Here is a 45,635-nt window from a genome sequence, read left to right as displayed (position 1 = left end):
GGTCGGTCTTTTTGATTAGTTATCCATCCTAGCGTAGGCAGAACACGGAGACTCCTACGGGAACACACGAGCAGAAGACCCCGCAGTGGTGAACTTTCCACGAGGAGGCTGAGGCCGTGCCCGTGGAAAGCGGAGTGTTCTGCCGAAGCGGCGCTCAAAAATAACATTCGATTTTAAGCAATGGGAATTTAGTTATGTCCCAGCCTTTTCTCATGATTTGGATATACGAATTGTCTTTATTTCATATGGAGTGAAAGATAATTCTATCCTTCCTTCCTGAGGGCTTTGGTCTACTTTTCTTTCCCTCAAATCACATTCTTCCCAAAAGGTATAGTTGAACTCTGGCTGTATCGTCACCTGCTGTGTACCACCGGTATATTCATGCAAGCGGATGATGATGTCTTCATTATCTTCTGCTTTCTTAATTGCATCCAGTTGCACATGCGGATTATCTATAGAAAATAGTTTTGCTCCGTCTTTGTCATTTACTCCGCTGTATACTTGGAACGGCTGATTCAGCTTCCATGCCTCTTGTACCGTATTGGCCTCTACCCAACCCTTTTCATGCGGGTAAAGGGAATACGAAAATAAGTGGTGACCTTGGTCTTGTTCGATATCCGGTGCAATTGCGGATTTGATCAAAGACAGACGTATAGTATGATCTTTGATGTCATGTCCGTACTTGCAATCATTAAGCAGACTGACGCCGTAATTTTGCTCCGAGAAATCGACCCATTGATGCGCAACAGATTCGAACCTGGCTATATCCCACGATGTATTCCAATGCGTCGGTCGTTTGACATTGCCGTATTGGATATCGTAAGTTGCTTCTGTAGCCCGAATTTGGACAGGAAAGGCCACTTTTAATAATTGCTGACGCTCATGCCAATCTACTTCTGTTTTAAAATCAATTACTTTCCGATTGCGATAGAAGATAATGTCTTGATGAATAGTCGAATTACCGTACTGCCAGCACGCTTCTATCACCAGCTGCAGTGGACCTGCTTCTTTCAGAGTAAAATCGAGCAGGTTTGTGACTTCCTTCTTTTTCTCCTGATAAAATAAATCGATATCCCAAGCATCGTAATCCAGTGGCTTATCCTCAAACACCTGAAACACATTTGCATTCTCCGACTCAGCTATTATATGACGCTTTGCTTTCCTGTCATATAGAGACTGGAGTTGACCGTATTCATTAAACCTAGCTTCATAAAATGGAGTTACAAGCTCTCGGTTCTTCAGCTGGAACCACTCATTATCCTGTTCTGAATCTTTTTTGTCGGTCTTTAAATGAACCTGCTTACTTCCTGTTCCCTGTACAGCCGGCACTTCGACCAGCCAGCCGCCTTTGTGTTTTTGAGCTGCCAAAGGGCTGCCGTTTTCATCCTCCCATACACCGTCATCCTCTGTCTCTATCTTGACAATACCATCCAATTGCCACGATGAAGAATTCACAATGCTCCATGTATGCTTCTTTTCATCTGTAATCAAATCGGCTGCGGCATCATTCTGAAGCGCTTGAAGTTTTGCATACCCATCCTCGTACTCCTTCTCACTATCTTCATATACTTCCCGAATCGAAGATCCCGGAATAATGTCGTGGAATTGATTACGCAATACTGTCCGCCATACCTCTTCTAACGTTGAAGATGGATACTTCAAAAAGTCATCTATCTGAATTGCTTTCCATACATGTAAAAATTCCGTTTCACGCAGTTCAAGTTCCATCCTGCGGTTCATTTTCTTATTGTAGGCCTGACTTGTATACGTTCCGCGGTGATATTCCAAATAAAGCTCTCCATCCCAAACTGGCATGAACTCTGATGTATTCTGGGTTTGATAATGCAGCGATTCGAAATAACTTTTAACATCACCTGTTTTGACGTTAGGCAGCCCTGGCATACGATCCAGTCTTCTTCGCATTTCGAGCATGGTCCTGTTTACGCCGCCTCCCCCATCTCCGTAACCATAGGAGAGAAGCAGTTCCTTCGTAAGTGCTTTATTTTTATAGTTATCCCATGTACCCGTTACGGTATCTGGCAGGATTTGACCATTATAAGTAGCGAACCATGTATTTTCCCTTGGGGATGGATCTGGTGTCGTGATGAATTGGGTCAGCACTTCACTTCCATCTAACCCTTTCCATGTAAATGTGTCATTTGGCATCCGATTGAATTGGTTCCAGCTAATCTTGGACGTTAAAAATGTGTTGATCCCTGCTTTGCTGAGAATCTGAGGCAATGCCCAGGAATATCCGAACACATCCGGCAGCCAGAGGTAGTTAACATCTTTTCCAAATTCCTCTTGGATAAACTTAGCGCCCTGTAAGATCTGACGTACCAATGATTCCCCAGAAGGCAAGTTACAATCGGCTTCCAGCCACATCGCGCCGTCCACTTCCCACTGACCATCAGCTATTCTTTCTTTTATCTGGGCGTATAGTTCCGGGAAGTCTTGTTTTACATAGCTATAAAGCTGCGGCTGTGTTTGCAGAAACTTATAGTCAGGATATTTCTCCATCAAACGCAAAACAGTGGAGAAAGAGCGACCTGCTTTTTCCCTTGTATGTTTAAGACGCCACAACCAAGCTACATCGATATGGGTGTGACCGATACAGCGAATCGTGATTGGAGATTCGCTCTCCAAGCTATCCAGTCCTTTTTGGAGAAAGTCATTTGCCTCATAAATAGAATGATAGAATGTATCACTTCCTGGGGAGCTCCAATCAATCAACCGGATAGTTTGGTCTAGCAGCGACAAGAGCTGAACCCGCTCTGCAGCATTTTCGTCTAGTACGCGTATCGTTTCATAAATGGCGAAGGCCGTGTAATACAAATCATCAGCTTGCTCATCGAAAACGGCTAGTTCAGCTCGCTTTATTTGATGCTCCTGCTCTATCCTTTCGCCGCCTCCTTCCAATCCTGACCAGAGACGAAATGCCAGGAAGATAGGGGCATCATGCCAGTCGTCCTTAAAGAAAAGTTCCTGGTGATTGGAGTCAACCGCTTGATGCATCACATTGTTCACATAGCACTGCGATTCAAAGCCTGAATTTCCTCCGCCGCCAGTCTTGCCGAAATCGAACACACCAACTATTTCCTTTCCTGCCCACTCTTTAGGAAGAACGATTTCCTTTGCCAGCCAAAGATAACGATCTCGGCCCTTCCAATGGTCACCTATATGCAGCTTCTTTTTAAAAGCTTCCAGACCTGGAACTTTTGGTGCCACCTTCTTTTCTTGGTCCTCTAATGCTAGAAAATGCTTCAAATCAAGCCGATCCCGATATCTGTATTTCTCCAATTCTTCTATTCTTCTTTCCAGCTGACGTTCTTTCAAACCCAACATACTTACACTCCTTTAGCCCTTGGATGCTCCGCCGAGGCTGAAGCCCTTGGACATGTATTTTTGTGCAAAGATATAAAGAATGATAGATGGCATGGTGTACAGCATGGAGAACGCTGCTAATTTGCCGTACTCGATAATGCCGTAATTCCCGAAAAACTGGTACAGTGTCACGGACGCTGGAAGCTTCTCCTGTGTCTGCAGCAAAATATAAGGAACAAAGAAGTTTCCCCAGCTGCCTGTAAATGTGAAGATTGCAATCGTAAAAATTCCTGGCAGCATTAACGGTCCAACTACTTTACGCATACTCGTCAGTACCGAAGCACCATCCACCCACGCCGATTCCTCCAGTTCAATTGGCACCGCATCCATGAAGTTCTTCATCATCCAGATAGCATACGGCAATCCTGATGCAGCAAGGAAAATCGTCGTGAAAATAATAGAATCCTGAATGTTTAAGAAGAGAAACAGCTGATAGACAGGCACCATAACTGCTGTGATCGGCAAAGACGTCATGAATAAAATGGTAAGCAGGAATGAACGCTTGTAACGCAGCCTATATCGGGAAAGCGGATAAGCGGCCAATCCAGCAACAATCACGACAATTGTTGCCTGCCCAAGTGATATGAACAAACCGATTGCAAAAGACCGGATATTACTTGGATCTGACAGAATAGCCGTAAAGTTATCCAGTGTCCATTTCTCTGGCAGCTTGATTGCTTGAGTTGCCTGCTGATCGAAGGAAGCGAATACGAGCCACAAAAAAGGCAGTAAAAAGCAGATAGCTAAGAAGATGAGCGCCAGATAGTGAATTACTAATTCTTTTTTCGATACCTTCATTCTGCATCCCTCCTCCTTATAGTTTTACTTTCATAAAACGCATGTACAGCAGACTGGCAACCGTACCGATTACGAGCAGAACTAGCGAAATGGCTGTGCCATATCCGAATTGGTAGTTTACGAAGGCTTGGTTGTACATGAATATTGGAAGAATCTGTGTAGCATTACCTGGTCCCCCGCCTGTCATCGTGTAGATCAACGTGAAAACGCCAAGCGTCTGCAGCGTAACGAGCATCATATTAGTGACTATCGAGCCTTTAACAATTGGAAGTGTAACGCGGAAAAATATCTGCCAGCGGGATGCCCCATCTATGACGGCAGCTTCTTGTACTGACTTTGGCACATCGTCCAGTGCCGCTTGGAAAACCATCATCGAAAAAGCAGTTCCATGCCAGATGTTTGCGATAATGACACTTACCATCGGGAAGGTGAATAACCAGGTGATCGGCTCAAACCCAATTCCCTGCAGAATTGCATTGAACGTACCCGCATCACTCAGGAAAGCTACCCAGCAAAAAGCTACGACAATCTCCGGCGTCACCCAGCCGGCAATTACGATTACACCAATGAATCGGCGAAAACCGCGCCGCTTCTCCTTCATTAACAATGCAAGGATCAATCCTAATACAACCTGTCCGACTACGGCAGAGAAAAGTAAGAAAATAAGCGTCCGGAACACACTAATTCGAAATTCTGGGTCTTGAAACATATTGGTGAAATTTTGGAATCCGATAAATTGAATGTTGGCTGCATCGGTCCCTGTAAGTGACAAATTCGTAAAAGCAAAACCGAAAGTCAGTAACATGGGCGTTATGAAAAATAATAAAAGAAGAATCCAAGACGGAGACAAGAAAAGTATCGCTTTTCTATGCATACATATTCGTCACCTTTCTCCCGCCCAATCAAAGGGAGCTGGGCATTCCAGCGCCCTTGATGGGATGGTTTCCTATTCAGCCACTTTCGTATTTTCTTTACCAACCACACGTTCTACTCCAGCTTTATATTGCTGTACGGCATCTTCCGGAGTCAGCTTGCCGGTTGCAATCGCTTCGACTACTGTCTGCAGCTGTGTGGACACTGCTGGATATTTATCATTCGCTGGTCTGAATTGTGCATTTTCCAAGTATGCTTGCGATTCTTTGGCAAAAGGACGGTTAACGTATTCTTCTACTTCGACAGCATCTGTACGAGTATTCAAGTTACCATCTGTCATTGAGCGATTGATGCTGTTATCCTTTTCCATCAAGAATTGTATGAATTCCCATGCTTCTTCCTTCATATCTGCTTTGGATGGAATTGCCCAAGCCCAGCCTCCACTCATTGTAATTGCTCCTGGTTCCTGCCCATTCTGGGTCGGCATAGGCGCAAATCCTATTTTCTCCTCGACATTTTCAATCGGAGCTGCTCCGTTCTCTGCCCAGTTCCGGGCATTCCAGCTGCCATCAAGTGCTATTGCCAGCTTCTTTTGCGGGAATAACTGCTGGAATGCTACGTTTCCGGATTGACCACTCATGACGACAGAGAAATCAGGACCAACTTTCTCTACATCGTACACCTGTGAGATAAAGTTGAATGAATCCAACAAACCTTGACTATCCACGACCCATTTTTTATCAGAATCGTCGTACAGTGTATCGCCAGTTCCATATAGCAGCATCTCCAGCGTCTGCATGGAAACTGCCTCGCCATTTGCTTTGCCGACTTGCATAAATAGCGGCGTCACTCCGTCTGTCTTCTCTTTGATCGTTATCGCTGCATCCAGAACCTCATCCCAATTTTTCGGTTCCCAAGGTACAGGCAATCCCGCTTCCTGGAACAGCTCTTTGCTATACCAAAGTCCACGAGAGTCGGAAGTAGAAGGAACACCATACACCTTGCCATCTTCCGCTGTAACACCGGATTTCAGATTTTCAATAATGTTATCCCATTCACCCCAATCGGAGAGACGATCATCCAATGGCTCAAGGTAGCCGGCATTTGCATCAGAATTGAGCATGAATGTATCCTCCGATACAACGTCCGGGGCCGTTTCTGCTGACTTCATCTGTAGTGCAACTTTAGAGAAATAATCTCCCTCACTCGCTGTGATTGGCGTTATCTTCACATCGATATCCGGATGTTCTTTTTCAAATTCATCCACCACACCTGAGTCAAAAAAATTCTTCAGTGAATCTACTGAACCAGGAGATCGATACACGACAGTAAGTTCTTTCTTACCATCCCCTGATTCTGTATTACTGGAGCATGCTGCCATCGTGACTAGAATGAAAATAAGCATGAACACACATACACCCTTAGCACTCTTCCACATCTACAACTCCTCCTCCTGATTCCTGCTTTTACCATAAAATGAAAGCGCATACAAATAAATCAAAAAAGAAACGTCAGGGCTAGCCCAACACCTATAACGGATTATATGCCCTGCTTTCCTCCTTATTCTCAGGATTGAAAGATTTAAATTCCTACTATTCTAAATTTTATTGTTACGTTGACACTTATAACACTGACAATTATCATTGTAAGAATATATAACAAGAGAACATCCAAAAAATTTAATACGTTCTCAGAAAGGAATTTATCATGACGCAGAAACAACCTCTTTTCATTCAAGCGCTGCTTCCGCTAATCGCGCTCGCAGTCGCTGCGTTTTTCTCCCTGTTCTACTGGAACGCGGGAATGCTCATGCCGTTGATGATCAGCTTGATTGTCACTTCGGTACTAGGCATATTACTTGGACACAAATGGAGTGATCTCGAGTCCTATATGGGCAAAGGAATCCAAAGGGCGTTGCCTGCTGTCTATATTCTGATCATCGTCGGTATTATTATCGGGTCTTGGATAAGCAGCGGGGTTATTCCAACGCTTATCTATTATGGTCTTGATCTTATTCATCCTTCTATTTTTATTCCGAGTGTGGCACTTGCTACTGGTGTTCTTTCTATGGCACTCGGCAGCTCGTTCGCTTCGATCGGAACTGTAGGATTAGCTTTCATTGCTGTCGGAGACAGCATGGGCTTTCCATTAGCTTTAGTAGCGGGGGCAATTATTTCTGGAGCTTATCTTGGAGATAAATTCTCACCTTTATCGGAAACAACGAACGTGGCCGCATCTATGGCAGGTGTTGATCTATTCAGTCACATCCGACATATGCTATGGGATACTATACCGGCATTCTTACTATCGGTACTGATTTATTGGATCGTTGGATTGAACTATGCAGGTGAAGTAAAAAGTATTGAGGAAATTCGTACGATTAATACGCATTTGGCAGATACATTTGTCATTCATCCCTTGCTTTTACTTGTACCGCTTTTGACTGTAGTTGCTTTGATTAAGAAATATCCTACTTTACCATCTTTGGTACTGATAAGTTTCATAGGAGCTATTCTTGCTTATATCGTTCAAGGTGCATCTGTATCTGATATCATTGGCGCCATGACAAACGGTTACAGCGGCGATACTGGCTTGGAAAGTTTGAATAATCTGCTTCATCGCGGTGGTATCACATCCATGATGGGAACAATCGGGCTCGTATTGGTCGCAACTGCACTCGGCGGTATGCTGGAGGATATCGGAGTTCTGAAGACAATCACAGAGACGTTCATCAATCGCGTGAAAAGCACCGGTTCCTTAATAGGAAGCACCGTGCTTTCTGCACTAGTCGTTGGTTTTGCAACAGGTGCACAGATCTTGGCAGTCATTCTGCCAATCCGTACCTTCAAGCAAGCCTTTGAGGATCGTAATTTGGCAGCGAAGAATCTTTCACGCTGTGTCGAGGCTGCTGGTGCCGTCGGTATCAACATGGTGCCTTGGAGTGTTCCCGCATTCTTTGCTGCAGGCGTTCTAGGTGTTAGCCCTTATGATTACATCCCGTACGCTTTCTTTATTTTCTTAGTACCGCTCATCAACGTGATTTACGGATACACAGGATTGTCAATCACTAAAAAAGATGATGCAAAAGAAGAAGGTGTCAAACATGCAGGCTAATACCATCAAGCTACGGTTTTTAGGCAGTGCACAAGATGCCGGCGTTCCACAGGCAAACTGTTATTGTGCCAATTGCCGACGTGCTCACGCAGATCTTACACTTCGCCATTATGCCGCGAGCTTGGCAATCATCACAGATGATTCCACATGGCACATGATTGATGCAACACCAGATTTCCGAGAGCAGCTGTACAGTGTGCAGCAAGCTTATCCAAATGCAGGCATTATGGACAGCATTATCTTGACGCATGCACATGCAGGACATTATCCCGGTTTGCTTTTCTTAGGAAAAGAAGGTATGTCTACGTCTGAATTGCCTGTTTATGCAAGCGAAAGGATGTCGCAGCTATTAGCTAGCGATGCTCCATGGAGTCAGCTGGTAGGTTTGAAGAATATCGTTACAAAAACCATTTATGCTGACAAGGCCCAAGAACTTGGAGAGCATGTCCGTTTCACACCCGTTGAAGTCCCTCATCGGAATGAATACTCCGAAACGTTTGGCTTCCTCATCGAGGGACCGAACAAAAAAGCATTGTACATTCCGGATATTGATTCCTGGGAAGAATGGGAGAATGATATCGCAGAAATAGCAAAAACTGTTGAGTTCGTTATTGTGGACGCGACATTCTACAGCAAGCAGGAAGTTGCCGGAGTCGGCCGGGATATCAGTCAAATCCCTCATCCGCCGATTATGGAGACAATGGACAGGCTTCAAAATGTTGTCGATACAGTCGGAACAAAAGTCTATCTGACCCATCTCAATCATTCGAACCCTGTACTAGATCCAGATAGCCAGGAATACCAAAGCGTAAGAAAGCGCGGATTCTTTCTTGCTGAAGAAGGATTGGAATTGGAGCTATGACAAAAAAGCTGTCAGCCGTAATTGGCTGGCAGCTTTTTTACATATACAACGAACTAAGCCGTGAAGGTCTGAAGGTGATAGTAAAGTCATGAAGATCCTGCTGTACTGCGTCAGACAATAACCTGCCTTCGTTGTTAAAATCTTCTTCTACCTTTACTGCATCAGGTTTTAATTTGTCACGTTCCCAGTCCAGCCATTTTCCATAGCCTTCTGCCCAGCTCTCTATCCTCTGTTTTAAAGCCGCTGACACTGGAAAATCATCCAAATCAAGATTCTCTCTGCAATTCGCACACCATACAGGATCTGTAAAATCAGCTTCTAAAAGAATATGCATTGTTTTCTTACAGCTGCATTCCATTCAGACAGCACCTCTTGCAGGCTGCGCCATGTGATCCAGCAATTTATAAAGTACATCAACATTCTCCGCTGGAAGCTCCGATGTCTTCATTACTTCCTCACTTTGGACGAACATGCCATCATCTACATAATCCTTATCATGCACTATCAATTTCTCCATACTTTCTCTAGTCGTTTCAAAATGGAATTGCAGTCCAATAACGTTATCTCTGTAAATAAAGCCCTGATTCTCGCACACTTCATTTCCGAAAAGTCGTATAGCACCGTGAGGTAAAGAGAATTGTTCCCCATGCCAGTGGAAGACAGTCATTTTATCAGGAATGAAGGGAAAATGAGTCGTTACAGTTTGGATTGGATGCCATCCTACTTCCTTCTGCTCCCCCTGAAAAACGGTCGCTCCTAATGCCTTCGCAATTTGCTGCGCACCTAGACAAATACCGAAAATAGGCTTTTGCTGATCAATAAGCTGAAGAATCAGTGAACGCTCCTCCTCTATCCAGTGATCAGCATCATTGGCACTCATCGGCCCGCCAAGTATGATGAGCAGGGTAATATCTTGTGCGTCTGGAAGCACGGCTTTATCGTAGAGATGGTGGACACGAAAGCTATGACCGCTGTCTTCTCCCCAATCCTTTATAGCAGCAAGATCTTCAAACGGAACGTGCTGCAGCACATCGATAATCATTCCCAACGTCCTCCTCTACAAGCTTAGCTCATAATGATAGAACTGCTCGTCCCGCTCGTATCCTTTTCGTTCATAAAGACGCTGCGCCTTCTCGTTGTCCGGAGCAGTACTAAGTGCGATACTTCCAGCACCGGTTCCCCTTGCAAAAGCTTCCGCTGCATTGAGTAATTTTTCTCCAACCCCTTCTTTCCTGGCACTTTCCGCTACATATAAGTCATTCAGTATCCATGCACGTTTCATCCCGATAGAAGAAAAAGTAGGATATAGCTGAGTGAAACCTACATAATTATCTCCATCCTTTGCGAGGAAAATGACGGAATCACCTTTCTCCAGTCTTTCTGTTATGTATGCTTCTGCTCCGCTTAGATCATGCGCTTGCTTGTAAAACTGCCGGTATTGATTGAAAAGAATAGCTGCTTCTTTTATGTCTTGTAAGGATGCTTTGAGAATATTCATTGGTCTACCTCTCCCTTGAAAAGCTATTTTTTTTTATATACTACAACCTATAATTATTTATCATTCAAACCCTTACCAGCGAGGATTTGCTGCATATATTTTTCAACTCTCGCCTCTCTTGTTTTGGCCTGCTTAGCTTGAGAAAAATGGAATATATATGCTCTTTGCCTCCCTGGAGTTAATGCTTCAAAGGCAGCTTTCAAAGCAGGGACTTCCTCAAATTTATTATGCAGTTCTACAGGAACTATGTATTCTGCGTGCTCTTTCATATCCACTTTCAAACCGGCTTTTTCAACTGCAATAGCCTCATGAATATAAGATTTAATGATAGTTTCCATTTCAACTATTTCCTGATTAGTGGTGAACCTAATTTGGCGCGCTGCTTGTACATTCTCTGTTTGCTGTATCAGAACCCCATGAGTATCTTTTAATAAAGCACCCTTGTGAAACAAAAGTGCACAATAGTCTTTAAACCCATGTATTAAAACGATGTTTTTCCCCTCGAGCGTGTAACAAGGATGATTCCACTTGAATTCTTCCGTCAGCTCACAGCCGAGGATAATATTTCTTAGGCTTACAAACTCTTCTTTCCATTGTTTAGCTTTACTTAAGAATTCATCTACCTTAGGATTTTTTTCAGTATTTGTCATGCAGGCTCACCTCTCAAAAATTCAATCACAGATATTCTTATAAATAATTATGCTCAATTTTCTTTGTAACTGCACTGATTATTTTCGGAACAAATGATGTAAAAGTCTGCCTCTGTCCTCGAAAAACTGCTTCATTATGCTGTAATGCTGTGTCGCTTCCAGCTGGACTTCTTCTATTCCTTCTGCATCCAGCAGGAGAATTTTCGAATCCGGATAAGCCATTAACAGCGGAGCATGTGTCGAGATGATAAACTGCGAGCCTTTTTCCACTAGCTCATCGATTCTAGCAAGCATCGACAGCTGGCGAATCGGTGATAGAGCTGCCTCTGGTTCATCTAGTATGTATAATCCATTTTCAGAGAATCGCTCCATGAAAGCTGCGAAAAATGCTTCTCCATGGGACTGCTCATGAAGGGATTTTCCACCGTAGGAATCAATGATTTTTCGCCCGTAGCCCTCCCGATCCATCTCCTCGATATTAGTAGCTACATTATAGAAAGTCTCTGCTCGAAAGAAGTATCCATCACGCGGCCGATTTCCTCCCCGGACTATGCGGATTTGTTCATGCAAATTGGAATGTGATTCATAGCTTGAGAAGGAGAAATTCCTTGAACCACCCTCGGGGTTGAAACCGAGCGCTACTGCAATTGCCTCGAGTAAGGTCGATTTGCCCATGCCATTCTCCCCGATTATATACGTGACATTCGGATGGAAAGAAAGTTTGCCTAATTTTTGAATGACTGGCAGTGAAAATGGGAAGTGATTAGGAAGCGCTGAAGATTCATCCTTCAAGCTCATTTGTCTCACATATTGATTCATTGGGGTAATTTCACATTATCATTCTATCTTTATGAATGTATTAACACCTGAAAGGAGAATACGTCATGGAGGAATATATTCTGATCACAATACTGCTTGTCTTATTTTTAGCGGTCATCATCTTCACGCGCTACTTAAATAAACCCGTTAAGGGTATATTCATTATTTACTATCTAGTACTTGGTTCCCTTTTTGTTATAGTTAAAGAGCGCATTGAAAATGCTTATAATACAGCTACGACACCTAACATCAATTGGATTGTGAATAATGAATGGATTGCAGATATCCGTCATTTACTGTTTGTACCGATGATCGGTTTACTAATATATCTGCTGTATAAAGGTTATACAGACCCAAAAGAACCCTGGGAACGTTCAAATATTCTAGGAGTCACAATTCCGCTAGCCGCCTTGTTAGCAGCTCTTTATTTTCTATTCTCGTATACGTATGGTTATTATGCTTGAGACATGTCACTTCCTTTCACCCTTTCTGGATTTCTGGATTCGCAGCAGGAGATAAAGTTATTATTATGGAAATTATATACTATCAAACGAATAGGCGGAGATAGGTTATGGATTTCCATGCACAAATTAATAAATATTCCTACACCTCCAGACGAGCAGCTCCATCCTGGATCAATTTGATTAAGAACATATTGGATAACAAACAAGTAAATCATGCATTGGATATCGGCTGCGGAGGTGGAATTTATACAAAAGCTTTGAATGAGATAGGTATACCTCTTGTAACAGGAGTAGATTCATCAGAAGTCATGCTCGAGGCAGCAGCAGAGAATTGTCGCGGTCGGGAAGGAATTCGTTTCCACAAGGGGGACGCTCAAGTAACTGGGTTAGAATCAGCGAGCTGCGACCTGATTCTGGAACGCGCATTGATTCATCACTTACAAGAGCTGCAGCCTTGTTTCACAGAAGCGCATCGTATACTGCGACCCGGCGGAGTATTGCTCATTCAGGACCGCACACCAGAAGATTGCCTGCTGCCTGGAAGCCCTGAGCATATTAGAGGATACTTCTTCTCGTGTTTTCCAAGACTCGCAGAGATGGAAATCAGCAGAAGACATACATCCGCTCAAGTTATGAAAGATCTAGAAGATTGCGGCTTTCATGACATAGAGAAACATACATTATGGGAAGTTCGTCAAATACATATATCGAAAGAAAAACTGCTGGCAGACATTCGCGCCAGATTGGGGAGAAGCATCCTGCATGCTTTGGAGGATGACGAACTGGAGAAGTTGACTCTGTATATAAACGATTGTATCACAGAGGAAAGGGATATTGTGGAATGATAAGTGGACGATTTGGAGGGCAGTCAAAAGATAAAGGCTATCGCTTTATAACGACAGCCTTTATCTTACATTCTGTTATAAACTTCTTCATTCTCAGTGAGTGACATCCAGTTGCTTCTCTAAAAGCCTTTGTACAGCTTCAACGATATCTGTATTTGTGAGCTTATAATAAGCCTTCAAATAATCAACTTTTCCAACTTGCCCATATTGTTCACGCACGCCTATTCTATACATCGGCACAGGGTGATTCTCAGCTAATACTTCCGAGACCGCACTACCTAATCCGCCGATCACATTATGATTTTCCGCTGTTACAATTGCTTTTGTCTTTTGGGCATATTCTGTGATCAAATCTGCATCAATCGGTTTGATAGAATACATATCTATGACAGCCGCGTGGATCCCTTGCTGTTCGAGAATATCCGCTGCTCGCAAAGCTTCTGCAACCATAATTCCTGTTGCAATGATAGTAATGTCTTCCCCGTCCCGCAGCAGCTTTCCTTTTCCATCTTCAAAGGTTTCGTTTTCTTCGTAAAGCTTGATGGCATTCTTCCGGATTGTACGGATGTAGTGAACACCGTGCTCTTTTTCAATACGTCGCAGTAGATACCCAAGCATGGTAGAATCACTAGCTTCATAAACATGCGCTTGTGGAACCAGCCTCATGAGACCAATATCCTCAAATGTCATATGAGTACCGCCGTTATGCTCTGCAGTAATCCCTGCATCTGACCCGAGGATTTTAATATTTGTCTTGGCATATCCGCCGGAAACAAATAGCTGATCAAATGTCCTTCTAGTAGCGAACTGGCCGAAAGTGTGCACATAAGGAATCTTCCCTGTAAGAGATAAACCAGCTGCAACCCCCATCATGTTTGCTTCCATAATGCCGCTGTTGATGAGTTGATTTGGTATTTCTGCTTTGATTTTATTCGTTGTGATAGCACTCATCAAGTCAGCTTCCAGAGCTATAACTTCCGGGTTTGCTTTTGCCAGTTCTAGAATGGTTTCAGCGTAGACTTGGCGCATCTCTCGTTTTTCTTTTTCATAAACAGTCGAAATCATCCTCTCACCTCCTGCTTCAGTTTCGTTTCCAGCTCATAGATTGCTTGTTCAATTGCCGCAGTATCTGATTCGTTCGGTCTGATGTGGTGATTATCAGCCAACTCCTCCAAATAACGGACTCCCTGCCCTTTGATAGTGTCCAAGATGATGGCTACTGGTTTTTCCTTTTGAGTAATACCTCGCGAGATTGCTTGATGGATGTCTGCTACGTCACTTCCATCCACTTTGCAAGTATAAAAGCCAAAGGCATCCATCTTTGCAGCAAAATCAATAGGGTCAATGATATCTTTTGTTGGACCATCTAACTGCTTCTTATTATCATCAATGAAAACAAATAAGTCGTGCAGTTTATGATGGGCAGCGAATTGGAAAGCCTCCCAGCATTGGCCTTCGTTCAGCTCTCCGTCACCTACGATACAGAATGTCTTGTTCTTCCGTTCGGAGAGCTTATGAGATAATGCAACCCCAACAGCAGCTGATATACCTTGCCCGAGCGAACCCGTTGTCATATCCACTCCTGGCGTCAGGTTTTTGTCTGGATGAGAAGGCAGCTTCGTACCGTTTTGATTTAGTGTATACAGCATCTCTTCAGGAAAATAACCCTTTACTGCAAGCGCCGCATAAAGCCCTGGGCCGCCATGGCCCTTGGATAAAACGAAGTAGTCTCGATCTTCCCATGTTGGATCATTCGGATCAACTTGCATCACCTCCCCGTAAAGCACTGCTAACGTTTCAACGATAGATAAGCTTCCTCCATAGTGACCAAACCCCAAATGATGAAGCTCTTGAAGTGTCTTCAATCTGATTTCATCCCGGAACCTCTCTACCTTCTCTAAATCCATCATATATCTTCTTCCTTCCTGTTCAGCATCTATTAGGCACCAATCTGATTGGAGTCATTTGTCTTTTTATTGCGTTTGAACAATCCGAAGACAACAGCCAACAAGACGAGACCAACAACCGTTACGGTGACACCTGCTGCGCCGAACATTTTCGCCACCTGTCCAAGTACGATGCCAGAAGCCGCAAAGTCTGCGTCTGAGAAAGTCGTACTAGCGAACCCTAAATCTCCTAGTACCGGCATCAAAAATACCGGAAGGAAAGTAATCAACAGACCATTCGCGAATGCTCCGATGGTTGCGCCTCTCACTCCGCCAGTTGCATTTCCAAAAACACCAGCTGTAGCTCCTGTAAAGAAGTGCGGTACAACGCCCGGCAAAATAATAACCGCTCCTGCAAGACCAAGTGCCACCATGCCAACGATTCCTCCCAGGAAGCTGCAGAAGAATCCTATAAGAACTGCATTCGGTGCATAAGGGAAAACAACTGGGCAATCCAGTGCTGGTTTAGAATTCGGAACAAGCTTTGTAGATATACCTTTGAAAGCTGGAACAATTTCAGCTAGCACAAGACGCACTCCTGTAAGGATGACAAATACACCTGCTGCAAACGTAACACCTTGGATGATAGAGAAGACGATATAGTGAGTGCCTCCGCTCAATTCTCCTTCCACATATCCCGGACCAGCAAATAGTGCAATGATGACATAAAGGACAACCATCGTAAGCGAGATCGTAACTGAACTATCTCGCAGGAAGCCTAACCCTTTCGGAAACTTGATGTCTTCTGTAGATCTGGATCCCTTCCCGACAACTTTGCCTACCACTCCGGAAAGTGCATAGCCTAAGCTGGAGAAATGACCAAACCCCACATTGTCGTTACCTGTGATTTTCCGCATGAACGGCTGACAGATTGCGGGAAAAGCAGCCATGATCAACCCAAGTGCCAAAGAACCAACAATGATGAGCGGAACTCCCTTCAATCCTGATACTGCAAGGATTACAGCCAGCATACAGGCCATATACAGCGTGTGGTGACCTGTAAGGAAGATGAATTTCAATCTAGTAAAACGCGCGATCAGAATATTGGCTAACATACCAAAGAACATAATAAATGCAGTTGTACTTCCATATTCCGTCAGTGCCATCGCTACGATTGCTTCATTATTAGGTACTACACCATTTACATTGAAAGCATGCTGGAACATTTGTCCGAACGGGTCAAGTGAACCAACAATGATATTCGCACCAGCAGATATTACCAAGAAACCAAGGAATGTTTTTGTCGTCCCTTTAATAATCTCACTCAGCGGCTTCTTCAGGATGATTAGCCCAACCAAGGAAATCAATGCGACCAATACCGCCGGCGTGCTAAGAATGTCGATAACCAGCTTCAGAAATCTTTCGACCATTGTATTCTCCTCCTCTGCTCTTTAGGAAATGATGCCCTTCTGTTGAAGAACCTCTTGCAGCTTTGCTTTAATTCCATCCATATCGATAATGCTGTCAATCACGATCACTTCACCTAAGTGATGCATGCCGTCTGCAATATCCTTGGCAGCAATAAACAAATCCGCATCATCAGGCGTCGCAGAGCTCAAATCTGAATGACTCACCTCTACCCCTGTGACACCTAACTCCGATAGAATCTGCTGAACATTCATCTCCAACATAAAGCTGCTTCCTAGTCCTGAGCCGCAAACTGCTAATATCTTCATAATTACTCCTCCAATTTTTAAGCTATTGTTGAATAACTCTTAAACAATGCAAGTATTTCTTCCTTACTTTCGGATTCAATCAATGTCGTGACATTTTCTTTATCACTAAGCAGCTTGGTCAGCTGCGATAGTGCTCTTAAATGGGTTTTATTGTCGATTGCTGCAATACAAAATAACAATCTAACTCCTTTGGTATGATCTGCAGAAAAATAGACAGGCTCCTTCAACCGGAGAAAGCTCATTCCTACTGCATGCACACCGGATTCCGGTCTGGCGTGTGGTATGGCAACATCCGGTCCTATTACTACATATGGCCCCAGTTTTTCTATATTTTCTATCATGGCCTCTACATAAGATTGCGAGATAGAAGCATTTTGCAGCAGAGGCTTGGCAACGCTAGCAATGGCATCTTGCCAGCTTGGTAAACTTTCAGCGAGTTGGATTGTATCTTCATGTAACAAGTCTTGTAACACTGGCTGATTCTCCTTTCTGCGTTCTGTTTTTCGATGGAACTGGAGTGTCCGCAACATGTTTTCTAATTGTTTCTCATCATGGATGGTGGCATATCGACTTATTTCCTGAAGAAGCTCTCTTACTGATACGCCATCGTATTGGATACCGAATAATGTTTCATACACTCCATTGACTAAAGCACTTTTTTCAGTAGGGGACATGATTGGTTTTACATGAAAGCATGGGATGCTGGACTGTAAATCAATTGTTGAGAAGATGACATCATAATCCATTGCAGTCTTCTGTTCGAATTGACGAAGTGAGCATGTATCTTCGACCACAATCTCAGAAAATAGTGATTCGAGCATGTATTTGACCATCAAGGAAGAACTTATACCGCTCGCACAGACGACTAGAGCTCTTTTCTTTCTTGGCATTTGCTGTGTTGGCTTTTCCAATAATGCGCCGAAATGAATCGTAATAAAGCCCAACTCTTCTTCCGGAATTACAATGTTCAGTAAATCTCCCACCGGTTGCATCAGCTCTTGTACAATCAGATACAGTTCTTCATGTTGATTTTTTATCTGTTGTAAAAGTGGGTTGTGTATCGGAATCCGATATTTCATTCGATAGTAGGCTGGTCTCATATGCTGATAGAGGGTGCGTACGACATTAGCCCTTCGTTCGAAAACGACAGCAGCCTTGTTCTCGAAATCCAAAACCAATTGTTCGCACAATCTATACAGCAAATCTCGCGTATTGCTTTCCTGCTGAATTTGACCTAATGAAAGAGCAAGCAAGTGGATGCTGAAATAACATACTTCATTTTCATCAAGTGGCAGTTGAAGCTTCTCAAAAACTGAGAGTGTCACTTCCCACATAGCATCCTGTTTCATATTGAGAATTTCGTCTTCATGGAAACGGACTGTTTTTCCTTCACGAAGTCGACAGGCATACAGCACTAAAAAATAAGTGAAATGATCCAGCCTTTCCTCCACGAACTGAAGCCCGAAATCCTTTTCCATCATCTGCAATAAATCTTGCACATCTTTTGCCGTCACATCTTTTAAATGTGCTGTGAGATGTTTTACTATTGTCGGAAAAGCGGGATTTTGCAGCATCTTCGCCAGATGATTTTGCACCAAAATTCTTTTATCCGCTTCGGACCCCCTAAGATGATAGCCATTCTGTCTTGTATAACGAATCTCTACTAAGAATGGATTAATCCGCTTATTGGCACGTTTGATATCTGCAACTACTGTATTTTTGCTAACTTGGAGCACATGTGTTAAATGGTAGGATGATACAGGCTCCTCCCTTATGAACAAATACAGGTAAAGAAGAAGCAATCGATCTTCTTCTGTTAAAATAAGCTGCTGACCATTTTGTATCAGCTGCTTCTTCTGATAACACTGCACCACCTCCTCGGGAACACGAATGAGCTGTGTACCTTTATATAAGATCTGTGGCAGCTTCTCTGCTGTAAGCCAGTCATTCAGCTTTTCTAAATCATAAGTCAGCTGCCTTCTTGATAATTGAGTGAGATCCATGAGCTGTTGCAATGTAATGTGCTGTAAACGGATAAGCTGCTCAAGCAAGATGGATGGCCGCTTGTCTAGCATCATTGGATTCACCTCCTGATTCCATTTTATATTAAAGCGCTTACATTTTGACTGGTGATTGGGTACAAAAGTTGTATGTCCTTCGTTACAAGATTGGGATAACAACCTTAATACAGTACTGGGAGTTCTGCCAAATTAAAAAGGGCTGGCTGTTTACCAGACCCTATATATTTAAGGAGCGTTAGACATGTAATTAAATCATGTATTAAGCTTACTCCCCTTTGTCTTCTCATCGTCACGCAGCTATACAAGCTTATCGAGCATAAAAACAAGCTAAAGATACGGCAGAAATTTTGCGGTTAAATGATGCTTAGCTTATTAATCTTTATGATTATTTACATATACTCTAATCTATAAGAAAAGAGCCACTCCATAAAGGTTCGGCTCCTACAATTAGTTATTCCTCATTATCATGCTGCCAGTTATAATAAGTATCCTTATCATTTATATCAATTTCAATTTTATTTATCTCAATAGTATCTTCATTCAGCCAATTCACTTTTGATACTTCACTATCCGAATGTATTTCCCAATAAACTGTTTCATTTTTAAATTGGATTTGGTCTTTACCTTGAGATGTAATACTTACTGCTTGTCCTATAGGAGTGGTGGCATTGCCGTTCTCATCAATTAATCTAATCTCCGCAACATAGCGTTTACCTGGTGATTCAACTGCGCTAACTATTGTTCCTTTTCCATTCAATTCATTTAGGTTTACATCTATGAAATTATATAAAGTTATGCCAGCGATTATTACTATAGCCATAATCGATAAAACAATAACTACTATCCATTTCTTTGGCTTTTTCATTTTCCCCCTCCAAAATATTTCTAGTAAAAGCTGTACCAGAATACATGGCAGGTATGTCTTCAGTGTGTTTTATGTGAGATATATACTTAAAAAACCTTGGAAGGAGCATTCTCCATCCAAGGTCTTCTACTTGTTACAGCTCTTCTCCATTCGAACGAATCACATTCTTATACCACTCAAATGAATCCTTCTTCGATCGTTTCATGCTACCATTTCCTTCATTATCACGATCAACGTGGATCATGCCGTAGCGCTTCTTCATTTCACCAGTTGTGAAGGAAACAATGTCGATAATGCCCCACGGTGTGTAGCCAAGCAGATCAACGCCATCATAGTTTACAGCTTTCACAAGCTCCTCGATATGGGAACGCAAGTAATCGATGCGCTGCGGATCATGGATGGATCCGTCTTCTTCCACGGTATCCACCGCGCCGAAGCCGTTCTCAACAATAAACAAAGGAATTTGATAGCGATCGTAGAAACGGTTCAATGTGTAGCGCAAACCAGTTGGGTCAATAGACCAGCCCCAGTCACTTGCTTTAATGTATGGGTTCTCTACACTTTGTGCCAACCCGCCATTTGTCATATTTCTATCTTGCTCGACTTCTTTATCACTTTTAATAGTTGTACTCATGTAATAACTGAAGCCTAGATAATCAACCGTCCCGTTACGAAGGATTTCTTCATCACCATCTTCGAATACGATGTTATAGCCTTCTCGTTCGAATTCCTTCAGCACATAGCTTGGGTAGTAGCCGCGAACATGTACATCCGCGAAGAAGTAACGCTCACGCATCAGCTCTTCTGCCAGCATCACATCGTTCGGATTGGAGGAATACGGATAGATCGGTACATGAGATACCATGGCGCCAATGTGAAAGTCAGGGTTGATTTCCTTCCCCTTGCTGACAGCAAGTGCACTGGCAATTAGCTCGTGATGTCCAGCCTGATACATCACTTCACGAGCATTTTCGCCCTCTTTCACTGTGACACCAGAGTTCGTCCAGAGGAATAGTGGATTATCAGTATCCATTTTGTTATTGATTTCGTTGAAAGTCATCCAGTATTTAACCTTGTCTTTGTAACGGTTAAAGCAGACTTCTGCGAACCGGACAAAGTGGCGGGCAACCTCTCTGCTGCGGAATCCGCCGAACTCACGCGCCAAATGTAATGGCATTTCGAAATGGGATAGCGTAATGACTGGTTCAATGCCATGCTTTAATAGTTCATCAAAAAGATCGTCATAGAACTTCAAGCCCGCTTCGTTTGGCTCCGCTTCATCGCCTTTCGGAAAGATACGTGTCCATCCAATGGATGTACGCAAGCACTTAAGACCCATCTCTGCGAATAAGGCAACATCCTCTTTGTAGCGATTGTAGAAATCAATAGCTTCATGGTTTGGATAAAACTTATCCGGTTCCACTGTTTCTGTAAGTTCCCGCGGAACACCATGTGCACCAGCAGTTAATACATCAATAACACTCGGGCCTTTGCCATCCTGGTTCCAGCCACCCTCGAATTGGTGGGCGGCAAGTGCGCCGCCCCATAAGAAGTCCTTTAGTAATGTATTCATGTCTAGCTCCTCCTATTTCACAACTGTCAGCAAGTCATTGCCTTGCGTCGTTGTCTCTGTTTCATCAATGATGATTTCTTTGTAATTGGCTGGATTGGTTAGAATGATAGGCGTGATCGTTTGAACACCAGCAGCTTCAATCGCTTCGCTGTCAAACTCACTCAATACATCCCCTTGCTTCACGCGGTCTCCTTCTTTCACATGCAGTGTGAACGGTGAGCCATTCAGTTTAACTGTATCAAGACCTACGTGGATCAATACTTCTGCACCAGACTTGGAACGTAAACCAATTGCATGCTTTGTCGGTGCGAGCATGACAATGGTTCCGTCAAATGGCGCATAAACTTTATTTTCACTTGGCTCAATTGCCAGCCCTTTCCCCATTGCTCCTGAACTGAACACTTCATCTGGTACTTCTTCCAAAGCAAGCAATTTACCGCTTAGTGGTGCGTGAACTACTTCTTCATTGTTTTCCGCAGCAGACGCTTCTGCGTTGCCATCTTTCTGGTCTACTGCCACACTGCTGTCAGCTTGTGCTGCAGTATCTTCGCCGAAACCGAAAATCTGAATCAAGATGATTGGCAGCACGATAGCGATAGCGGCTCCGATAACAATACCTATGAAACTTGTAGGGTAGTCTCCGTTGATACCATTCACAATAGTTAATGGTCCCGGAAGTCCAGCATAAGCGAAATAATATGGATTGAAGAAACTTGCTACAATTGCACCAATTGCACCAGATATACAACCAATGATAAATGGTTTCTTGAATCGCAGTGTCACACCGTAGATTGCTGGTTCTGTTATACCGAATATACCGGTAATACCTGCGGAAACACCGACTTTTTTAACTTCTTTACTTTTCGCTTTTAAAATAACACCGACAACCGCACCAACCTGTGCGATAACCGCAATCGTTTGATAAGCCTGGAAAGAATCACGGCCATATTGCTCGAAGTTAGCCAATACCATCGGCGTGATACCCCAGTGAACACCGAAGATAACGATAACCTGCCAAAGGGAACCTATGATGGCACCTGCAAGCCATGGTGCGTATTCTGCCAAGAAATTGTATCCGTTTGCGATTCCATTTGCACCAAGAGAAGTCAATGGACCAATTGCTACAAGTGTCAGCGGAACCATGACTATGATAGAAATCAATGGAACGAACAACGGACGGATTACTTCGTTCATATGCTTGTTCAAGAAGCGCTCCAAGTAAGAAAGGATCCAAACTAAGAATAGTGGCGGCAAGACAGATGATGTATAAGTCGTTTCTGTCAAAGGCAGCCCAAGGAAGTTCATGCTATTCCCGTCCGCAATGCTTGCAGCCATCGTTGCCCAATCAGGACTGACAAGCGCCGCACAAGCAGCAACTGCTATATACGTATTTGTCTTGAAATGCTTAGACGCCGTAATAGCAATGAAAATCGGCAGGAACGTAAACGGCGCCCACGAAATAAAGCTAAATACTTGGTACGTACTAGTTGTATCGAAGTTCGGGAAAAGCAAGTTAATCAGAATAAGTGCACCTTGCAGAATACCGGCCGCCGCAAGCACATAGATGAATGGTGCGAATACAGCTGACATTGTTGCAATGATTCGGTTAAGGATTGAGCCTTTGTTCTCGTTACCTGCTTCAGCAGTATCAACATTTACGAGTTTGGCAAATTCATCATATACCTCGCCGACATGCTGACCGATAACTACTTGGAACTGACCACCGTTTTCTACTACTGTTATAACACCTGGCAAACTATTAACCTCTTGTTTAGCAGCAGGCTTCGAACGTTTCAGCACTAAACGCAAACGAGTCGCACAGCGGGTAGCGTTTACAATATTCTCTTCACCGCCAACTGCTTCCAATATATCACCAGCAAGTTTTGGATAATCCCTTACTTTTTCAGCCACTTAGAACACCTCTTTTTCTTTTAGTATACGCTTACATTATAATTATACCGGTATAATTTATCAAGCGTATACTAATAAAATTAATAGAGTATTTTAAAAGCGTAGGGTTTTCGTTGAAAGATTAGTGTGCTAAAATCGCTCTATCTAAACAAATAAGGAATGTAGCTATGCTAAAATATCAGCAGATTGCCAATGAAATCCAACAGGATATTGAAAAGAATGATCTCCCGCAGGGCACTAAGCTGCCTGTGCTGGAAACCTTGATGTCCCAATATAAAACAAGCAAAAGCACTGTTATCAAAGCACTCAGCCTGCTTGAACGAAAAGGTCTCGTCTATCAAGTTCGCGGCAGCGGCATCTTTGTACGGCGACGCAACCGGAAAGGCTACATCAGCTTCTCGAATCAAGGCTTCAGTGACGAGCTGAGCGGATTCGACATTTCAGCGAAAGTGCTGGAGCTCGATATCCGAAAACCATCAGCAGAAGTTGCCTTCAACCTGAAAATCGACCCGGAAGATGACGTCTATTACGTTAAACGGATACGTTATATCAACGGACAAATACTTTGTCTTGAAGAATCCTATTACAACAAGGATATTGTCACCTATCTGAATAACGAAATCGCCACCGGATCCATCTTCGATTACATTAGCAATGCCTTAGGTGCCAAGATCGGCTTCTCCGATATGTACGTGCACATCCAGAAACTGAATGAAGATGAAGCACTGCATCTTGGACTTCTTGTAGGTGATCCAAAACTATTCGTAGAAACAATCTTCTATTTGAACAATGGTCTTCCGTTTGACTTTTCTCGTATATCGTATAATTACGAGCAGTCACAGTTCTTCTTCCAGTCGACGGGGTATTCTTTGTAGGATGCGAGATGAATTGATGAGGATATTTGCCAATTGGGAGAAGGAGCTTGAGAAGAATGAATGGTATTTTAGTGATTGTTATGAAGAGTTAACAATGAACTTAGCACCATTTGAGGCTTTTTCTGCTATACCAGATGTCATTTCTGTACTCCTCACGGTTAAAGATTCTTTCCTGCTAAATGAAACAATTGATTTTTTAGATACTCTATACATCATAGCGGATACAACGGAAATACATCCTATGCTTCAAGCGGAATGTGAGAATATAAGATTGCATATTCAACGTTTCGGAGACAATCATAGCCATGTTGCTTGGAAAGTTCTCAAGCGCATGCTCCGTATAAGCGAGATGCCGTAAGTCTATTAGAAAATTAAAAAGCAACCAAGTGCGTTAAGCTGCTTGGTTGCTTCTTTGCGTATCAGATATTCGGTTTAACCATTTCCTCTGGCTTCACCATCTCATCAAACTGCTCTTCTGTCAGCAGATCAAGCTTCACAGCAGCTTCTTTAAGTGTAAGTCCTTCCTTATGTGCCAGCTTAGCGATTTTTGCCGCGTTTTCGTATCCGATATGTGGATTCAATGCAGTTACCAGCATCAAGGAATTCGTTAGATTTTCTTGGATTGTTTGCTCATCCGGCTCAATGCCTACTGCACAGTTATCATGGAAAGATACCATGCTGTCGCTTAATAGCTGAACAGATTGCAAGAAATTATAGATGATCACTGGTTTGAAAACGTTCAGCTCGAAATTACCCTGACTTGCGGCAAATCCAATCGTTGCGTCATTCCCCATGACTTGGGCAGCCACCATAGTCAATGCTTCACATTGAGTCGGGTTAACTTTTCCAGGCATAATAGAACTGCCGGGCTCATTTGCAGGAATGCTGATTTCGCCGATGCCGCAGCGAGGGCCGCTCGCCAGCCAGCGTACGTCATTTGCAATTTTCATCAAGTCAGCAGCTAATGCTTTCAATGCGCCGTGGGCATATGTCATTTCATCATGGCTTGTTAGTGCATGGAATTTGTTCGGTGAGCTAATGAATTCTTGCTCTGTGAACGTGGTAATCTCTTCAGCAACAGTTTCGCCAAACTGTGGATGGGCATTGATACCCGTTCCAACAGCTGTACCTCCAATTGCCAAGGCACGTAGTTTCTCTGTCGATTCTGCGACCATTTCCTTGGAACGATCCAGCATATGCACCCAGCCACTGATCTCTTGTCCAAGTGTTAACGGCGTAGCATCCTGAAGATGTGTACGACCGATTTTCACGATGTTATGGAATGTTTCCGCTTTTTCATTCAGTGTGTTACGCAGCTGTTCCACTGCCGGAAGCAGCTGTTCATAAACAGCTAACACGCCTGCAACGTGCATTGCCGTCGGGAATGTATCATTCGAACTCTGACTGCGGTTAACATCATCATTCGGATGTACGACTGAATCAGAACCTTTTTCTTTCAGCAAAGCAGTAGCAAGGTTGGCAACTACTTCATTCATGTTCATATTACTTTGCGTACCGCTTCCTGTCTGCCAAACAACAAGAGGGAAATTATCATCGTACTTGCCTGTAAGAATGTCATCACAGACCGCCACTATAGCGTCGGCTTTTTCACTTGCCAGATTCCCAAGACGCTGATTGGCAATAGCCGTACTGCGCTTTAGTATAGCGAAAGCTTTCACTACACGCTCTGGCATTCTTTCTGATCCTATTTTAAAATTCTCTTTACTTCGCTGTGTCTGTGCACCCCAGAATTTATCTGCTGGTACTTTTACTTCTCCAAATGTATCTTTTTCGATTCTGTATTCCATGGTAATCCTCCTCAGATTTCCTATATATCTTTGTACCACTATAAAAATCGTAACACTCCACCTCTATAATGTATAATGCATAATAAATATGTTTTTAATTACTCTATGTAATACATCATAAACGGAGGCTTACAGCATGGAATGGGAACAACTCGAATACTTCCAAACACTTGCACGTGAACAGCACGTTACAAGAGCCGCTCAGATTCTGTCTATTACACAGCCTGCTCTCTCCCGCTCTATTGCCCGATTGGAAAGCCAAATTGGCACACCGCTTTTTGATCGCCAAGGCAGAACAATTAAACTGAATAAGTACGGAGAACTATTATTAAAACGAGTCGATCTCATATTAAAAGAATTCCAGGAAGGAAAAGATGAGATTCAGTCTTTGCTTGACCCCGATAAAGGAGAAATCTCACTTGGATTTCTACACACACTCGGCACAACAATAGTGCCCAATATAATTGCAGCCTTTAAAGAGGAATATCCGCACGTCCGTTTTCATTTGAAGCAAAACCATTCGAATTGGCTGTTGGAGAACTTGCAGTCCGGAAACTTGGATCTTTGTCTGCTTGCATCATTCCCCGGGGAATCCAGAATGGCTTGGACTCCATTATGGCAGGAGGAGCTTTTCTTGTTCTTTCCAAAAGATCATCCATTGGCCAATCGAGAATCCATCACTTTAGAAGAGATTGCAGACGAGCCCTTTATCCTCATGGAAGAAGGCTACGCATTACGCGTAACAATTGATTCTATCTTCGAACAGGTTGGTCTTGTTCCTAAAATTATGTTTGAAGGTGAAGAGGTAACGACGATTGCCGGTTTCGTCGGAGCAGGAATGGGCATTTCCATCCTTCCTGATGTTAAAAGCTTGGATCGAACGAAAATCGCTAAGGTTCGTATAAGCTCACCAAAGTGTGAACGGACAATCGGTATCGCTAGTGTGGAAGGGAAGTTCTTATCGCCTATTGCTGAGAAATTCAAGCAATATATTGTGGAGCATTTTCATCGAACAGATTTTTAAATAAAAAAGAAGAAGCCTGTGCAAAATCGCACGCTTCTTCTCTCAATCAATTAATATAGCTTTCCTTATGACAGGTTCATTCCCATTAATACCACTTTCATCATCCATACGGTCATAACCACTCTCATGGTTTCTTTTATAGACACCAACAATTTCCTCATTTTCTTCTACCGGTTTATACGTAATTGAGATGAACTTTCCAAATTTATAGACCGCAATTTCAGAATTGACTTCATCTATCTTTATTTCGTACACTTTTTCCGCATAATTCTTCTCGGTTGAAAATACTTCTTCCATCTCTTTCTCATAGTCTGATCTACAGGCTGCCAGAAACAACAAGGCAACAAATAAGAAAATAATAACTTGTTTAGACAAAGTTTATCTCCTCTATAATGATATGGAATATAGCATCATATCCAGTGCAATACTTCAGGTCATTTTACGGTTCATATGGAGACTGATTATCATTCCACTCCTTTTTGACGGGCTATTACGGTATCGCCGCCATTATTGTTATAGATAAGATAGTTATGTCTATGCACATTGTTCTCGTCATGTCTGTTTACTGCATAAATACTTGTCATCGTTCCATCCTTACCTTGTCGTTCACAGCGTCATGATACCTTGAATCCCAACGGAAACTTTAATCAGTTTTTATGAGCTCTCGTTGCATATGCTCAATCATTTGGAAAGTGAATTTGAATGAAACGTTTGAATATATTTCCCTTTACTGTACACTTCCTCCATCTCTCCATTCGTAATATCGGAAATCATATTCCACCAGAAATTTTGAGCTGGTTGATTCTTTTCAATTTGAGAAACACTCCAGTATCCGTCAAAAGCTTCGAAAAGCTTTCTAGCAGCAACTTTTCCAAATCTTTTACCTTGATAACCAGCTAGGATGAAGAATTCAAGTATCGTATTTATCTCCTTACTGCTTTCTATAAGTGCAAATCCGATGATCTCAGCATCCAGACAGATAAAGTAAGCATGATGCGTTTTCTCCTCCCAGTACAGACTTAATTCAAAGGGTTTATACGTGCAGTCTTCTTCTAGTTTAATCTCCGAAATGTATTTACTAAATTCATAAATATAAAATTGCATAAGGTTATGAAGCATTGTTTCTTCATTTTTTTTTACTTTCCTTATATGAACCATGTCTCTGTCTAGCCCCCTCGAGCATACTTACATAATTTAACTAATTATAACAAAGAAGCACCTCTCCTTTTCCCAAAATAAAAACTGCATCTTATCTAAGATGCAGTTTTACATTATGCCGTTTGGTTTATCTTTAGTTTCTTCTCTTCTTTGCGTTTTTTCCTATATTCAGCTGAAGCTGTAAAGACAACATCAGTGTGAGAATTAAGTGCTGTTTCCGCCGAATCCTGTACAACACCGATGATAAAGCCTACACCTACTACTTGCATAGCTACATCAGCAGGAATTCCGAACAGACTGCATGTCAGTGGAAGTAATAGTAATGATCCGCCAGCTACGCCGGAAGCACCACATGCACTAATAGCTGCGAGGACACTAAGGATAATGGCAGTTAAAATATCAACTTGGATATTAAGTGTATGAACTGCAGCAAGAGTCAAAACCGAAATTGTCACTGCTGCGCCCGCCATATTGATTGTTGCACCTAGCGGAATGGACACAGAATACGTATCTTTATCTAGTCCAAGTTTTTCGCTAAGCTTCATGTTCACTGGGATATTAGCAGCAGAACTTCTTGTGAAGAATGCTGTGATGCCACTTTCCTTCAAGCATGTAAGGACTAGCGGATAAGGATTTTGTCTGCTAAGCAGGTAAACAATAAGTGGATTTACGACAAGTGCTACAAAGAACATACAGCCGAGCAGGATAGCCAATAGCTTTCCGTAGCCCAATAATGATCCTAATCCATTTTCAGATATGGATTGGAAGATTAGCCCCATAATACCTAACGGAGCAAGCTTGATTACCCAAGTAACTACTTTCGAAACAGCATCTGACAGGTTTGAAATAACAGATTTAGTCGCATCCGACGTATTACGCAGCGCTAATCCGAACAGGATGGCCCAAGCTAGTATTCCGATATAGTTGGCATTTACGATTGCATTAACGGGATTATCCACGATATTTAGCAATAATGTCTGCAGCACTTCACCAATACCGCCTGGTGCTGTGACTTCTTCTGGACTATCGGCAAGCGACAGGCTGACAGGGAACACAAAGCTTGCTACTACTGCCACAACTGCAGCAGCAAATGTTCCAACAAGATAAAGCACAATGATCGACTTCATATTTGTCTGCTGGCCCTTCTTATGCTGTGCAATAGCCGCTGTTACTAAGAAGAGTACCAATACTGGCGCAATCGCCTTTAAAGCACCAACGAACAACGTACCCAAGATTGTTACAGGCTGTGCAGCATCTGGAATCGTAAGTGCAAGAATGATACCAATAATAAGACCAATAATAATTTGCTGCACTAAACTTAAACGATTCCACAGTTTCAAAGCATTTCTCATGTAAATCCCCTCACTATCTTATGCTGTACTAAGGGAGAAGTTAGTTTAGTCCACCCTAAAAGGACAACTGTCTTTTCAATAAGAACAATTATAGTGTTATTTTTAAGGGATTACAAGATTAAATGTTAAATTATCATTTATTTACAGTTTGAGTTAGGTCTATTTAATTTTCAGCACTGCCCATACACATATCCCTGCCACAATAACCCGAGTCAATACCGGATGTTTCGCCGCTTTAACAAACATACTTCGTTTTCGCTTCCATCCCAGATTCGTGCCCCGTTCATGCATTCCGTAACCGGCATGATATAGATTACTCTCCTCAGGAGAGTTCGACTTTCTCTTTTCATCATACTGAGTCCGAGGAGAAATTCCCTCCCAAAACTTATCTGTCAGACTAGGAAAGTTTGCCCCTAATAATTGCAGCATCTTTGCCTGGGAGCCGACATATATATCTCTTTTCGGATGTGAAGCCGCATATAGGATTGCTTCCGCTACCGCTTCCGGAGGATATATCATACCTTTATGGACAGGCTGATGCACCAGATAACTTCTGGCATGCTCATTGTAGGGTGTATCAACCCTGCCTGGATGGATAAGTGTTATCGAAACTGGCGCTTTTTCTCTATCCATTTCCATTCGCAGGCTCTCTGTCCACCCGTGGATAGCAAATTTTGAAGATGCATAAGTAGACTGAACTAGTGTGCCTTTATCACCGAAAACACTACCAATATTAATTAATGCCCCAGGAATTCTTCGCTCCCGGAAATGATGTACCGTTACCCTCGATCCGTAAACAACACCCCAATAATTTGTGGCAAATAACCTCTTCATATCTTGATAGCTAACATCCATTGCTTTTCCATATATAGACACACCCGCATTATTCACCCATGTGTCGAACCGGCCAAAAGACTTTAGCGCCGTTTCCGCAATCATGTTCACATCTTCTTCGATACCAACGTCCGCTCGTACATAAACAGCTTCATGACCAGCTTCCCGTAATTCTTCTGTTAACTCTTTCAGTGCGGCTTCATTTCTTGCAGCTAGTACCAATTTCGCACCTTTGGCTGCTGCCATCCTGGCTGTGACTAGTCCGATACCGCTGGATGCCCCGGTAATGACGATGACTTGATCCTTTAATTCCTTCAGCTTTATAGCACGCTGCACTCCTATTTCTCCTTGATTCATTTCCCTCCAGCCTCCTTAAGCTTCATCTGCAATTTAGTATGAAGCTGTTCCGCTATTACATACACTTCGCTTTGAAAAAACATTGAACCGAAAATCGTTCAAATCAAAAAAGCATGGGTTGTCCTCTCTTCCCTATTTACCATAAAATAGAATCACAGAAAGGAAGTAGAATAATGCGTTATATTGTAGGTATTTGTCTCTGTTTAATTCTTTTAGCCGGTTGTCAAGAAGAAGAGGTTACCGAACCCGTAAAAGAACCAGCGCCTACTGGTCCTGCCATTTCTTATACAATTGACCAATCAGGCTTGCAAGTGACCATGAATAATGGTCAGGATTGGATGGAAGTTCCTGTAAAAGTCGACGAACTTTTTGCTGGGGAATATCAAGGCTCCAAAACGGAACTGATTGATCAAAGTTATGTATTATCTCAAGACAGACTCGCTTTTATTGTTGGAGGATTTAAGCAAACTACCATCTTGTCATCAATTGATCAAGGCAAGACCTGGGAGACAGCGGAACTGCCTGGTGCAATCGAAGGTATCCGGTTGCGAATCATCGGATTTACGAGCGAACAGGATGGTTTTGTCATTCTGTCAGGCGGCAGAACCATGTCAGCTGAAGGCAATCAAGTTTACCAAACAACTGATAGCGGAAAGACATGGATTCTAGTCGGCAGTGCACCAAGTGAACGGATTGTGCAAAGCGGAACCTTCGTCTCAAAAGACATTGGCTTCATGAGCTTTGGTTCAACTGGGGCAACAGAGTATTACCGCACCACTGACGGCGGATCGAATTGGGATAACTTCGAGGTTGTATTGCCCGGCATATACAAAGATGTCTTCTCAGTAATGGAATCGGCGGAGTTTGATGGAGACCAGATCGTCATGCAGATGGGACAAGGCACCAATGGAGATTATTACGGTGGAAATGTGAAAGCAAGGCTTGTTTCTGATGATAACGGAGAAAGCTTTGAAATGACCGGATTAATAGATCCTGACGACGTGATGACAGACGAGGAAGAAGAGAATTGGCGTGAGAATGATTCGTACTATTAAAGGTAGAAAAGAAGGCTTTGATCTCTTATAAGGAGTCAAAGCCTTTTCATTTATTCAGTTTTATCTTCATAAGTAACTGATAACCTCTGCTTCTTGATATCAGCAACTTGCTCATTAAATGAATTAACAGCTTTACTGATTTTCGAAGTAACATCAGCATAAATAGACTCATCACGATCCTTGCGCGCGGTAGTCTCTTTCTTCATCGCATCAATGATTTTGCCTTTTTGGTCTTCTCCAACGATGATATTGTTAACCAAAACATAAAACTCATCATCGTCAGCTCTCATATTGTCTACATGTGTACGTAATTGCTTTTTCTTATCGGTATAATCTTGATTTGGAATCAATTGTTCCGTAACAGAGAATGTAAATTGAGGCATTCAAATCCTCCTTGATAAGTCGAATAACTGAGATACGTTTTCTTCTTCTTCAAATAAATCCTCAATAGCCTGACGATACTTTTCTATATAGAGTTTGCCTGACTCTACTGACTTTTTCAGCTCTTCCAGCTGCTCAGCAAAATCATTGTCCTCTAACGGATAAAAGATCTCATGAACCCTGATCGATTTTATCTCCTTATTAAAAGTCGGGTAAAACCCATGTTTACTCAATAAGAATCGGTAGCTACTGGGACTGGATTCCATTTGATTGATTTCATCCTGAACTTTTCTCTTCTCGCCCTTGTACGATTCATCTAATTCATGTTTTATTGCCTTTTCGAAATTACTGATCTTGGTTGATTTTGCTTCTAGGATGGGGATGGCTTTTTGATACATTTGAAGTGCTGCGGAGATATTTACTTTGATGGGTTCGCCTTTTGTTGATGTGTATATCATGTCTGCACCTATGTAACTCTTCAATCCATCTGACATAGATGAAAGCATTTCCTGCAAACCATGACTATCCTTAATGGACTCTAATCGCTTCAGAATACCTGTCTTCTCAATTTCTTTATAGCTCATATAAATCTCAACCAAGTTACTAGCTAATCTTAGAATAGTAACAATTTCATTGCCAGCTCCTAAAAAGGGATTATTGAGTTTATCTCTGAGATTAACGTTGTCTTTAAGGATATCCTCGATATCAATCAATGATTTCTCTATCCGGGTCAAGTGATCAATGGTTACTTCTTTTTGCCTCTCCGTAATATAACCGGCTTCCTCTAAGCTCCCGAAAATTTCATTTGAATTAGCAGTTACTGTTTGGACTCTATCCAGAAGAGGTGGCAGCTTTTCATTTAAGGCACGGACCATAGTGTCATAATTTGCTATGATATGCCCTGCCAGTTCCATCCCCTCTTTATCTTTAAATGCCCCGACATCTATACCTATCAATTCTTTTACACCTTCGTTTGTCCCGCCTTCATTAGAAGCAACCGCAAAATCAATTGCCAGCTCCTGAAAATCCTTAATAACATCATCAGGTATATCGGCAATCAGCTCCCGAAGACCAGGCACATCGGGGTTTGTATCAACCATCGTAATACTTCCTAGTGTAAAGAAGCCGCGCACAACACTTACAGCATACAGAGGATCGTCCTTAGATATTGTTTGATGAATATTTTTGGCTTTGTCTCCGTAAAATTCCATAGCAAAATCATGTAGATCCTGTGGAGGAATCTCATACAACTCCTTAGAGGAGGAAATAGAAAAATTCTTCCTTACTTCTAACTGGAAGTTTCGATCAGCAAAATACTGTTGATAGTAATTAGTTTGAGCTCCATTTATACTGTACACCTGATCAAATGTATCGTAATTTAGGAGAGCTACAGTATTGTTATTATGCGCGAGTGAATGTGAGAAGCCAGTAACTTCTACATCTTCACTAACTTCAAATTTCTTCTTAGCTTCATCCACAAACTTATCTGTAGCAAGTGCTTGGCTTATAGAACGGCCAGCGAACATAGCCTTGATATTGTATAGCCAATCTACTGTATCTTGGGATCCCTGTGATACTATAAATAATTCTTGACTATCTCCCGTGTCAATATATACAGCTGTACCATTGTAACCGGATTCACTAATAGCACTATATGTTGACTTATTAGAATTATAAGACTGAATCTCTCCTTCTAATAACTGCCCTGTTTCCTCTAAATATATCTGTTTGAATTGTTCTACAAATTTTGTTGAATCTAAGTTGTGATATTCTAAATCAAGGAGACGGGCTTGAAGACTTGGAGTTATAATTATTTTATTACCCATAAAGTCATCACCGTCCTTCAGTATTGATGAACTCTATAGTTTCCAACCATTCCATTATCTTCTCTTTTTCCTTTTCTTTTTTTGAAGTACAAGTATCAGACTGAGTAGATTCTCCACATTGAATGTCAGCAATTATTTGAAGTTCTTGATTTTTACTATTTGAGATAAGCGCTGCTATTCCAGAAATCTCTTCATCATATTCAAAGTCCGCCAGTTGTAATTTCTGATCATTATTCAAAGAAATCTCGTTAAATTCAAGTTCTAAGTCTAAGCTATTTGAAATTTGTTTTTTGCTATTCGCCTCATCTGTCATGAAGTTTGTATATTGAATTGTTCTTACTGCATATAAATCCTTTGAACCTTCTGGATTGTATTCCATATAGATATACTCTCCACGATCATCCGGTTCAACAGTATGACTTTCTTCATTAATAATCATATCTTGAGGAAAATCCATCTTAAAACTATTACTCTTAGAAACAAAAGAGTAATATCCTTCTCTTGTTGTTTCAGTGGATTCCAGAAAACTACGCGTAAATTCATCTTCAAATGCTGCTACTTCCGGAAATTCTTTAGCTTCATTTGCTGAAGAAGATTTTGATTCATTCTCATTATCCATAGCACAACCCCCTAATACAAATATCGTTATAATTAAAGCAACAATAAATTTACCCTTCATTGGCCCTCACCTCTGTAGATGATCTTAATGGATTATTACTATAGTCGTTAAAAATTATACAAAAGACATCCATTCATTCCCAGTAATTTAGATAGAATTTCCAAAAATCAAACTTTTGTCGCAGGATAAAATACCAGTAATCAATATCCAATTACACATTCCAATTTAGCCATTTAATTATCACGAGGTAGGATACGTCATTATTCGCAGCACTATCTCAGAAACTCCTCTTTCACTCTTTGTAAGCCATTTCATCCAGATAACACCTTAAAACTGACCATAACTGTGTATTTAAATGGATAATACAGCTTAATCCACCTAACGCCGCTCTACAGCAGTAAACACCACTTTATACAGTTTTAATAGAATTTACTGTATTTTCTGTATGAGTTAACATAATACTTGTGCTTATAAAGAGAAGGGGGAAGATTTTTTGATTAAGAAGAAAATAATCGGTATCATAACAGTCTTGTCTTTTGTTTTTGTTTTAACAGGCTGCGGCAGCTCTGAAAGTAACAGCGAAGCTGCAGATTTAGGCGAAGAATTAGATTATACAATTACAGGTATTGAACCAGGAGCTGGTGCAATGGGGCTTGCTGAAGATACGGTAGAGGCTTATGAGAACTTAAATGACTGGGAACTTTTTGAAAGTTCAACTGCAGGGATGTTAACCGAGTTAGGTGCGGCCATTGATAATGAAGAGCCCATTGTAATAGTTGGCTGGAATCCGCACTGGATGTTTGCTTCATACGATTTAAAATACTTAGAAGATCCAAAAAGTACTATGGGCAGAGATGAAGGCATACATACAATAGTCCGAACAGGTTTAGAAGAAGATTTACCTGAAGCTTATAAAGTTCTTGATCGTTTTAACTGGGAAATAGAAGACATGGAAGCTGTGATGAATGACGCTCAAGATATGGAATTTGCGGAAGCTGCAACTAAATGGATTGACGCAAATCAAGATAAAGTTATGGAATGGACGGAAGGCGTAGATAAGGTCCAGGGAAAAGAGTTTGAATTAGTCGCTACCCCTTGGGATTCAGAACGGGCTTCTGGTGAAGTTATAAAGCAAGTATTAGAACAGCAAGGGTTTGAGGTAACCGTCACCCCAGTCGATCCAGCTGTTTTATTCCAATCAATTGCACAAGGAGAAGGGGATGCATCAGTAGCTCCTTGGTTACCAGTAACGCATGGGCCATTCTTTGAACAGTATAAGGATGATATCATTGATTTAGGAGCAAATTTGTCGGGTGCAAAAAACGGTATTGTTGTACCATCCTATATGGACATTGATTCAATTGAAGATTTACCAGCAAAATAACGAAAAAAAAGGACAGATCACTCGCTCCAAGTGATCTGTCCTCTTTTTTATACTTGGTTAATCTAATGTTAGTACAGCAACACACTCCACATGCACAGTATGCGGGAATAAATCTACCGGCTGAACTTCCTTCAGCGTATAACCGAATTCTTTTAGTTCTTTAATATCAACTGCAAATGTTTCTGGATTACAGGATACATAAACGATCCGCTTTGGTTTAGAACGGCCGATCTTTCTCATTACTTTCCCACCTGCTCCAGACCGTGGCGGATCCAACAGCAGCAATTCCGGCGTGCCAAATTTCTCTAAGACCTGATCCATTCCAAATCTTGCATTATCGGCGAGGAAGTAGGTGTTGGAAATGTCGTTATCTGCTGCATTTCTTTTTGCTGATTCGATGGAACTTTCCACAATTTCGATACCAGCAAGTTTTTCAACTTTGCTGGCAAAAGGAAGTGAAAAGGTTCCTACTCCGCAAAACAGTTCAAGCATTGTTTCTGTTTTTTTCGGCTGTGCCATTTCAAGAGCAGTGTCGATCAGCTTCTGCGCCTGCACTGGATTGACCTGGAAAAAGGTATCAAACCAAAGACGATAACGATAGCCTCCGATTTCATCATAAATGAAATCACGCCCGGCCAATAGATGCATCTCCTCCGCTTGGATGCTATCGGCCCAGTCCGTATTCACAAGCCACAATAGACTTTTTACCTTGTGGTAACTTTGCTCAATTCGTTCCTTGAGTTGCTCAGCAGCCTGAGCCAAGCCTGCATCCGGTGCTTGTGTCGCAAACACTGCCAGCATGATTTCCCCTGTAACAAAGGACTGCCTTACCATCAAATGCCGAAGCAGACCCTCGTGCGAATCTTTGTTATAACCACTTAATGCTTGCTCTTTAACCCAGCTTGCAACTTCCATAGCAACTTCTTTCATGTCTTCTTCCATGATCAAACATGTCTCAAGCGGGATAATCTTACGGAAATTCCCCTGTTCATGTAATCCCATTGAACCATCTGGTGCAAAGGCAAAATCCATTTTATTGCGATAATGCCAAGGATTCTCCATGCCAATAGTGTCTTTCACAAGCTCTGGATCAAAGCCTTGTCCTAACAGAGCATCTTTAACATGTGATGTTTTATGTTTTAACTGACCTTCATACTCCCAGTGCTGCCATGCGCACCCGCCACATAAATCAAAATGAGGACAGGCTGCAGAAACTCGTTCTGGATGGGCCTCCAAAACTTCCTCCAAAGCGGCTATGGATCTTTTCGCATGAGGCCAAGCAACTGTGGCCCGCACTTTCTCGCCTTGTAATGTCTTCGGAACAGTCAGTTTCACTTTCCGCAGCTTGTCTTGTCCTTTATCCACCCATACAACTGCCTGGCCAGACCCTTTACTATCTAACTGGATTATTTCTGTGTCCATGATTTCTGGATCGAGGATTACTCTCGTTGTTTTCTTCATTATTTTTCCTCCCTTCTTATGAGGAATCTATTAATCTATTCAACTAAATGAAAGGTAATTTTCTGAAATGATTCCTATACTTTTTTAACACGTTTTGCCGCAGGATGCCAGATAAAGTTTTTTACTCAAAGTATATCTTAATACTTACAAATAGAAAAAGACCCAATTCCATTCAAGGAATCGGGCTATATTCGATTGGCGTACCAGGCCCTATCGGCAATCCAGTCCACATCCAAATCAACATCATCAATACCCACCCGATCGTAAAGACAATCGAGTAAGGTAGCATAGTCGAAATCAGCGTTCCGATTCCTACCTTTTTATCATACTTCTGGGCGAAGGCGATGACGATTGCAAAGTAAGGCATCAGCGGGGAGATAATATTAGCGGTTGAGTCGGCTATTCTGTATACGAGCTGTGTGAACTCAGGTGAGTATCCTGATAGCATCATCATCGGGATAAACACTGGTGCCATGATAGCCCATTTAGCAGAAGCGCTTCCGATAAACAAATCGATTAGGAAAGCGACGGCAACGAAGATTAGAATTAGCGGAATACCTGTAAGTCCGGTGGCATCAATGAACTCTGCACCTCTTACAGCGAGGACAGTACCAAGATTCGATTCATTGAAATAAGCAACGAATTGGGCTGCTGCGAAGGCAAGGACGATGTAGGAGCCCATCGTTGCTATTGTATCCGACAATTGATTGGCAACATCTTTATCGTTTTTAATTTCCTTTGTAATAAGACCGTACACAAGCCCTGGTATGAAGAACACAATTAAGATGACTGGAACAAGCGTATTGAGGAATGGCGCATCGATAATACTATTTTCACCCGCGCGCAGTGGTCCCGACGAGGGAATTACCAGCAATGCAATGCCCACTACCGTTACAAGGAAGGCAATCAGCGCTCCCCATAATCCTCTTTTCTCTAGAGGCTTTAAGTAGTTAACCTCTCCCTGGGCAGCACCTTTATACGTACCAAGTCGTGGCTCCACAATTTTGTCAGTCACCCACGTACCTAATATGGTAATCAGGAAAACGGAAGCGAACATAAAGTAATAGTTCATTGCGTAATTCATGCCCTCGGCATATGCAGGATCGATAAGTGCTGCAGCGTCTCTCGTCATACCGCCAAGAAGTGGATCAAGTGAAGTGAGTAAAAGGTTTGCGCTGTAGCCTCCTGATACTCCAGCGAAGGCAGCAGCGAGACCAGCCAATGGGTGTCGTCCAAGACCAGCGAACAACACTGCTCCTAGCGGCGTTAATACAACATAGCCTGCATCCGCTGCCATACTGGACATAACACCGGCAAAAACTAAAGCTGCCGTCATCAGTGTCCGTGGAACTGACGTAACAAGGCCGCGAAGCGACGCACTAATTAATCCTGACCGTTCTGCGATCCCGATACCAAGCATCGTTACCAACACGGTTCCAAGCGGGGCAAAATTGGTGAAGTTAATTACAGCACTCTCAAATAGATACAAAATTCCTTCCGAGTTCAGCAGGTTTTTGACAGCGATTGTTTCTCCTTCATTGAGAGGGTCTTCTACACTGACACCAATAGCAGAAAAAATAGCTGATAACACAACCACTGCTGCTGCAAACATGAAAAATAACGTAACTGGATGAGGAAGCTTGTTACCGACTCGTTCAATACCATTCAAAGAACGCATGATAAAGCCATTTTTTTGCGACTGCTCCATCCCCTATACCTCCTGTTTAACTTGGTTTAAAAATTCAAACAAGTGTATAAAAATAACAACCTAAGTATAGACAAGAGTTATAGTGATTGAAATAGGCAAAAAATCCAGTTCTTGGACTAGTAAATTTACATATGAAAGACCCAGTATAATGAGATAACATCTCACATATACCGGGTCTATATAAGGAATAATCATTTAGTTAAAAAGAAACACCAATTAAATATTTCTATCCAATATTACTACTAATTTCTTCCGCCGCGAGAATTTGATTTAGCTTTTCCTCTTCTTTGTTCGTCAGGACGCTTGCCTTCGCCATTCTTTTTTTCTCGAGGTGCATAGGAATCTTTAACCATGGGATTTCCCTCCTCTTCATATAATTGTTCAGAGTTAGGATTTCCGGAAATAGGTGCGTTATACAGGGCAACGAATATATGCACTCTTATTAAAGAACAACACTAATCAAGATAACATCGAATTTGTACGGTTTTCTATTCTATGTTATAACCTAATTTAGCGTTTAACTTATGATTGGACGAATACGATAAGAATGAATGCAGAACAGTATGATGTTCACATAGGTATCCATACATACGTAAAGATAGGAAGTGTCAATCACCTTGGTGCAACAGGATTTTACAGAAGGCCGGATAATGAAGCAGCTCTTTACTTTTGCCGGACCTATTATGCTTACGAACTTATTGCAAGTTTCGTATCAATTCATCGACAGTCTCTGGGTAGGAAATCTTCTTGGTGCGAATGCACTCGGTGCAGTAACCGTCTCCTCCACTGTCTTGTTAACAGTACTTGCATTTATAATCGGAATTAACAATACCACCTTGACAGTCTTATCCCAGCAAAGAGGACGGGGCGATGCAAAAGGATTAAAAGACTATTTAAATGCCTTTGTTGTCGTGCTCGGTTTGTTATCCATATTTGTTGGTATTATCGGTTTGCTTTTCTCCAGGCAAATTGTCATCATGCTCGATACACCTGCCGAGATGGTGGATGAAGCCAAGGCCTATTTGCAAGTTAACTTTATAGGTATTTTATTTCTGATGGGTTACAACTTTATCGGCACTGTCTTAAGAGCTCTAGGAGATAGTAAAACACCATTAAAGTTTGTTTTTATCGCCGTGATTTTGAACACAATACTTGTTCCGCTATTCATCGGCTTTGGCTGGGGTATCCAAGGCGCAGCGTATGCTACCGTTTTATCACAAGCAGTTGCTTTCCTTTTAGGTTTGGGATACATTCTCCGCAATGGACTTGCTCCTTTGTCTATCCCTTTCTTACCAAAGAAGGAACAAGTATTGCTTATTTTGAAGCTCGGCATACCGTCTGGACTGCAGATGACGGTCATTTATGCCGGCGTGACAGCCATTATGAGTGTCGTCAATTCCTTCGGCGGATCGGTCGTTGCTGGATTTGGGGCTTCTCAAAGAATTGATAGTTTGATCACCCTGCCTGCTATGGCATTGGGGACAGCTGTAAACAGTATGGCTGGTCAAAATATCGGCATCGGCCGCTGGGACAGGGTAAAAGAAATAGCGAAGTACGGAGCTCTGTTCAATCTAGCCATTATGCTTGTGATTGCCGTTCTTGTCTTTTTACTCGCAGAACCTTTAACCAGTTTGTTTATCGATGAGAAATCAGCCGTTTCATTCGGTACCGATTATTTAAAGATTATCGCCTTCTTTTATCCATTTATCGGGCTTAACTTTATCTTGAACGGCATTGTCCGAAGCTCGGGTGCGATGTACCAAGTACTAATTTTGAACATCTTATCCTTTTGGCTGCTCCGCTATCCGCTGACATATATCTGCTCCGCTTTTGTCGGGGAGAACGGAATTGCACTAGGAATGGGGATTAGTTTTATACTTAGCAGTATCTTTTCTTTTAGTTATTATAAGTGGGGGAAATGGGATAAAAAAGAGTTGTTTGCAAAGGAAAAGCAATAACCGTTCACTTAAAGACAATTGTGCGATCTGGTGTATAATAAAAGAAACCGAAACCAATATTATGAGGTGATTAGCTTGAACTTTCTCACCACGTCTATTGCCATCATACTCAGCCTGTAATTGTCTATTTTCCTTTTGGGGGACCTTTACAGGCTGAGCCTTTTCCCTAGGAGTTGGTGGCAAGTGAAACCATATAGACAAAATAGAAGCCGTGCATATTATTGGCATCATCGAAGAAGAGTCATTCAGCGTAAAACTAAAATTGCAGAACATAACGGATGGCATGTTCGCCACACTGGTTATTTTGCAAAAGGAAAGGTGCATTGTTCATGCTGGATGTGTACCCAAAAGACGAATAGAGATGGACTTCCTCATTCGCAAGTTATCCAATGGGATCGTATGAACCGTCAATTAGGCAACTACTTAAATGACCAAGAAATCTAAACTTTTACAGAGCAGGATGAAGCTTTTCTCCTGCTCTTTTGATTTAATCAGAACAAAAGACCAATGTAATGTTAAGTTTTGTAGAACCTCTACCCGTTTTTAAGAATCTCTTACATATTTCTTAGAAAATGCATAAGTTCCATCCGTGTGCAGTTTCGACTATATATATTCATTAATCGCCCATTTATCAATACCTAATTAGGAATTCATAAGCAGCAACAAATAGGATAAAAACAGATATAAAAATACACATAATAGCAATTGCCTGTCGCTTTGCTTTAAACTCAGAAATTCCTATAACCAAAATCATTAGACCCAAAAATAAAGACATATATGGATAGATGTCATGATTATCTGAAACCAAACCGTAAACTGATAATGTTATTACAATGATTGCCAAAATTATACGTAATACTAATAACAACTAATCCACTCCTTAGTTTGGAATCGAATTAATTCACCAATAACAACAACTGTCTCTTTTTAAGGAGTAACCTTTTACAGTTTGCGCATCTTCTCACCAGACTTAATAATGACATTTACACCTGATGCACTCCCCCCTTCAATATGGTTCTCCATATTAGAGACATCGATTTCCGTTTTTAAATTTATGATTTTTTTCTCTTTTCCACCTAAATCAACCTCATAAGGAGCTTTATTATTCATGAGGGCTACCATTGGAACATCATCTTCAAAGTAGAAGTCCTCATGAAATTCAAGAGTGAATTGAACATCTTTACTACTGTAATTTTCAAAAGATAGCTTACATTCTCCACTCAATGTTGATTCACTAACCATTTCAAATTCACAGTTACTAACCTCATCATTGTAATAAACTGCATCAACACCTTTTGCAAGAGTTTTTTGATAAGAACTGAGAACCATTGCAGGTGCGAAAATAGCTATTATTAATGCAAGTAAGAATGCACGCATATGATACTTCTTTAATGATCTTGTAAGGAAAAATATACTGGCAATAAATATAGTAAATGATGTTATCCCTACATAATGCCATCCATTAGCAGAACGAATTGGAAAATTAAATACTCCTGAAACTGTCTCCCCATAAGGAATTGCATGTGGAAAAGGAAAATTTATTACTGCAGATACAATAAAAAGAAGAATCGCTATCCACAACATTTTTTTATTTTTTATCAACGGTTCACCTCCGAACGACTTTCTATATGTCTACGAAAACGGCACCGTATCAGATTCAAATATTTGTTAATTACATTAAATAGAATACATCACTAGGTAACCTCTCTGTTTTTTCAGTAATACCTTTAAAGTTTCGCTATATGAAAATATGGGCTACTCGAACAAGGAACTCCAAGTACAAAAAGAGCGAAAATCAGAAATATTTATTTCTATATCACCGATCTTTAGCATTAATCATTTCTTCCTCTTTCCGCTTCAATCTCCATTCCGTTAAACCATATATCATGAATAACGGAATAATCACCCAAAGCAATTCAACAAACAAATAAAACTCATTATCATAGCGGAAAAACAACAACACTATCCCACCAATGACAATATGCATCACTCCTGCAAACACTAGCAACTTTGCAGCATAAGATTGCGCTAATTTCCACAAAGTTTCATTCTTCATTGATCGCTTTGTTCGATAACCAGCTATTCTGTTAATGCCTCCTGACTCTGATGTTAGGAGAATAAGACTAGCCATCAAGTGACCAATACCACATATGAGAATTAGCATATATAAAACTCCTACTCTTATTTGAAATACAAAATGGCTGGTATAATTCGGTTCAATACAGAATTATACCAGCCATTTAACTACTTATTATAAATTCTAACTTTTAAAAATCACACCAGTTTGGCGTCCCATTCGCTTTTGTGCAGAGACACTTCTACTGCTCTTCGACCTCAACAAGATACTTTCTCTCAAAGTCATCGAGTAACGCGCGAACTTCATCCGTTGACTTCGTGTTCATACATTGATTTCTTAATTCACTTGCACCTCGGAATCCTCGAAGATATATTTTGAAAAAGCGTGGAAGAGGCTTGTACGCACGGGCTTCTGCTTTTGAATGTTCATCATGGAGATCCAGATGCAGTCTCAGAAGATCAAGCAATTCCTTACTGCTGTGCTCTTTCGGCTCTTTTTCGAAAGCAAAAGGATTTGTAAAAATACCGCGACCAATCATAACCCCGTCAACACCGTATTGTTCAGCGAGTTTCAAGCCAGTTTCACGGTCAGGGATATCCCCATTGATCGTCAAAAGTGTATCTGGTGCTATTTCATCACGAAGTTTTTTGATCTCCGGAATCAGTTCCCAATGTGCATCTACTTTGCTCATTTCCGCTCTTGTGCGCAGATGAATAGAAAGATTAGCAATGTCTTGCTTCAATACATGCGTCAGCCAGTCGCGCCATTCATCTATATCTGTATATCCAAGTCTTGTCTTCACACTTACGGGCAATCCACCTGCTTTTGCAGCTTGTACCAATTCTGCAGCAACCTCTGGACGACAAATAAGGCCGCTTCCCTTTCCATTTCCTGCAACATTCGGTACAGGACAGCCCATATTGATATCTAGACCCTTAAACCCTAACTCCGCCATACCAATACTCATTTGGCGAAAGTTCTCAGGCTTGTCTCCCCATATATGAGCTACCATTGGCTGTTCATCCTCTGTGAACGTTAAACGGCCACGCACACTATCTATTCCATCTGGATGACAATAGCTCTCAGAGTTTGTAAACTCTGTAAAGAACACATCAGGCCTGCCAGCTTTACTCACTACATGACGGAACACAACATCCGTCACATCTTCCATTGGAGCCAATACAAAAAATGGTCGTGGTAAATCACGCCAGAAATTATCTTTCATATATAAATTCCTCTCATTATAGTTACAAGATTAAATATTTATTCAAGGAGCAAAAGATGCTCTGTTTATTTTACTTTATAACACGCGCAAGCAATACATATCAAAATACAACATTTTATTTTACTATTAACCAGTAAAAAGTGCAAAGAAAACTGAACCATAGATTAGGCACACATAAAAAAGACCAAGATATCGGAAATAATTACTTTACCGAAATCCAGGTCTGTATATCAAATGTATATATTTAGGGGAAGCTAATTATGTATCTTAAAACCCTCAATTTAATGTCTCTACAAACCGTTCGGTAATCTGCTGCGGTCTAGTAATCGCCCCACCAACCACAACGGAATATGCACCAATTTGCAAACACTTCTTTGCCATTTCTGGAGTTATGACATTACCTTCAGCAATTACAGGAACACTTACGTTATCAATTACTCGTTTTAAGAATTCAAAATCATTATCGTAAAGCTTTTTATTCTTTGTTTCCTCCGTATAGCCATACAAAGTAGTCGAAACACAATCAAAATTAAGCTGATCAGCTTGTATAGCATCCTCTAAAGTAGCAATGTCAGCCATCAATTGTATCGATGAATTCTTTTCTCGAACATACCTTACTAAGTCCCCTAATTCAATGCCCTCAGGTCTTCTTCTATCTGTAGCATCCATAGCGATCATTTCACATCCACTCTCAAGCAACTCATCGATCTCTTGATAAGTGGGTGTGATATATACCGCGGAATCTTTATAATCACGCTTAACTATTCCAACGATTGGCAGGCTCACTTCTTTTTTTATTTCAATAATATCTTCTTTTGAATTAGCTCGTATACCTTTTGCGCCTCCTTGTTTTGCAGCTAATGCCATCTTGGACATGATGAATGAACTATGTAGGGGTTCTTCTGGTAAAGCCTGACAAGATACAATTAAATTGTTTTTAACTTCTTTTAGCATTTTGGCTTTCCTCCTGATTGTGAATATAGTAATTACAATACAGCTCGGCACTAAATAGATAATGAAGCTATTTTATAATAGACCACGTTAGCACCACTTTCTCTTTACTCTCAATATCCATAATAAACTATTACTAGACTAGATAAAATCAAGCGAGCAAAGACAACGTCTTCGCACGAAAAAGACCCGGAAATCGGAATTGTTTATTTTACCGAAATCCAGGTCTTAATAGGACATGATTATTTTTACCGAGAAATATTTAAATTAGTTAGACACCTTC

42 protein-coding genes are annotated in these 45,635 nt (G+C 41.6%); 10 read left to right on the top strand and 32 right to left on the bottom strand.

The annotated features are described in order from the left end of the window. Positions 1-210 precede the first annotated feature (210 nt). From CHH58_RS13635 to CHH58_RS13620, 4 genes are all read right to left on the bottom strand, one after another. Positions 211-3,345 (bottom strand): alpha-mannosidase, encoded by a 3,135-nt coding sequence (locus CHH58_RS13635; protein WP_249275135.1) that lies wholly within the window; start codon positions 3,343-3,345, stop codon positions 211-213. A 12-nt stretch (positions 3,346-3,357) separates the two neighbouring features. Then, positions 3,358-4,182, bottom strand: a complete 825-nt coding sequence (locus CHH58_RS13630) for a carbohydrate ABC transporter permease (RefSeq protein WP_038558611.1) — start codon at positions 4,180-4,182, stop codon at positions 3,358-3,360. A 16-nt stretch (positions 4,183-4,198) separates the two neighbouring features. Continuing rightward, positions 4,199-5,056, bottom strand: coding sequence for a carbohydrate ABC transporter permease (locus tag CHH58_RS13625; protein WP_095218768.1), 858 nt, complete (start codon positions 5,054-5,056; stop codon positions 4,199-4,201). Positions 5,057-5,128: 72 nt separating this feature from the next. After that, entirely contained in the window at positions 5,129-6,493 is a 1,365-nt protein-coding gene (locus CHH58_RS13620; protein ID WP_095261026.1) for an ABC transporter substrate-binding protein, read from the bottom strand. Between the two features lie 269 nt (positions 6,494-6,762). Between CHH58_RS13620 and nhaC the strand changes: the two genes are divergently transcribed. Next, on the top strand, positions 6,763-8,169 hold the full coding sequence (gene nhaC, locus CHH58_RS13615; protein WP_095261025.1) for a Na+/H+ antiporter NhaC: 1,407 nt from the start codon (positions 6,763-6,765) through the stop codon (positions 8,167-8,169). After that, the gene (locus tag CHH58_RS13610) at positions 8,159-9,031 is read left to right on the top strand and encodes an MBL fold metallo-hydrolase (RefSeq protein WP_095261024.1); all 873 of its coding nucleotides are present in this window, start codon (positions 8,159-8,161) and stop codon (positions 9,029-9,031) included. Before nhaC ends, CHH58_RS13610 begins: the two co-directional genes overlap by 11 nt. A gap of 37 nt (positions 9,032-9,068) precedes the next feature. Here CHH58_RS13610 and CHH58_RS13605 read toward each other — a convergent pair whose 3' ends face one another. From CHH58_RS13605 to CHH58_RS13585, 5 genes are all read right to left on the bottom strand, one after another. Continuing rightward, positions 9,069-9,389 carry a hypothetical protein gene (locus CHH58_RS13605; RefSeq protein ID WP_095261023.1) on the bottom strand — a complete coding sequence of 107 codons (321 nt, stop codon included), beginning with the start codon at positions 9,387-9,389 and terminating at the stop codon, positions 9,069-9,071. Next, positions 9,390-10,073 carry a type 1 glutamine amidotransferase gene (locus CHH58_RS13600; RefSeq protein ID WP_095262683.1) on the bottom strand — a complete coding sequence of 228 codons (684 nt, stop codon included), beginning with the start codon at positions 10,071-10,073 and terminating at the stop codon, positions 9,390-9,392. It lies immediately after the preceding gene. A gap of 15 nt (positions 10,074-10,088) precedes the next feature. Further along, positions 10,089-10,529 (bottom strand): GNAT family N-acetyltransferase, encoded by a 441-nt coding sequence (locus CHH58_RS13595; protein ID WP_095230712.1) that lies wholly within the window; start codon positions 10,527-10,529, stop codon positions 10,089-10,091. Between the two features lie 53 nt (positions 10,530-10,582). Further along, positions 10,583-11,179 carry a YdeI/OmpD-associated family protein gene (locus tag CHH58_RS13590; protein WP_095230713.1) on the bottom strand — a complete coding sequence of 199 codons (597 nt, stop codon included), beginning with the start codon at positions 11,177-11,179 and terminating at the stop codon, positions 10,583-10,585. A gap of 78 nt (positions 11,180-11,257) precedes the next feature. Next, positions 11,258-11,998 carry an AAA family ATPase gene (locus CHH58_RS13585; RefSeq protein ID WP_095261021.1) on the bottom strand — a complete coding sequence of 247 codons (741 nt, stop codon included), beginning with the start codon at positions 11,996-11,998 and terminating at the stop codon, positions 11,258-11,260. Positions 11,999-12,063: 65 nt separating this feature from the next. Between CHH58_RS13585 and CHH58_RS13580 the strand changes: the two genes are divergently transcribed. Both CHH58_RS13580 and CHH58_RS13575 read left to right on the top strand, forming a co-directional pair. Next, the gene (locus CHH58_RS13580) at positions 12,064-12,462 is read left to right on the top strand and encodes a hypothetical protein (protein WP_095261020.1); all 399 of its coding nucleotides are present in this window, start codon (positions 12,064-12,066) and stop codon (positions 12,460-12,462) included. A gap of 107 nt (positions 12,463-12,569) precedes the next feature. Then, positions 12,570-13,307 (top strand): class I SAM-dependent methyltransferase, encoded by a 738-nt coding sequence (locus CHH58_RS13575; protein ID WP_249275134.1) that lies wholly within the window; start codon positions 12,570-12,572, stop codon positions 13,305-13,307. A 93-nt stretch (positions 13,308-13,400) separates the two neighbouring features. Here CHH58_RS13575 and CHH58_RS13570 read toward each other — a convergent pair whose 3' ends face one another. From CHH58_RS13570 to CHH58_RS13535, 8 genes are all read right to left on the bottom strand, one after another. Next, a complete protein-coding gene (locus tag CHH58_RS13570) occupies positions 13,401-14,372 on the bottom strand; it encodes a transketolase family protein (RefSeq protein ID WP_095261019.1) in 972 nt (323 codons plus the stop codon). Beyond that, complete coding sequence (locus tag CHH58_RS13565) at positions 14,369-15,217, bottom strand: transketolase (RefSeq protein WP_249275133.1); 849 nt, start codon at positions 15,215-15,217, stop codon at positions 14,369-14,371. The genes CHH58_RS13570 and CHH58_RS13565 overlap by 4 nt, the downstream gene beginning before the upstream one ends. A gap of 29 nt (positions 15,218-15,246) precedes the next feature. Next, entirely contained in the window at positions 15,247-16,623 is a 1,377-nt protein-coding gene (locus CHH58_RS13560) for a PTS ascorbate transporter subunit IIC (RefSeq protein ID WP_095261018.1), read from the bottom strand. A 21-nt stretch (positions 16,624-16,644) separates the two neighbouring features. Continuing rightward, the gene (locus CHH58_RS13555; RefSeq protein WP_095230717.1) at positions 16,645-16,929 is read right to left on the bottom strand and encodes a PTS sugar transporter subunit IIB; all 285 of its coding nucleotides are present in this window, start codon (positions 16,927-16,929) and stop codon (positions 16,645-16,647) included. Between the two features lie 17 nt (positions 16,930-16,946). Further along, positions 16,947-19,007 (bottom strand): BglG family transcription antiterminator, encoded by a 2,061-nt coding sequence (locus CHH58_RS13550; RefSeq protein WP_095233349.1) that lies wholly within the window; start codon positions 19,005-19,007, stop codon positions 16,947-16,949. Between the two features lie 394 nt (positions 19,008-19,401). Then, positions 19,402-19,815, bottom strand: a complete 414-nt coding sequence (locus CHH58_RS13545) for a DUF5412 family protein (RefSeq protein ID WP_095230719.1) — start codon at positions 19,813-19,815, stop codon at positions 19,402-19,404. Between the two features lie 133 nt (positions 19,816-19,948). Beyond that, complete coding sequence (bglA, locus tag CHH58_RS13540; RefSeq protein WP_095261017.1) at positions 19,949-21,388, bottom strand: 6-phospho-beta-glucosidase BglA; 1,440 nt, start codon at positions 21,386-21,388, stop codon at positions 19,949-19,951. Positions 21,389-21,400: 12 nt separating this feature from the next. Beyond that, positions 21,401-23,299 (bottom strand): beta-glucoside-specific PTS transporter subunit IIABC, encoded by a 1,899-nt coding sequence (locus CHH58_RS13535; RefSeq protein WP_095233347.1) that lies wholly within the window; start codon positions 23,297-23,299, stop codon positions 21,401-21,403. A 167-nt stretch (positions 23,300-23,466) separates the two neighbouring features. On the opposite strand from CHH58_RS13535, the gene CHH58_RS13530 reads away from it, so the two are divergent. Together CHH58_RS13530 and CHH58_RS13525 are read left to right on the top strand one after the other, a co-directional pair. Beyond that, complete coding sequence (locus tag CHH58_RS13530) at positions 23,467-24,174, top strand: GntR family transcriptional regulator (protein WP_095230722.1); 708 nt, start codon at positions 23,467-23,469, stop codon at positions 24,172-24,174. A 1-nt stretch (position 24,175) separates the two neighbouring features. Then, positions 24,176-24,532, top strand: coding sequence for an ABC transporter (locus tag CHH58_RS13525; RefSeq protein ID WP_095230723.1), 357 nt, complete (start codon positions 24,176-24,178; stop codon positions 24,530-24,532). Positions 24,533-24,593: 61 nt separating this feature from the next. Here the strand turns inward: CHH58_RS13525 and fumC are convergent, their stop codons facing one another. Then, positions 24,594-25,982: a class II fumarate hydratase gene (fumC, locus tag CHH58_RS13520; RefSeq protein WP_095262682.1), complete on the bottom strand. Its 1,389-nt coding sequence runs from the start codon at positions 25,980-25,982 to the stop codon at positions 24,594-24,596. Positions 25,983-26,118: 136 nt separating this feature from the next. On the opposite strand from fumC, the gene CHH58_RS13515 reads away from it, so the two are divergent. Next, the gene (locus CHH58_RS13515; RefSeq protein WP_095235206.1) at positions 26,119-27,006 is read left to right on the top strand and encodes a LysR family transcriptional regulator; all 888 of its coding nucleotides are present in this window, start codon (positions 26,119-26,121) and stop codon (positions 27,004-27,006) included. Positions 27,007-27,048: 42 nt separating this feature from the next. Here the strand turns inward: CHH58_RS13515 and CHH58_RS13510 are convergent, their stop codons facing one another. The 4 genes from CHH58_RS13510 to CHH58_RS13495 all read right to left on the bottom strand — a co-directional run bounded on the left by CHH58_RS13510 (position 27,049) and on the right by CHH58_RS13495 (position 30,707). Continuing rightward, positions 27,049-27,381 (bottom strand): cystatin-like fold lipoprotein, encoded by a 333-nt coding sequence (locus tag CHH58_RS13510; RefSeq protein WP_095230726.1) that lies wholly within the window; start codon positions 27,379-27,381, stop codon positions 27,049-27,051. Between the two features lie 306 nt (positions 27,382-27,687). Then, positions 27,688-28,164, bottom strand: a complete 477-nt coding sequence (locus tag CHH58_RS13505; protein ID WP_095261015.1) for a GNAT family N-acetyltransferase — start codon at positions 28,162-28,164, stop codon at positions 27,688-27,690. A gap of 113 nt (positions 28,165-28,277) precedes the next feature. Beyond that, the gene (sstT, locus tag CHH58_RS13500) at positions 28,278-29,516 is read right to left on the bottom strand and encodes a serine/threonine transporter SstT (protein WP_095233342.1); all 1,239 of its coding nucleotides are present in this window, start codon (positions 29,514-29,516) and stop codon (positions 28,278-28,280) included. A 159-nt stretch (positions 29,517-29,675) separates the two neighbouring features. Then, on the bottom strand, positions 29,676-30,707 hold the full coding sequence (locus CHH58_RS13495) for an SDR family oxidoreductase (RefSeq protein WP_095235208.1): 1,032 nt from the start codon (positions 30,705-30,707) through the stop codon (positions 29,676-29,678). A 173-nt stretch (positions 30,708-30,880) separates the two neighbouring features. On the opposite strand from CHH58_RS13495, the gene CHH58_RS13490 reads away from it, so the two are divergent. Continuing rightward, positions 30,881-31,762 (top strand): WD40/YVTN/BNR-like repeat-containing protein, encoded by an 882-nt coding sequence (locus CHH58_RS13490; RefSeq protein ID WP_095261014.1) that lies wholly within the window; start codon positions 30,881-30,883, stop codon positions 31,760-31,762. Positions 31,763-31,812: 50 nt separating this feature from the next. Here CHH58_RS13490 and CHH58_RS13485 read toward each other — a convergent pair whose 3' ends face one another. From CHH58_RS13485 to CHH58_RS13475, 3 genes are read right to left on the bottom strand one after another with little or no spacing between them, the layout of a single operon-like run. Next, positions 31,813-32,145 (bottom strand): hypothetical protein, encoded by a 333-nt coding sequence (locus tag CHH58_RS13485; RefSeq protein WP_095230730.1) that lies wholly within the window; start codon positions 32,143-32,145, stop codon positions 31,813-31,815. After that, the gene (locus CHH58_RS13480) at positions 32,146-33,969 is read right to left on the bottom strand and encodes a DUF6792 domain-containing protein (RefSeq protein ID WP_095262681.1); all 1,824 of its coding nucleotides are present in this window, start codon (positions 33,967-33,969) and stop codon (positions 32,146-32,148) included. 7 nt (positions 33,970-33,976) lie between these two features. Beyond that, positions 33,977-34,588: a hypothetical protein gene (locus tag CHH58_RS13475; protein ID WP_095261012.1), complete on the bottom strand. Its 612-nt coding sequence runs from the start codon at positions 34,586-34,588 to the stop codon at positions 33,977-33,979. A gap of 493 nt (positions 34,589-35,081) precedes the next feature. Here CHH58_RS13475 and CHH58_RS13470 point away from each other — a divergent pair, with 493 nt between their 5' ends. Beyond that, positions 35,082-35,972, top strand: a complete 891-nt coding sequence (locus tag CHH58_RS13470) for a glycine betaine ABC transporter substrate-binding protein (RefSeq protein WP_095262680.1) — start codon at positions 35,082-35,084, stop codon at positions 35,970-35,972. Between the two features lie 57 nt (positions 35,973-36,029). Here CHH58_RS13470 and rlmD read toward each other — a convergent pair whose 3' ends face one another. Together rlmD and CHH58_RS13460 are read right to left on the bottom strand one after the other, a co-directional pair. Next, complete coding sequence (gene rlmD / locus CHH58_RS13465; RefSeq protein ID WP_095262679.1) at positions 36,030-37,433, bottom strand: 23S rRNA (uracil(1939)-C(5))-methyltransferase RlmD; 1,404 nt, start codon at positions 37,431-37,433, stop codon at positions 36,030-36,032. A gap of 172 nt (positions 37,434-37,605) precedes the next feature. After that, a complete protein-coding gene (locus tag CHH58_RS13460) occupies positions 37,606-39,141 on the bottom strand; it encodes an AbgT family transporter (RefSeq protein WP_095262678.1) in 1,536 nt (511 codons plus the stop codon). 650 nt (positions 39,142-39,791) lie between these two features. Here CHH58_RS13460 and CHH58_RS13455 point away from each other — a divergent pair. Beyond that, the gene (locus CHH58_RS13455) at positions 39,792-41,099 is read left to right on the top strand and encodes an MATE family efflux transporter (protein ID WP_095262677.1); all 1,308 of its coding nucleotides are present in this window, start codon (positions 39,792-39,794) and stop codon (positions 41,097-41,099) included. 631 nt (positions 41,100-41,730) lie between these two features. Here the strand turns inward: CHH58_RS13455 and CHH58_RS18930 are convergent. The 5 genes from CHH58_RS18930 to CHH58_RS13425 form a co-directional block, all read right to left on the bottom strand. After that, positions 41,731-41,874: a DUF3953 domain-containing protein gene (locus CHH58_RS18930; RefSeq protein ID WP_373554107.1), complete on the bottom strand. Its 144-nt coding sequence runs from the start codon at positions 41,872-41,874 to the stop codon at positions 41,731-41,733. Between the two features lie 167 nt (positions 41,875-42,041). After that, positions 42,042-42,701 (bottom strand): hypothetical protein, encoded by a 660-nt coding sequence (locus CHH58_RS13440; RefSeq protein ID WP_095233333.1) that lies wholly within the window; start codon positions 42,699-42,701, stop codon positions 42,042-42,044. Between the two features lie 214 nt (positions 42,702-42,915). Beyond that, on the bottom strand, positions 42,916-43,263 hold the full coding sequence (locus CHH58_RS13435) for an SdpI family protein (RefSeq protein WP_095261006.1): 348 nt from the start codon (positions 43,261-43,263) through the stop codon (positions 42,916-42,918). Positions 43,264-43,417: 154 nt separating this feature from the next. Continuing rightward, the gene (locus tag CHH58_RS13430) at positions 43,418-44,401 is read right to left on the bottom strand and encodes a tRNA dihydrouridine synthase (protein ID WP_095233332.1); all 984 of its coding nucleotides are present in this window, start codon (positions 44,399-44,401) and stop codon (positions 43,418-43,420) included. A 276-nt stretch (positions 44,402-44,677) separates the two neighbouring features. Next, positions 44,678-45,355 (bottom strand): N-acetylmannosamine-6-phosphate 2-epimerase, encoded by a 678-nt coding sequence (locus CHH58_RS13425; RefSeq protein ID WP_095234545.1) that lies wholly within the window; start codon positions 45,353-45,355, stop codon positions 44,678-44,680. Between the last annotated feature and the right edge of the window lie 280 nt (positions 45,356-45,635).

Origin of the sequence: Terribacillus saccharophilus, assembly GCF_002272745.1 — a bacterium.
In the GTDB taxonomy this organism is placed as follows: Bacteria; Bacillota; Bacilli; order Bacillales; family Amphibacillaceae; genus Terribacillus; species Terribacillus saccharophilus_B.
This window is presented reverse-complemented; position numbering and strand designations above follow the sequence as displayed.

Excerpts from the sequence above, each read along its gene's own strand:
- CHH58_RS13635 (WP_249275135.1), bottom strand. The coding sequence starts at position 3,345 with ATGTTGGGTTTGAAAGAACGTCAGCTGGAAAGAAGAATAGAAGAATTG.
- CHH58_RS13630 (WP_038558611.1), bottom strand. The coding sequence starts at position 4,182 with ATGAAGGTATCGAAAAAAGAATTAGTAATTCACTATCTGGCGCTCATC.
- CHH58_RS13625 (WP_095218768.1), bottom strand. The coding sequence starts at position 5,056 with ATGCATAGAAAAGCGATACTTTTCTTGTCTCCGTCTTGGATTCTTCTT.
- CHH58_RS13620 (WP_095261026.1), bottom strand. The coding sequence starts at position 6,493 with ATGTGGAAGAGTGCTAAGGGTGTATGTGTGTTCATGCTTATTTTCATT.
- nhaC (WP_095261025.1), top strand. The coding sequence starts at position 6,763 with ATGACGCAGAAACAACCTCTTTTCATTCAAGCGCTGCTTCCGCTAATC.
- CHH58_RS13610 (WP_095261024.1), top strand. The coding sequence starts at position 8,159 with ATGCAGGCTAATACCATCAAGCTACGGTTTTTAGGCAGTGCACAAGAT.
- CHH58_RS13605 (WP_095261023.1), bottom strand. The coding sequence starts at position 9,389 with ATGGAATGCAGCTGTAAGAAAACAATGCATATTCTTTTAGAAGCTGAT.
- CHH58_RS13600 (WP_095262683.1), bottom strand. The coding sequence starts at position 10,073 with ATGATTATCGATGTGCTGCAGCACGTTCCGTTTGAAGATCTTGCTGCT.
- CHH58_RS13595 (WP_095230712.1), bottom strand. The coding sequence starts at position 10,529 with ATGAATATTCTCAAAGCATCCTTACAAGACATAAAAGAAGCAGCTATT.
- CHH58_RS13590 (WP_095230713.1), bottom strand. The coding sequence starts at position 11,179 with ATGACAAATACTGAAAAAAATCCTAAGGTAGATGAATTCTTAAGTAAA.
- CHH58_RS13585 (WP_095261021.1), bottom strand. The coding sequence starts at position 11,998 with ATGAATCAATATGTGAGACAAATGAGCTTGAAGGATGAATCTTCAGCG.
- CHH58_RS13580 (WP_095261020.1), top strand. The coding sequence starts at position 12,064 with ATGGAGGAATATATTCTGATCACAATACTGCTTGTCTTATTTTTAGCG.
- CHH58_RS13575 (WP_249275134.1), top strand. The coding sequence starts at position 12,570 with ATGGATTTCCATGCACAAATTAATAAATATTCCTACACCTCCAGACGA.
- CHH58_RS13570 (WP_095261019.1), bottom strand. The coding sequence starts at position 14,372 with ATGATTTCGACTGTTTATGAAAAAGAAAAACGAGAGATGCGCCAAGTC.
- CHH58_RS13565 (WP_249275133.1), bottom strand. The coding sequence starts at position 15,217 with ATGATGGATTTAGAGAAGGTAGAGAGGTTCCGGGATGAAATCAGATTG.
- CHH58_RS13560 (WP_095261018.1), bottom strand. The coding sequence starts at position 16,623 with ATGGTCGAAAGATTTCTGAAGCTGGTTATCGACATTCTTAGCACGCCG.
- CHH58_RS13555 (WP_095230717.1), bottom strand. The coding sequence starts at position 16,929 with ATGAAGATATTAGCAGTTTGCGGCTCAGGACTAGGAAGCAGCTTTATG.
- CHH58_RS13550 (WP_095233349.1), bottom strand. The coding sequence starts at position 19,007 with ATGATGCTAGACAAGCGGCCATCCATCTTGCTTGAGCAGCTTATCCGT.
- CHH58_RS13545 (WP_095230719.1), bottom strand. The coding sequence starts at position 19,815 with ATGAAAAAGCCAAAGAAATGGATAGTAGTTATTGTTTTATCGATTATG.
- bglA (WP_095261017.1), bottom strand. The coding sequence starts at position 21,388 with ATGAATACATTACTAAAGGACTTCTTATGGGGCGGCGCACTTGCCGCC.
- CHH58_RS13530 (WP_095230722.1), top strand. The coding sequence starts at position 23,467 with ATGCTAAAATATCAGCAGATTGCCAATGAAATCCAACAGGATATTGAA.
- CHH58_RS13525 (WP_095230723.1), top strand. The coding sequence starts at position 24,176 with ATGCGAGATGAATTGATGAGGATATTTGCCAATTGGGAGAAGGAGCTT.
- fumC (WP_095262682.1), bottom strand. The coding sequence starts at position 25,982 with ATGGAATACAGAATCGAAAAAGATACATTTGGAGAAGTAAAAGTACCA.
- CHH58_RS13515 (WP_095235206.1), top strand. The coding sequence starts at position 26,119 with ATGGAATGGGAACAACTCGAATACTTCCAAACACTTGCACGTGAACAG.
- CHH58_RS13505 (WP_095261015.1), bottom strand. The coding sequence starts at position 28,164 with ATGGTTCATATAAGGAAAGTAAAAAAAAATGAAGAAACAATGCTTCAT.
- sstT (WP_095233342.1), bottom strand. The coding sequence starts at position 29,516 with ATGAGAAATGCTTTGAAACTGTGGAATCGTTTAAGTTTAGTGCAGCAA.
- CHH58_RS13495 (WP_095235208.1), bottom strand. The coding sequence starts at position 30,707 with ATGAATCAAGGAGAAATAGGAGTGCAGCGTGCTATAAAGCTGAAGGAA.
- CHH58_RS13490 (WP_095261014.1), top strand. The coding sequence starts at position 30,881 with ATGCGTTATATTGTAGGTATTTGTCTCTGTTTAATTCTTTTAGCCGGT.
- CHH58_RS13485 (WP_095230730.1), bottom strand. The coding sequence starts at position 32,145 with ATGCCTCAATTTACATTCTCTGTTACGGAACAATTGATTCCAAATCAA.
- CHH58_RS13480 (WP_095262681.1), bottom strand. The coding sequence starts at position 33,969 with ATGGGTAATAAAATAATTATAACTCCAAGTCTTCAAGCCCGTCTCCTT.
- CHH58_RS13475 (WP_095261012.1), bottom strand. The coding sequence starts at position 34,588 with ATGGATAATGAGAATGAATCAAAATCTTCTTCAGCAAATGAAGCTAAA.
- rlmD (WP_095262679.1), bottom strand. The coding sequence starts at position 37,433 with ATGAAGAAAACAACGAGAGTAATCCTCGATCCAGAAATCATGGACACA.
- CHH58_RS13460 (WP_095262678.1), bottom strand. The coding sequence starts at position 39,141 with ATGGAGCAGTCGCAAAAAAATGGCTTTATCATGCGTTCTTTGAATGGT.
- CHH58_RS13455 (WP_095262677.1), top strand. The coding sequence starts at position 39,792 with ATGAAGCAGCTCTTTACTTTTGCCGGACCTATTATGCTTACGAACTTA.
- CHH58_RS18930 (WP_373554107.1), bottom strand. The coding sequence starts at position 41,874 with ATGTCTTTATTTTTGGGTCTAATGATTTTGGTTATAGGAATTTCTGAG.
- CHH58_RS13435 (WP_095261006.1), bottom strand. The coding sequence starts at position 43,263 with ATGCTAATTCTCATATGTGGTATTGGTCACTTGATGGCTAGTCTTATT.
- CHH58_RS13430 (WP_095233332.1), bottom strand. The coding sequence starts at position 44,401 with ATGAAAGATAATTTCTGGCGTGATTTACCACGACCATTTTTTGTATTG.
- CHH58_RS13425 (WP_095234545.1), bottom strand. The coding sequence starts at position 45,355 with ATGCTAAAAGAAGTTAAAAACAATTTAATTGTATCTTGTCAGGCTTTA.